Raw genomic sequence first — 57671 nt, 5'->3', positions numbered from 1 at the left:
GGGACCTCGTGCCGGGCGGACCGTCGCCGGCCGGGGTGCGAGTCCGCTACCGGAACCAGGCCGAGGCGTACCTCTGGGGTGCGATCTGGCCGGGCGAGTCGCCGCTGCCGACCCCGGAGGTGCTGCCGCCGCCGACCTGGCGGGCGGACCGGATCGCGGTCTTCGCGGTGCACCTGCTCGACGTCGCCCGCCCGGAACAGTTCCGGTCGTGGCAGGTGGTGGCGCTGACCGGGCTCGGACCGGAGCACCAGCGCGGCAAGGTACCCCGGGGCGTGCGGATCGAGTGCGCCGACGGGACCTCCGTGCTGCTGCGGGCGACCTCGGCCGGCGGGCCGGAGCGGGAACCGGACTCCGACCCGTACCCCACCTGGAAGATCCCGGAGACGCTCAGCGCAGGTGGAAGACCTCACCGCGAGGCCTGAACGGCAGTCGCGCGCCGCGCGGCACCAGGAAGGCGTGCGGGCGGCGCACGCGCAGCACGTCACACTCGCCGTCCGTGATGATCAGAATCGGTCCGGTGTCAGGGAAGTCTGCGGCCCGCTCGAGCAGGTCGACGCCCGGCTGCAGCATGGTGCCACCCCGCCCGCGCACCCGGATCCGCCCGCCGATCTCCTCCACCCGCAGGTAGCCCGCGTCGTAGGCGGCGGCGTCGCAGAACACCACCCGCGCGGCCGGCACGTCACGCGCCGTCGCGTAGGCGGCGATCGCACCCAGCGCCTTGCCCATCAGACGATGGCTCATCGACCCCGAGGTGTCCACGACCACGCCGAACGTCGCGCGCGCAACGATCTCCGCCGGGCGGTGCCGTCCCGGCCGCGGGATGTCCGGCGAGGAGGCCTGCCGCCGGCTCGCCCGCGCGTACGTGCGGACACTCTCCACCACCGGCACGTGCTCGGAGAACCAGCGCGCCAGCAGCACGTCCCACGGCAGCGGCGGCTGCTCCAGCACCCGGATCTCGGCCACCAGACCGGACGGCAGGGTGCCCCGTCCACTGCTCTCGTGATAGGCAAAACCGGTCAGCAATGCACGTCGACAGAACTCGTCCAGATCGACGCCGCCGACCCGCCGCCCGGCCCACGGCAACGGCTCGCCGAGCATGTCGCCCCGGCCCGGACCGCGCAGAGTGGCCAACTTGCGGATTCGCCTGACATCCCGGGCGATCCGGTCGTAGACCTCCTCGGCCGACGACCCGGCCAGCTCCGGATCGTGCAGCAGACCGTCCGGAAGCAGGCCGACGCCCATCTCCACCAGCCAGCCGTTGATCACGTAGTCGCAGGCCACGTTCCACAGGAACGGATCACGCCCACCGGCCCGGTCCTGGTGACGCAGCGCGACGTGCAACAACTCGTGCGCCAGCACGAACCGCCACTCCTGTTCGCTCAGCGACCGCCACGGGTTGAGGTAGATCTCGCCGGCGTCGGCCGAGACCGCGGCGACGGCGATGTCCGCCTTACGCGCCACCTCGGCGTCCGCGACCAGGGTGAATCCGGCCGCCACCCCGCCGAGCAGCGGGTACGAACTGAGGAACCAGCTCATCGCCAGATCCCAGACGTGCCGCGGGGGAGCATCGCCGGTCAGGCCGCGCCGCACGCCACCGGCCACCTCGACGCCGGCCGCCGCGGCCGACGACAGGCCCAGGGCGAACCGTTCCGGCCACCGGGAGTCACCCCGGAAGGGTGCCGGATCGAGGTCGCCGAGGTCGGTGAACTCGCGCGGCACCCCCTCGCGGCGCCAGCGGGCGGCCAGGTCGTCCTCGTCGGCCGACGGCAGCCGGGCCGGCACCGTCTCCGGTTCCCGGCCCAGCTTCACCGCCCGCTGGAACCGGGTCACCGCCACGCAGGCGGCGGCCCGGGACGCGGCGTCGTGGGCGAGCGCCGGGTTCAGGTGGCCGAACCCCAGGTGCAGCAGGCCGTGCGCGAGCAGCCAGCGCCACTGCTGCTTGTCGCGGCGCTGTCCGCGGCTCAGCCGGATCCCGCCGTGGGCGAAGACCCGCAGGCCGCCGGGGAGCGGCGTGTCGGTCAGTTCCGCGTCGGCCCGGGGGAAGTCGACGGTCAACGGAGCGAACAGTGGATGGTCGTGCAGCTCGGACCAGGCCTCGCCGAACGCGGCGCTGCTCGGGTCCGCGGCGGGCGGATCGGTGCGGGCCACGACGAGGACCTAGGCACGCGCCGCGACCAGGCGCGGCAGGTCACGGCTCACCTCGACGAGGAACCAGGCGGGCAGCACCGGGTTGCCATCGGCATCCGGGGAGATCACCAGACGGCCGCACTCCAGCGAGATCTCGGAGAGCTCGACCAGCATGGCCTTGGCCCGGTGCGCGAACTGGCGCACGGCGGCCGGAGCGTGGTTCTTGCTGGCCGGGAGGTTCTTGACCAGACGGGCACGGAACGCCTCGGCCAGGAAGTACAGCAGGTCCCGGTCGGCCGGCGCGGCCGGCCAGCCCACATCGCCGCGGACGATGGCCTCCAGGCCGTACCGATGCCGGACGATTTTGACGTATCCGCAGAAGGCGGTGGCGTGCGCCGGACTCAGGGTGCCGCCCGCCAGCAGGCGCAGGGTCTCCTCGTCGACGTCGTCGCCGAACGACAGCAGCGCGTCGGAGAGCATGTGCCAGCTGCGCGGCGTGGAGAACGTCTCCTCCACCTTCGGCGGCACCGACCACAGATGGTCCGGGCGTTCGGTCAGATAGCCGGTGATCCACCGGTGGATGCCGGCACCCGCCGACCACTCCCGCCAGTCGTTCCACGACGCCCGCAGGTGTACGTGGATCATCCGGTTGACCAGGGCGGACGCCATCGGGCGGGCGAGCGCGTTGTCACTGGCCCGGTTTCCCGCACCGATCACGATGGAACCCTCGGGCAGTTCGTAGGCCCCGATCCGGCGGTCCAGGATCAGCGAGTAGAACGCCTTCTGCACGTCCGGACCGGACGCGTTCAGCTCGTCCAGGAACAGGCAGTACGGCTCGTCGCGGGCGATCGACTCGGGCGGCGCGAACCGGCTGCGACCGTTGTGCAGCTCCGGCACCCCGATCAGGTCCTCGGCGGCGAGTTGGGTGCCGACCAGGGTGACGCACTCCAGACCGAGCGAGTCGGCGAAGTCGCGCACCAGTGAACTCTTGCCGATGCCCGGGGCGCCCCACAGGAAGACCGGCCGCACGACCGCCACATGGAGCAGCAGGCCGGGCAGCTGGGCGGGAGTCACCGTGATCGCTGAGTGCACGCCGGACAGTGTGCCCGCCGGTCCGCCGGCGGGCACGTGAATATTCCGGCGGTCAGGCCTGCTGGTTCGGGTTCTGCCGCTGCTCCTGCTCGGCCGCCATCTTCTCGAAGAGCTCGTTGACCGCGGCCTGCTGCTCCTGCGCGGCGGCGGCCTCGACCACCCTGTCCGCCGGGGTGGACCGGGTGACGACGAACAGGGCCACCGTCACGGCGGTGAGCGGGAGACTCCAGACCAGCGAGCCGCGCGAGTCCGCGTCGGTCAGACCGCCGAACAGGCTCAGCACCAGCGGGACGGCCGGGAAGATCGCCAGTCGGCGGAGACCGAGACGGCCGGCCGGGTGGCCGTGGTACCACATCAGACCGGCCTTGAGCATGCCGAGACCGAGGACCACCGGAATCCCCGCGAAGAACATCGCAAAGATCAGGACGGCCACCTTCGCGCCGGTGCTGCTGTCCGGGCCGTGCACCCAGGCGGCGAACAGCAGGGCGCCCGCGGCGAAGAACATCAGCAGGCTGTAGACCGCGCCGAAGATGCCGCCCTTGCGGTCCCGGTCGGTGGCCACCTGGCCCGGGACCGGCCCGATCTGCCACTCGGTGAGCGCCGCGCCCCGGTTGCGGAAGAAGATGGTCGCCATCAGGGCCACCACGGCGGTCCCCGGGATCGCGGCGAGCAGGCCGCTGCCGACGTTGCCGTCGAAGATCAGACCGATGCCGACGGCCATGGCCATCAGGGCGAAGACGAACAGGAGGCGTATCAGGCGGTACGACATGACGGTGGATCTCCCCGTGGTCGATGAAAGGGTGTGCGGCGGTGCACCCTACACGGCGAACCTTTTTGTCGTACCTGATGTTTAAGCTGCGGGAATGAGGGGCGAGCCGAGCATCCTGCACGTCGATCTCGACGCGATGTTCGCCGCGGTCGAGCAGCGCGACAAGGTCTCGTTACGGGGCAGACCGGTCATCGTCGGCGGGGTCGCCGGGCGTGGCGTGGTGTCCACCGCGTCCTATGAGGCCCGCGTCTTCGGCGCCCGGTCGGCGATGCCGATGGCGCAGGCCAGACGGCTGTGCCCGGCCGGGACCGCCTACCTGTCGCCGCGTTTCACGGCGTACAAGATGACCAGCGCCGTGGTGATGGAGCTGTTGGCCGGGCTGTCCCCGCTGGTCGAGCAGGTGAGCATCGACGAGGCCTACGTCGACCTCGCGGCCGGCGGGCACGATCCGACCCCGGCCGGTGTGACCGATCTCGCCCTCGAGCTGAAGCGGTCGATCGCCGTCGCGACCGGCGGCGTGACCGGTTCGGTCGGCGTCGCCTCGTCGAAACTCCTCGCCAAGATCGGTTCGGAGCTCAACAAACCGGACGGCCTGACCGTGGTGCCGTCCGGCGACGAACTGACGGTCCTGCACCCGCTGCCGGTGAAGTCGCTCGGCGGGGTCGGGCCGGCCACCGAGCAGCGCCTGCACCGCAGCGGCGTCCGCACCGTCGGCGACCTGTCCCGGGTGCCGCTGGACGACCTCGTCGACTGGTTCGGCACCGCCCACGGCGGTGGCCTGTTCCGGCTTGCCCGCGCCCAGGACGACCGTCCGGTGGTGAGCGACCGCGAGGCCAAGTCGGTCTCCGCCGAGGAGACCTTCGACGTCGACATCACCGACCCGGTCCGCCTCCAGCGCGAGCTCGACCTGCTGGCCGCCCGCGTCGCCGGCCGTCTGCGGGCCGGCGGTGTCACCGGCCGCACCGTCAACATCAAGGTCCGCCACCACGACTTCACCACGATCACCCGCGCGGTGACCCGCGACCAGCCGACCGACGACGGGCGGCTGGTGGCCCAGTTGGCCCGGCGCCTGCTCGCCGACGTCGACACCTCCACCGGCGTCCGTCTCCTCGGCGTGGGGGTCTCGACGTTGGCGGACTTCGCTCAGGACGACCTGTTCAGTTCCTTGGTCCCGGCTGGTGCGGAGACGCCGCTGCTGTTCGATGCCGACGGTCCGGTTTCGTCATCCTCTTCTGCCCCGCTCTCTGTCCCATCGCCGGCGGCCTTGGCTTTGGAGGTGTTGCCGGGTCTGTCGTCTGACGCGCAGTCCCCGAGCGATGGCCAAGCGATGGGTGCCGGCGTTGAGAGGCCTTCCGGTCCGCCCGCGGAGGCGGTCGCCGCGGCTGCGGAGCCTGCACGGTCCGAGTCGGTGTTGTCCGAGCCTGGGGAACCAGAGTCTGTGCAGTCCGGGGTTGTGGGAGCGCCTGCCCCGGCGGCGGGATTCGGGGACGGCGGGGTGGCGGGGAGCGGGCCGCCGGTCTGGCGGCCGGGGCAGGACGTGCGGCACGACGAGTTCGGGGCGGGCTGGGTCTGGGGCAGTGGCCTGGGCCGGGTCACGGTCCGCTTCGAGGGGCCGCGCACCCCGCCCGGCCCGGTCCGCACCTTCGCGGTCACCGACCCACACCTGCACCCCACCGACCCGCCCGACTGGCGCTGACCAGCAGCGGACCATCCCGTGGGCAACGACCGGCCGGTCAGCCCGGCGACTCGGGCCGCCCTCAGGCGATCTGGCGCAGGTCGTCGCCGTAATCGAAGATGATCCGCATCCGGGCGCCGAGGGCTCGGGCGTACCGGCTCAGGGTCGCGACCTCGTTGACCTCCAGGTCGCCGTTCTCGATCTGGCTGATCCGGCCCGGCGAGACGCCCATCAGCTCGGCGACCTGCCGTTGTGTCAACCCTAGGCGTTTGCGTTCCTCGGCCAGGTGGAACGCGTTGATCCAGGCCTCGGTGCGGGCACGTTCGGCGGTCAGCGCCTCATCGTCGCCGTCATGCAACTCGGCGCGGACGTCATCCCAGTCATGGAACTCGCTCACGAGTCGTCCCTCCGTTTCTTCTCCGCGGTCAACCAGGCGTCGTAGGCGATCTCTGCGATGGGGATGGCTGATTTGTACCACCGAGACCAATCTCCCGCCTTGTTACCCGCCACCAGCAACACGGCTTGAGCCCAGGGGCCGAAGACGAAAAGGATCCGGATCGCGGTATCTCTACCGGAACGTGGGCGCAGCTCTTTCAGGTTGGCGATCGTCGACCCTCTCAAGGTGTCGACGATGGGGCGGCCGAGCCCTGGCCCCGTCTCCGCAAGCATGTCGATGGCGGTGTTCACCGATCGAAAGGCGTTCGGGTCCGACTGCCGTAGCGCTCGCAGCCAGGTCCGGACATCGGCGGTGACCTTGATGGACCAGCGATGTGCTTGGTCAGGGGGGCATCAGGCAACTATAGCTCGAGCTAAACCTCGGGGGTTGTGCCGACTTGATGGGGCGGTTTCAGGACGAGTGCGGGACGGCGTGGGTGTCGTCGAAGCCGGGGACGGTGGGCGTGGCGGGGACGTCGAACGGCGGCGCGGCGGGGGACTCGGGAACGGGCGTGGTGGGGTCCGCGTCCGGGGTCGCGGGCGGGTCGAACGAGGGGACCGCCGGGGTGGCGGGCGGTTCGAAGCTGATGGCGACGTGCGGGGAGGCGTCCGTGGTGCGGGCTTCCGGGGTGATCGTCATCCGGCGACGGTACTGGGTGGGGCGTACCCCGGAACAAGCTGACGGGTGACAAGGGTGAGGTGGCCGGGGGTCGTGACGCCAGGGGTGGGCGGGGTTGTGCGGATGTTGCACCTTCCCGGGCGCCGGGTTGGCAGGCCGGGGCGGGGGGAGTACGAACAGGCGGGGAGGAATGTCGATGACTGCTGTTTCGCCACGGCCCGTGCAGACCCGGCGCTGGCCGGTGCAGCGACAGGTTCGGGGAGCGTGGCTGGCCCGCACGATCCGGACCACGGATGCCAAGCAGATCGGCATCATGTATCTCGTCACCGCGTTCGTGTGGTTCGTCCTCGGCGGGCTGATGGCGCTGCTGATGCGGGCCGAGCTGGGGCGCCCGGGCATGCAGCTGTTCTCCCCGGAGCAGTACAACCAGCTGTTCACCATGCACGGCACGATCATGCTGTTGTTCTTCGCGACGCCGATCGTGTTCGCGTTCGCCAACTTCGTGGTGCCGATTCAGATCGGGGCGCCGGATGTGGCGTTTCCGCGGCTCAACGCCTTCGCGTACTGGCTCTATTTCTTCGGCGGGCTGATCGCGTTCGGCGGTTTCCTGGTGCCGAGCGGCGCGGCTGATTTCGGGTGGACCGCCTACACGCCGTTGAGCACCGGGCAGTATTCGCCGGGGGTGGGCGGCAACATGTGGGTCGTCGGGCTGGCGATCTCCGGTGTCGGCACGATCCTCGGCGCGGTCAACATGATCACCACGACGCTGTGTCTGCGGGCGCCGGGCATGACCATGTTCCGGATGCCGATCATGACGTGGAACATCCTGCTCACCAGCCTGCTGGTGGTGCTGGTGTTCCCGTTCCTGGCGGCCGCGCTGTTCGCGCTCGCCGCCGACCGGGTGCTCGGTGCGCAGGTGTTCAACGTCGAGACCGGTGGCCCGATGCTGTGGCAGCACCTGTTCTGGTTCTTCGGGCATCCCGAGGTCTACATCATCGCGCTGCCGTTCTTCGGGATCATCACCGAAGTGGTGCCGGTGTTCAGCCGCAAACCGGTCTTCGGATACAAGACCCTGGTCGCCGCGACCATTCTCATCACGATGCTCTCGATGAGCGTGTGGGCACACCACATGTTCGCCACCGGCCAGGTGCTGCTGCCGTTCTTCAGCTTCCTCAGCTATCTGATCGCGATCCCGACCGGCATGAAGTTCTTCGTCTGGATCGGCACCATGTGGCGTGGCCAGGTGACGCTCGAGACGCCGATGCTGTTCGCCGTCGGGTTCATGGTGACGTTCCTGCTCGGAGGGCTGACCGGGGTGTTGCTCGCGTCGCCGCCGGTCGACTTCCACGTGCACGACAGCTATTTCGTGGTGGCGCACTTCCACTACGTGCTGTTCGGGACGATCGTTTTCGCGGTGTTCTCCGGCGTCTATTTCTGGTTCCCGAAGATGTTCGGCCGGATGCTCGACGAACGCCTCGGCCGGCTGCATTTCTGGTTGACGTTCATCGGGTTCCACACCACGTTCCTGGTGCAGCACTGGCTGGGGAACGAGGGCATGCCCCGGCGGTACGCCGACTACCTCCCGGGCGACGGTTTCACCACGCTGAACACCGTTTCGACGATCGGCTCGTTCATCCTGGGCGCCGCCACGTTGCCGTTCCTCTACAACGTCTGGAAGTCGTACCGGGTGGGTGAGGTGGTGACCGTGGACGATCCGTGGGGCCACGGCAACTCGCTCGAGTGGGCCACGTCGAGCCCGCCGCCGTTGCGGAACTTCGACCGGATGCCGCGGATCCGGTCCGAGCGCCCGGCCTTCGATGTGAAGTTTCCGGAGCTGGCGGCCGGGGGACAGTCCGCGGCGGGACCCCCGGAAGGCGGCGCGCGTCCGCTTTCGGAGGAATCATCCGGCGGTGCGACGTATCAAGAGGATAAATAGCTATCTGAGCCTTTGTGCTGATGGCGCGCGAGGGTCGCATCGCCCGTAGCTCCCAAACCGGGCAAGTCGATGAGAGATCGGACAACTTCCCCACCCGGAAGGGATGCTCATGCCGATCGCTCGTCGCTCCGTACCCGCCCTCGGTGCCGCCACGGTCACCGCGCTGCTCGCCGTCCCGGCGGCACCCGCGGCCGCCGCCGGCTGCACCGTGGGCCCGTTCACCGCCCGTGCCCAGGCCGACCTCGTGAAGATCGCGGTGCTGGATCCCGGCCCGCTCACCAGGGGGCTGCCGGCGCTGGCGGACGTACGGCTCGCCGTGGCGCAGGGCAGCGTGGACAGCGCGGGCCGGCCGTACCGGTCGGTGGCCGCCGGACGCTACGCCGAGACGCGACTCCTCGGGCTCCCGCTGACGGACCGGGCGGCGGTAGCCCGGGCACCCGGACACGGCAGCCCGGCCGAGGCGGAACTGGCCTCCCTCGATGCGGGCGGACTCACCACGGTCAAGGTGGGCAAGGCCACCGCGTCGGCCGCCTGGGAGGACGGGTACCGGTGCGGCAAGGTCGGGGCGCTCACCCGCTCGGCGACCATGCTGACCGGGCTGTCCGTGCTCGGCGGCTCCCCCCAGGCGCCGGCCGTCCAGGCCGTCGACGGCCTGCTCGGGGTCAAGAAGACCAGCCTGCTCAAGGTGGGGCCGGTCGGTTCCACCCAGAGCGCCACCGATCTGGTACGCCTACCGGCCGGAAAAGTCGGCGTCCGCGCGTCCGCCGGGGTGTCCCTGGCCGGCCTCACCCTCTTCGGCGGCAGCGAGCAGGAGATCGCCGTCAAGGTGATCAGCCAGCCGACGCTGCAGGTCACCGCCGGGGCGTCGCCGGCCGTGGACTACCGGCCGGCGACGTTGGAGGTCTCCCATCACGGCAAGGTGGTGCGGGTCCTGAAGGACACCGGCGCGGACGTCTCGCTCGACCTGGTCGGCAGCGTCGGCGCGGGCAAGCGGACGGCGCTCGCGGTGCGGCTCACCCTCGGCGAGGTGCAGAAGAAGAACGCCGGCCGGGAGGTGGGCGCGGAGGCGGCGACGGTCCGGGTCGAGGTGAAGGCCGGGTCGGCGCACCTGCTGGACGTCGCGGTCGGGCAGATGGCGGTCTCGGCGACCGCGCCGGGCGGCGGGGGCGGCGGCCACCACACGGACACCGACTCGGACAGCGGGAGCGAACCGGGCACGGACACCGGTTCGGGCGGCGGGTCCGACGGATACGGCTCGTCCTCGCGCGACGACGCGGGTGGCTCCTCGGGCGACGGTTCCGCGGCGAACGGCGCCGGATCCGGCCACGACGACGGCGGCAGCGCCGTCAACGGCAGCGGCAGCGGTAGCGGCAACAGCGACGGTAGCGGCAGCGGTGATGGCAGCGACGGCAGCGACGGCGACAGCAGCGGTGGTAGCGGCAGTGGCAGCGGCGACGGCGGTAGCGGTGGCAGTACCGGCGGCAGCGATGGCGACAGCGGCTCTGGGCAGGGCGGAAACGACGACAGCCCGGCGCGGGGAGATGTCGCGGACACGGTTCCGGTCGCGGAGACGGTTGCGGGCGATGGGGGTACGGCCGGAAGCTCGCTCCCGTTGACCGGTGCGAATGTCGCGGCTCTCGGGCTCGGCGGCGCGGGACTGATCGCCGCCGGTGTGGTGGCGCTGATCCTCGGCCGTCGACGCAGCCGGGCCGGCAACTGACGCGGCCGGGCCGGCAACTGACGCGGCCGGGCCGGCAACTGACGCAGGCTCCGGTGGTGAAGCGTCAGCGGCCACCGGAACGGCAGGCGATCGTGGCGGCGGGCCGGGCCCGGCGGCTCGGGCGCGCTGGGGAACGGGCCGGTCGGCAGGTGGCCGGCGAGCGCGGCGGCCATAGGATGAGGTGATGCCGCAGCCGAATCCCCCGTCCCGTGAGGCGATCCGCCATGCGGCGAAGGAGATGTTCGCTCGCGACGGTTACGGCGCCACCACCGTCCGGGCGATCGCCGCGGCTGCGGGCTGCGACCCTGCCCTGGTGATCCGCCACTTCGGATCGAAGGAGGGGCTGTTCCTCACCACGATCACGATTGCGGCGGAGCTGCCCCGGATCCTGGCCGGGCCGCTCGACTCGCTGGGGCGGGAGCTGGTCCGGTTCGTCGTCGAGGCGGCGCATTCCCCGGCGGCCGGTGTCTACCGGGCGATGCTCAGCGCCTCGGACCGTCCGGAGATCAAGGAGCGGTTGCGGGCGTCGATGCACGACGTGTTCGTCGGTCCGCTCGCCGGCCGGATCGGCGGGGATCATCCCGAGTTGCGGGCCCGGTTGGTCGCCGCCCAGTTCGTCGGGTTGATCAACGCCTACTGGCTGGTCGCTGATCCGGTGTTGAGTTGCGCCGACCAGCCGGCGATCGTCGCGCTCTACGGAGACGCGATCCAGAGTCTGCTGGACAACGCCGGCCCGCACTGAGCCGATCCGCGAAGGGACCGCCCGACCTGCCCGCGAACGGGCGCCTGCCCGTGAAGAGGCGGCCCGGTCCGCGTGTGAGGAGCCGCCCGCCGGCGAAGAGGCGTCTGCCCACGAACAGGAGGCCTGACCGGCCGGCGGAGGGCCGGCCGGCGGGCAGGGCCGCGGGTTGAGCCGCGGGGAGGGCCGCGGTGGCAGCGGCGGGTTCGGCCGGTGCGGCGGGCTGATGCCGGTGGGCGGCGAAGACCCAGCCGCGTAGGAGCAGGTAGCGCAGCCCTCCGATCAGGCTGCCGGTCAGCCCCAGGACCAGCGCTTCCGCTACCGGGCCCGGCATCACCGTGGTGGCGAGCCCGGCGATCGGGGCGAACCACGGCCCGACCGCCAGGTTCGCCAGGTAGACCGCGACGGAGGTGAGCCCGGCCTCCCAGTGCAGCCGCCCGACCGCGGCGGTGGTCACCCCGAACGTCACCCGCCGGTGTGCCTCGGTGTTCAGCGGTGTCACCGCGAGCAGGGCGATCCAGCTGGCCCAGGTGGCCGGGACAGTGCCGCGGACCGCCACGTACACGGCGGTCTGCAGGACCGTGCTGAGTGCGCCGACCAGCATGAACCAGGAGAGCTGGCGGGGCAGGGCACCGGAACGTGGCATGGCGGTGACTTTCGGGGAGCGAGGGATACCGCCAAAGTGTCAACACTGTTGACCTCGCTGTCAACGCTGTTGACCCCGTGACGATCCTTACGCTCCGCTCCGCGGGCCGAACGTCTCCAGCGCCACCGTGAGCTGCGGCAGCGTCGCCGCCCAGCCGGCCCGGGTGGTGTGCCACTCCAGCAGGTACGTGACCGTCCCGCTGCGGATCATCCGGCTCAGCCCGCGCATCGCCACCCCGTCCGCGGCCAGGAACGTGTACTCCCAGACCGCCCCGGCCGGCTCCGGTGACGCCTCGATGCGCAGCCGGGCGTAGTCGTCCAGGACCGTGGCGCGCTCCTCGGCGAGCAGGGCCGCCACCGGGTTGCCCGGTGGGCGGGGCCACCGGTCGATGCGCAGCGTGGACCGGCCGCCGGGGGCGGTGAACGCCATGGAACCGTCCGGTCGCCGGTCGGCCGGCCACGACTCGGGGACGGCCACCCGGTAGCCGCTGCGGTCGTTCCACCAGGCGAACTCGTCCGGCAGGGCGCGCGGTGCCCCGGATCCGGCCGGCTGCGGGACGACCGCGGGCGGCGTACCCGATCGGGCCGTGCCGGTGGCACCCGCCGCGATGGCGGCAGCGAGGGCGACCACCGCGGTGGTCGTGGCGAACCTGTTGCGACGGCGGCGGATCCGGCCCTCGGCCACCCGACGCAGGCGTTTCTCCACCTCCTCCGGGGTGGGGCGGGACAGCGGGTCGCGCCGCAACAGGGCGGTGAGCACCCCGGCCAGTGGCCCGGCCCGGCGCATCGGGTCGGGCCGGCTCGCGCCGAGCGCACGCAGCGTCTCGGTGGTGGTCGCCCGCTGGTAGGGCGGCCGGCCCTCGACCGCGTGGTAGAGCGTGGCGCCCAGCGACCAGAGGTCGGCGCGGGAGGTGGAGATCCGGTGCTGGAGGCGTTCCGGGGCGATGTACTTCGGTGAGCCGAGCACGATCCCGGCGCGGGCCATCGCGGCGACGCCGGGCGGGCTGACCGCCGGGGCGAAGTCGGTGAGCACCACCCGGCCGTCGTCGGTGATCAGCACGTTGCCCGGTTTGACGTCGAGGTGCAGCAGCCCGGCCCGGTTGGCCGTGGTCAGCGCGCCGAGCAGGGCCAGGCCGATCCGGGCGACCCGGCGGGGCGGCAGTGGCCCACCGGTCGCGACGATCTCCTGCAGGGAGCGGGAGGGGAGGTACTCCATCACGATCCACGGGCCGTCGTCGTCCGGGAAGACGTCGATCGTGCGGATCACGTGGGGGTGCACGACCCGGGCGACCGCCCGGGCCTCGGGCAGTGCCCAGCGGCGGATCAGGTCGCGCTGAAAGGGGTCGAGCCCGGCGGGCAGAGTGGACTGTTTGAGGACGACATCGGTGCGGGTGGCCAGGTCGTGGGCGAGCCAGACCCGGCTGAGCCCGCTCTCGGCGAGCCTGCGGTCGACCCGGTAACGCCCGGCAACGATCTCGCCCACCGCCGCCATGCCGTCACCCCGTCATGTCCCTGCGAGCGTTCCATGCCTATGAGTATCAGCATGAACACACTCCGCAAGCGAGGGTGGTTTTTCACACCCGGGTCAACGTCCACTGCGTCCCCCCGGAGGGATCACTCCACGTTCGGACGGCCCCCGTGAGCGTGACGCCGGATCCCGGTCCGAAGTGCCGGGTGCGCACCGCGTCCGCGGCACCCTGCGCGGAGAGCAGCAGGTACCGGACCCCGTGCGCGGCCGGGTCGGCCAGCACGGCCGGGAAGTCCCGGTCCGGGGTGATGACGAACTGCTTCGGGTTGTCACTGGCCAGGACCACCCCGAAGGCGTACGCCGCGTCGGTCAGTACCGCCCCCTCCGGCAGTCCGAGCGCGTCCAGATCGGCGGCCACCCGCCGGTTGACGTGCGCGAGCCCGCTGGTCCGGGCGGCACCACCGGCGGTCAGCCATTCGGACTCCTCCCGTGCGAGGGTGGGTCGTCCGAGAGTGATCAGCGTGCTGGGTATCGCGGCGAGCACCAGGACCAGCGGCACGACCCGGCGCCACCCCGGGGCCCGGGCCGGGAGCACGGCGATCAGGTGCCCGGCGAGCAGGACCGACAGCGGGACGGCCGCGATGTGGAAGCGCAGCCAGCCGAACGAGGTGCCGGAGAGGAAGGCGAGCACGTCGAAGGCGAGCACCGCACCGAGCACGGTGACCGGCGCGAGCGGGCGCAGATCGTTGCGCCGCCACACCACGAGCAGGGCCGCGGCCAGCAGCACCAGCACGAACGGGGCCAGGCCGAGCAGTTGCTGCAGGCCGTACCCGAGGCGTCCGGGCAGGTCGTCGCCGGTCACCGAGGAGATGCCGCCACTGTTCGCGGACACCTGGGCGGAGTTGCCGTACTGCGAGGAGAAGGTCGCGAACCACTGCCCGACGATCAGGCGCCCGGCGGTCGCCCAGAGCAGCACGGCCAGCAATCCGGGCAGTCCGGCGATCACCGCGTCGGTCCGGGCCGTCGCCAGCCGGATGCTGCGATCACCGGTGTGGCGTACGTACGAGATGAGGCCGACCAGCACCGGGACGGCGGCAACCGGGGCGAGCGCCTCGTAGCGTGCGCCGTAGGCGAGGCCGACCGCCAGTCCGAGCGGCACCAGCGACTCGGGCCGGCCGTCGAGCAGCCAGATCAGCAGGGACCGGACCGCCAGCAGCAGGCAGAGCAGGAAACACGCCTCGCTCATCCCGTTGCCGGCGTAGACGACGATCATCGGGTGCAGCGCGAACGCCGCGGTCAGCACCAGCCGGGGCGTCACCGGGACGCCGGAGCGGCGCAGCACGTCGTGGACGACCGCGACGGTGGCCGTCATCAGTGCCGCCGAGACCAGCACCACCAGCAGGCCCTCCTGGGTGAGTGCCGGGACGAGCAGGCCGAGCGGCAGGAACGGCAGCAGGATCAACGAGGGCAGCGGGTTCCACACGAAACCGATCGCGGCCAGGTGCGGGTCGCGGCTGAAGATCGTGTAGTAGGCGTTGGCGGCCCGGCTGGCGGAGTCGCCGGGGACCAGGTCGTGGCGCCAGAACCAGAGGGCCATCACCAGGTAGGCGAGTCCGCAGGTCAGCAGGACGATCCGGCGTTCACTCCGCATGGGCCGGCGCTTCCTTGCGGGGCAGGTGCAGTCCGTGCGTGGTCTTCTCCCAGTAGGACGGTTTGAAGACCAGCTGCCAGGCGGCCTTCGCCCCGGCCAGGCTCATCATCGCCCAGTACGCGGGGGAGAGCAGTGCCGTGCCGAGCAGGTCGGGCCGGTTCATGGTCCGCGCGGAGAGCACGTTCAGGTAGATCACCGTGGCGTTGCCGAAGATCAGGCAGAGCAGGCCGAGGTAGTAGTACGGCGGAATGAAGATCTCCTCCATGATCGGGGGACGGTCCAGGAACCAGAGGATCGTGGTGGCCCAGAGCACCGCGTTGAGCAGCGCCGCCAGGGGCGTGCCGCCGACGAAGAGGTTGAGGCAGAGCAGACCGCGCCAGCCGAGTTGGCGGATCGTGGCCCGGGGCGCCCGCAGGTGCACCAGCCAGGTCATCAGGTAGCCCTTGTACCAGCGGCTGCGCTGCTTGATCCAGTTGATGAAGTCCGAGTTGGCCTCCTCCAGGGTTACCGAGGCCAGCACCCCGACCCGGTGGCCGGACCGGGCCAGCCGGATGCCCAGGTCGGCGTCCTCGGTGACGTTGTAGGGATCCCACGCCCCGAGTTCCCGCAGTTCCGCTGTCCGGAAGTGATTGCTGGTGCCGCCCAGCGGGATCGGCATCCGCAGCGCCACCAGGCCGGGTAGCAGCGAGCGGAACCAGGTGGCGTACTCCAGCGCGAACCACTGGGTGATCCGGTTCTGGTCCACGTTGAAGTAGCCGAGTTCGGCCTGGAGACAGACGTAGGTGGGGCCGAGGCGGCGCAGCGCGACGACGGCCCGGCGCAGTTGCAGCGGGTCCGGCACGTCCTCGGCGTCGTAGATGGTGACGAACTCGCCGGTGGCCACGGCCAGGCCGACGTTGCAGGCCTTCGGCTTGGTCTTCGGCTGTGACTCGGGCACCACCAGGATGCGGATGTGCCCGCCGGTGACCACGGACTCGGCGGCGTCGATCGTCGCCTGGTCGTCCTCCTCCAGCAGCAGGATCACCTCGAGCTTGTCCGGCGGGTACTCCAGGGCGCCCAGGTGCGCCATGAGCAGCCCGATCACGTCCGGTTCCCGGTACGCCGGCACCAGCACCGTGTAGACCGGGAGTTCCGCGTCACCGATCGCGCGGGCCTCCTCGTCGGACACCGTCACCCGGTGTTCGCCGCGGCCGGCCGCCCAGACCAGCACCACCCGGAAGACGATCGCCGCGGTGTACGCGATCGTCACCAGCGCGACCACGGTCTGCAGCACCGCCATCGGGCGCAGCACCGCCCACACGCCGATCAGGAGCAGCGCCACGATCAGCCCGGCGCGTTGCGGGCGGGAGAGCACGACGTGCGCGGAATGCCTCATGCGGTGATCCCCCGCAGACCCAGCAGGGCGGCCGCGGCGACCAGCGTGAGCAGGGCGAACCGCCCCCGGGGCAGGTACGGCCGTGGGGTGGGTGCCGGTATCGGGCGGTTCCGGGACCAGCGGGCGGTGAACGCCGCGACGGTCCCGGCGAGCAGGACGTCGGTGAACACCGGCAGCTGGGCCACGCGGAACGCCCCGGCCCCGGCCACCTGGCCGACCAGCAGCACGACCGGCACCGCGACGGCGCCCGCGGCGAGGGTGACGGCCGTGGCGGTGAGCGCCCGGCGTGGTGCGACCCGCAGGACCACCGCGCCGATCAGCAGGCAGAGCAGCGCCCCGGCCAGGGCGGCGCCGGGCAGCCGGCCGGCGGACAGGGTGAGCACCTCGCCGTGGTGCACGGTGACCAGGTCGTCACCGGCGCGGGCCGGTCCGCCGGGCCGGCCCAGCAGGACGGCCACCGACCGGAGCACGGCGTCGACGGCGTGCCCGGTGACCGGGACCGCCGCGACCAGGGGCAGGGCCAGGGCCCAGCGCAGCCGGGCGACCGTCCGGGTGCCGAGCAGCAGGATCGTGGCGGCGGCCAGGAAGGCGCAGGCGGCCGGGACCAGCCAGGTCACCGGTGCGGGCGCCGGCATCAGCGTCAGCAGCGTCGCGGCGACGGCCAGGAACGCGGTGGCGAGCAGCCCGTCGACCTGCCGGTCGTGCACGTCCGGCTCGTCGCGTTGCGGGCGGGTCCGGGTCACCACCAGCACCGCCGCGGCGGCCACCGGGATCAGCAGCGGCACGCCCGGACCGCGGTCCCACAGGCTGTCCCGGGCCAGCAGCGCCAGCGCGGGGAACGCCACCACGGTGAGCAGCGCGGCCAGCAGCAGGCGGATCCGCATCGTCCGGCGCACCGCGGGCCAGAGCGCGGCGCCGCCGTACACCCAGCGGTTGGTGACGGTGTAGCGCAGCAGGAAGACGACCACGACGGCGAGCACGTTGGCCGGCAGGTAGTGCAGGCCGCCGTACTGGACCAGGCCGTGCAGCAGGCCCAGGTGCACCGGCGTCAGCGTGTTGTTGAGCAGCAGGAACCGGCCGAAACGGCGGCCCCGGGCGTGCACGCCGGGCGGCATCACCAGGTGGTCGACGACCGCGAAGTTCCACACGATCGCCACCTGGACGGCGAGGAACGCGGCGAGCAGATAGGGCAGCCCGGCCTGCTCGCCCAGCGCCCACAGCACGGCCGAGTTGACCGCCGTCCCGGCCGCGCCGGCGGCGGCGAACCCGGTCATCCGCCCGGCCGCCGAGCCCGGATGCCGCAGGGTGGCCAGCCGCAGCACGGCCAGGTGCCGCAGGTAGCGCAGTCCTTCGCGCAGCGACGCCTTGCTCTCGCCCGCGGTCCGCGGCTGGAACGTGTACGGCACCTCGGCGATCCGGCGCAGACGCCCGCGGACCACCATCTCCAGCAGGATCTTGTAGCCGCGGGGGCGCAGCGCGACCGGGTCGAGCGCCTCCCGGCGTACGGCGAAGAAGCCGCTCATCGGGTCGGAGACGGCCCGCAGGCGCACCGGGAAGACGACCTTCGCCAGGGTGCCGGAAGCCCGCGAGGCGACCCGCCGGAACCAGCCGCCCAGGCCGGTCACCCGGCCCCGGGCCCGGTAGCGGCTGGCCACCACCGCGTCGGCCCGGTCGACCCGACCGGCGGCGAGCAACTCCGGGACCGTCTCCGGCGGGTGCTGCAGATCGCCGTCCATCACCACCACCCAGGGCGCCCGGGCCGTGGCGAAACCGGCCACCACCGCACCGCCGAGGCCGCCGGACCGCTGGCCGGCGGGACGGTGGAGCAGGCGTACCCGGTCGGGGTCGTCCTCCGCCAGGGCGGAGATGACGCCCGGGGTCTCGTCGTCGCTGTCGTCCACGAACAGGATCTCGCCGGGCGTGGCGCCGAGAGCGTCCCGGACCCGCTCGACCAGCGGGCCGACGTTCTCCGCCTCGTTACGGGTGGGTACCACGACACTCACCTCAGGTGGAGACTTCAGTCGGATGTCCATCGGGCGGAACCCCTTTCAACCGTCAGAGAGCGCTCTGGGTGAACCGGGCGACCGCTCCGCCGCCGGCCTCGTAGTACTCGACGACCACGGTGTGTTCGCCGGAACCGACCGCGATGTCGGCGGTGAAGGTGGTGGGGCCGTGATCGGACCAGCCGTCGACCACGGTGACGCCGTCCAGCCGGACCCGGATGCCGTCGTCGCCGGTGGCGGCGAAGCGGTAGGTGCCCTCGGCCCAGTCAGCCGTACGGGTCCACCGGGCGGAGAAGCCGTCGGCGGGAATCCCCGCACCCGGTGACCCGTCGCCCCAGTCGAAGCCGATCGTGTCGTCCTGCCGGGTCAGCACCGGATCGCCGGTCAGCGTGGTGCCGGCGAAGTACTCCCCGGTCCAGCCGTCCACCGGGCCGACGTCGCCGATCCGCTGATAGCCGAGACGGGCCAGCGCGCCGCCGCCGTCCTCGAAGTACTCCACCCGGATCTGGTGTGGACCGGCCAGTACCAGGCGGTCGGTGCTGAACGTGGCGTTCTGGCCGACCCACCGGTCGACGATCGGGACGCCGTCCAGGAACACCCGGATGCCGTCGTCGCTCGCACCGGAGAACCGGTACACCCCGGCCGGCAGGACGTCGGTGCGGGTCCACCGGGCGGAGAACCCGTCGGCGGGTATCCCGGCGGCCGGCGCGCCGCCACCCCAGTCGAAGGACAGCGTGTGGTCCGGCCGGGTCACCGTGGGATCGCCGTCCAGCGTCATGTTCGGGAAGTACTCACCGGTCCAGTCCGGTGGGTCGGGCGCCTCCGCGGTCTGCCGGTAGGCGAGTTCCGCCACCGCGTCGCCGCCGTTCTCGTAGTACTCCATCACCACCGTGTGCGGTCCGCCGCCGAGCAGCGTGCCGCCGGTGCGGACCCCGGCGCCGTCGGTCCAGGCGTCGATCACCCGCAGACCGTCCACCGTCACGCGGACACCGTCGTCGGCGGTGGCGGTGAACTCGTACTCGCCGGGGGCCAGCGCCAGGGTGCGTGACCAGCGGGCGGCGAAGTGGTCCGGGGTGATCGACGGGTCCGGGGAGCCGAGCGCCCAGTCGTGGTCGACACCCGTCTCCTGGCGGGTCAGGGTGGGCGGGCCGGACGGCAGGGTCGGCGCGGAGCCGGCGCCGGGGGTGTTCCAGTACTCCGCCGTCCAGGTGTCCGACGGCTGGTCGATGGCGGCGGCCCAGTCCAGCTTGGCCATCGCGTCGCCGCCCTCGTCGTAGTACTCGAGGGTGATGGTGTGGGTGCCCGCGCCGAGGTCGCCGATCCAGTCGTACGCCGTGCCCGACTGCCCCTGCCACCGGTCCAGCACCAGTCGGTTGTCGAGGTAGAGCCGGACGCCGTCGTCGGAGACGGTGGTGAACCGGTAACGGCCGGCGGTGAACACCTCCCGCCGGGTCCAGCGGGCCGAGAACTCGTTCGCCGGGACGGCCGGATCGGGGGCGGCCTCGCCCCAGACGAAGTCGACGGCCGGGTCGGTGCGGGTCAGTACCGGGTCGCCGGCCAGGTTCTTGTTGTCGAAGAACGTGGCGGTGAACGGGGTCGCCGGTTCGTAGCGGGCGGTGTACACGGTGTCGGCCGCGGGCGTGACGATCGTGTGCCGGATGCCGCCGCCGTCCGACCAGCCGGCGAAACGGTACCGCGTGCCGTCGGCGGCGGCCGCGGTCGGCGGGGCGTACAACTCGCGCCGGAAGTTCTCCACCCCGAGAACCTCGTGCGGGGCCGCCACCGGCACCCCGTCCAGGTACGCGGTGAGACCGGGCGGGCTGGTTTCGACGGTGACCGTGGTGGTGACCGGCCGGATCTCGATCGACTCGGTGGTGCTCAGGCCGTTGGTGTCGGTGGCCGTCACCTTGATCTCGTACCAGGTGTCGGCGGAGGACTCGCCGGTGTCCGGGATGGTGAACTGCCCGGCTCGTCCGGTGAGCGGCCCGGCGAACGGGTGCACGTGCGTGTGGTGGTGCAGGATCACCGTGGTCCGCAGGCCGTTGTCGTCCAGGTCGAAGCCGGCCGCGTCCCGGCCGAACACGTTGTAGGTGATGACGTCCCCGGCCCGGTAGGCGGACTCGTCGGCGGGCACGGCGATGGTCAGCGTCGGCGCGATGCCCACCTGGATGATCAGCGGGACGGCGACCCCGGTGTCGCCCTCGCTGTCGGTCACGGTCAGGTTCGCGGTGTAGACGCCGATCTCGTCGTAGGTGTGGGTGGGGTTCGCCGCCGTGCCGGTGGTGCCGTCGCCGAAGTCCCAGGCGAAGGTGAGCGGGTCGCCGTCCGGGTCGGCGCTGCCGGCGCTGGAGAACGTCACGGTCAGCGGGTTCAGTCCCTTGTCGACGTCGGAGGTCGCGTTCGCGGTCGGCGAGTGGTTGCCCAGGCTGTAGCCGACCTTGTAGAGCCGGCCGGGGATGTAGGTGAGGTAGTAGAGGTCCCCGTCCGGCGCGACCTTCAGGTCGACGACGGCACCGGCGGTGGCGTCGAAGTCGTGGACGGCGGTGGCGTCGCCGTTCGCGTCGAGTTCGGCGCGGCGGATGAACCCCTTGGCGTAGTCGGCGAAGAACAGGTTGCCCTGGTACTCGGGCGGGAACGTCGCGCCGCGGTAGACCGGGCCGCCGGTGGCCGCCGCGCTCTCGCCGTCGTGGGCGTACGTGTAGATGGGGTCGACGAATCCGGCGCAGCCGGTGGTGCACATGCCCTCCTTGAGCGGCCACCCGTAGTTGCCGCCCTTGACGATGTGGTTGACCTCCTCCCAGGTGTAGTCGCCCACGTCACCGCCGTAGAGCAGGCCGGTGACGCTGTCGAACTGAAAACGCCAGGGGTTGCGGAAGCCGTACGCCCAGATCGCCTGTTCCTTGTCGGTCTGCCCGAAGAAGGGGTTGTCGGCGGGGATCGAGCCGTCCCTGTTGATCCGCAGGATCTTGCCGTGCGGATTGGAGAGGATCTGCGCGTTGCTGGAATAGCCGTTGTCACCGACCGCGAAATAGAGCTTGCCGTCCGGTCCGAATCGGATGCTGCCGCCGACGTGCAGGTGCTGGGAGAGGGATTCGGTGCGGAAGATCGTGAACGGGCCGTCGGTGCCGACGTCGCCGGAAGCGTCGAAGCGGACCAGGCGATTGTGCAGGTCGAGGCCGGTGTAATAGAAGTAGACGTAGTGGTTGGCGATGCCGAACTCGGGGTCGAAGGCGATGCCGATCAACCCGCGGTCGCCGGTCGGTTCGGAGGGCAGCACGGTGAACGGCGTGGCCAGCAGATGACCGTTTTTGAATATCTTGACGGTGCCTGCGCGTTCCAGTATGAAGATTCGCCCGTCCGGGGCTATCTCGAAACCGGACGGCTCGTTCAGGTCGGTGCCGACGACCAGCGACGTCTGGAAGCCGGGCGGGGGAGCGGCGCGCGCCGGCGGCGGCACGAGGAGCGCCGCCGCCAGCACCATAACAATGATCATCGTCAATCGCGCTCTCACGGGACCGAACGCTAGGGCCGTCCGGTTTCCGGGTGGAGGCGAAGGCCTGAAAGCGCAATGACGATGATGATTCCGCGATGTTTCTCTGCCTGATCACCGACAATTACCTCAACGGAATGTCCAGATAGGAGCCGCCGCCGATGGTAATCGTCTCGTTCGGGTCGTTCTCGTCGTAATAGAGCGGATCCACCGTGTCGACCACGAGGGTCAGCGAGTGTCCGGCCGGCAGATCGTAGGCGGTCGCCCAGAGGTCCAGGTCGACGTCGCCGTTCGCCGTCCACGTGGCCGGCGCGTGGGTGATCAGCTTGGCGTTGCCGAGCGGATCCAGGTCGTAGAGATAGGCGACCAGGGTGCCCCCGGCGGCGCTCCCGGAGATCTCCAGATGTGCCCGCGGGACCCCGCGGATGCGCTGCGCCGACGACGGCCGCTCGGCGGCCCAGACACCCGCCCGGGACCGGTCCACGAACGGCAGCCAGATCTGCGGCTGCTGCCCGGTGATCGCGGACGCCCCGTTGGTGAGCAGCACGACCCCGCCCGCGGCGACGGTGTCCCGGTCGGTGGGCAGCGTCTTGCTCCAGCCGGTGCTCGGGTTCCCGCCGAGCAGCCCGGTGCCGTCCAGCGTGCGGATCGCGCCGAGGCCGTACCGGCGGGTGCTGCCGGTCAGCGCCGGCCAGGACGGGTACGTCTCGGTGGCGGCGTTCAACGGCGTGACCTGGACCGGGTTCGGGCCGGTCGGGGCGCCGCCGTCGAGGTGTTCGTCGAGCCAGGCGTACAGGCTGGTCCAGACTTCGTTGGGCAGGCCCAGCACGCCGGTCAGTTCGGCGATGGCGTGGTCGCCGGGGCGCAGCTCGAGACGCTTCGGCCCGGTCAGCCCCTGGTAGAACCCGGCCAGCTGGTTCGGCGGGAAGAACGAGTCACCCCAGGCGTTGGCGATCAGCACGGCCGGGCCGTTCGCGTTGATCCGGTCCAGGTAGGTGCTCGCCGAGCGGACCCTCGCCCAGGCCATCACCCGGTCCACGTCCCGGTTCGCGTTGAAGTCGGCCAGCATGGCGGTCAGCTCGTCGCTGGGGCGCCCGACCAGTTGGGCGGCCAGTTGCAGCAGCCCGGACGACTGGCGGTGCCGGGTCTGGTCGGCGTAGAGCGAGGCGACCAGGTCGGTCCAGCCGCTGAGCACCCCGACCGCGCGGATCCGTGCGTCGTGGGCGGCGCCGAGCAGGCTGATGCCGGCCCCGTAGGAGATCCCGGCCGCCCCGATCCGGGCCGGGTCCGTCGCGGTGTTCGCGATCGTCCAGTCGATCACGAGGGACAGGTCGGCCATGTCCTTCGGGCCGGCCGTGTCGATCCGGCCCCCGGAGAACCACCAGCCGCGAGGCGTGTACGAGACGACCACGTACCCCCGCCCGGCCAGCACCTTCGCCTGGGCGAGGTACTCGGCGTCGTTGAGTCCCCAACTGGACGGCAGCACCACTGCCGGGTGCCGGCCGCTCGCGGTCGGGGCGATCACGTTGGCCTTGAGGACGACACCGCCGTTGCCGGTGATGTCGACGGCGCGGAACCCGGTGACGGGCTCGGCGGCTCGGGCGGGAGCCGCGGTCAGGGCCAGGGCCATGACGGTGAGCAGGAGGGCGAACCGGCGGAACAACATGGGCGGGACAGTAGGAACCGGTACCGAGAAATTGAATACGGTGACATTCTCGTTACCGGCTAGTAACGTCACCCGCGTGCTGTACGGAGCCCCGGTCACCCGCCGCCGGGACGCTCTGCGCAACCGGGCCGCCATCCTCGAGGCCGCCAACGACGTGCTGGCCGGCGGGGGCGCGGCCGCCCTGATGCCCGAGGTCGCCCGGCGGGCCGGTGTCGCCCAGGCCACCCTCTACCGGCACTTCGCCGACCGGCAGGCCCTGGTCGCCGCGGTCATCGACCATCAGTTGCGCCTGCTGGAGGCGCTCGCCGCCGGGCAGGTCCCGTTCCGCGACCTGCTCCACGAGGTGCTGCGCCGGCAGATCGCGATGCACGAGCTGGTCCGGCTGGTCCGGCGCCTCGAACCGGCGGTGCAGCAGCGGTACCGGCAACGGGCGATCGCGGCGGTGGCCGTCGCGATGAACCGGGCCCACCGGGACGGCCACGTCCGCGCCGATCTGACGTCCGAGGACCTCGCCCTGATGTTCGCCATGGTGCAGGGCGCCGCCGAGAACGCCACCGGCCCGGCCGCCGCCCGCGCGGTGGACCTGCTGATGGACGGGCTGTTCTCAGATCTGGCCGCGCACTGCCGATCAGCCCCGGCGTCCGGAGATTCCTGACTCAGCGGCGGTGAGGGTGCACGACACCGAGGTGGGGGAGCTCAGCGCACGCGAGCGTGCCGAGCTGCAGCGGCTGCGCGAGCAGCGGACCGCGACCGAGCGGATGGCCCGCCGCGCCGAGGAGCTGCTCACCGCCAACGCCGACCGGGTCCGCCAGCAGGCCACCCTCCTGGAACTGATCCCGGCCGGCGTGATCGTCCGCGAGATGGACGGCCGGATCCGCTGGTGGAACGCCGGCGCCGCGTGGCTGTACGGCCGGACCCTGGACGAGGTCCGCGGCCGCATCTCACACGACGTGCTGGCCACCACCTTCATCGGCGGAGGCACCGCCCGGGAGCAACGCGAGTCGCTGGAGTCCGACGGACGCTGGGACGGTCTGCTGCAGCACGTCAGCGCCGAGGGCCGGGAGTTGACGCTGATCAGCCGGCAGGTGGTGCACAAGCCGCAGGGTGAGACCGACCCGCAGGTCCTGGAGATCAACACCGACGTCACCGCGGCCCTCGCCGTGGAACACGCCCGGGACCGGGCCGCGGCCGCCCTCGCCGAGCGCAACATCGAACTCGAAGCCGCCAACCAGCTCAAGCTCGACATCATCGGGATGCTCGGTCACGAGATCAGCAACCCGCTCTCCGCCATCCTCGGCTACGCCGACCTGCTCGCCGGCGAGCTGCCGCCGTCCTCCCCGCACAAGCGGGCCGTCGCCGCGATCGACCGGCAGGCCCAGCGCCTCGACGACATCGTCCGCGAGGCCCTGGCGATGGTCGCCATCGACGCGGGCAACATCAACGCGGTCCGCCAGGAGGTCCCGCTGCGCGACGAGATCCGCCGGGCGCTGGAGAACACCGGGCACGGGCACGTGCCGGTGGTCGGCTCGGACGAGCGGGTCCTGTTCCACCCCGGTCACCTGCACCAGATCGTGGCAAGCCTGGTCTCCAACGCGGCCCGCTACGCCGGCGGCGCCACCGCGCTGCGGATCATGCGAACCGGCGGTACGGTGCGGGTGGCGGTGGAGGACGAGGGGCCCGGCGTGCCCGAGGAATCCCGGCCCCGGCTGTTCGACCGGCAGGGTCGCAGCGGTAAGGGACCGGGCCTGGGCCTGGGGCTCTACGTTGCTCGCAGTCTGGCACGGGCCAATCACGGTGAGGTATTTCACGAGGCACGCAGCCCCCGCGGCTCGTGTTTCGTGGTGGAGGCGGAGACAGCCGACCGGTAGCGTTGGTCCTTCGCATCTATGAACGCGAAGGAGTTGATGTCCGCCGTGGGCGGATATGGCTGGCAAGTTGTCCTCGTCGTGGTGCTCGTGTTGCTCAACGCGGCTTTCTCCGGGAGCGAGATGGCTCTCATCTCGTTGCGGGAGAGCCAGCTGCAGAGGCTGGAGCGGCAGTCCCGCACCGGCCGGACACTCGCCAAACTGGCCCGTGACCCCAACCGGTTCCTGGCCACCATCCAGATCGGTATCACCCTGGCCGGCTTCCTGGCCTCGGCCGCCGCGGCCACCACACTGGCCCAGCCGCTGATCGAGCCGCTGGCGGACCTGATCGGCACCGCCGCCGAACCGGTGGCGATCCTGCTGGTCACCATCCTGCTGACCTTCTTCACCCTGGTCGTCGGCGAACTGGCGCCCAAACGGGTCGCGATGCAGCGCGCCGAGGGCTGGGCGATGCTGGTGGCCCGCCCGCTCGACGTGCTGGCCACCATGTCCCGCCCGGTGAACTGGCTGCTCGGCAAGTCCACCGACCTGGTGGTCCGGCTGGCCGGCGGCGACCCGGACGCGGGCCGCGAGGAGGTCAGCACCGAGGAGATCCGCGACATGGTCGCCCAGCAGCAGGACTTCACCGCCGAGCAGCGCACCATCATCAGCGGCGCCTTCGAGATCGCCGACCGGATCCTGCGGGAGATCCTGGTGCCGCGCCGCGACGTGCTGATCCTGCCCGCCGGGACACCCGCGGGCGAGGCCCTGACCACGCTGGTCGACGGTGGGCACTCGCGCGCCCCGGTGACCGGCCCGATGGGGCTGGACGACGTGCTCGGCGTGGTGCACCTGCGGGACCTGGTCGGCGCCGGCGGCGTGGTCCAGGACTACATGTTCACCCCGCTGTTCCTGCCGGAGACGCTGAAGGTGTCCGACGCGATGCGGCAACTGCGGTCCCAGCGGCAGCAGTTCGCCCTGGTGGTGGACGAGCGCGGCGCGATCGACGGCATCGTGACGATGGAGGACCTGGTCGAGGAGGTCGTCGGCGAGATCTACGACGAGACCGACCGGGACGTGCAGTCGGTGATCCGCGAGGAGGACGGCGCGATGCTGCTGCCGGGCACCTTCCCGATCCACGACCTGCCGGACATCGGCGTCGACATCGAGGACCTGGACAACGCCGGCGACTACACCACCGTGGCCGGCCTGGTCCTGGCCCAGCTCGGGCACATCCCGACCACGCCCGGCGAGACGGTGACCATCGACGGGCACACCGCCGAGGTCGTCGAGATCACCGGCCGGGCGATCACCCGCCTGCGCCTGCGGCCGCTGGCCGAGCTGCCCGCCGAGGAGCCGGTGGCGTAGTCCCTGACGAGCGGTGCGCGTGCGCAGCCTCTACGCTGCGCACGTGCACATGATCATCGCGCTCGTGCTGCTGGGCGCGGTGCTCGCCTTCGCGGTCGCGCGGCCCTACGGTCTGCCCGAGGCCACCGCCGCGGTCCCGGCCGCGTTGCTGGCGGTGGGGGCCGGTCTGGTCACTCCGGCGGCGGCCCTTGCGGAGGTACGCGAACTCGCACCGACCGTGGCCTTCCTCGCGGCCGTGCTGCTCCTGGCGTACGCGGCCGAGGGCCACGGGGTGTTCGGCTACGTCGGCGGTCTCGTGGCGCGTACCGGTAAGGGACGCCCGGAACGCCTGCTCGGCGCGGTCTTCGGCGCGGCCGCCGTGACCACCGCCGTCCTCAGCCTGGACGCCACCGTCGTGCTGCTCACCCCGGTCGTCTTCGCCGTCGCGCACCGTGCCGGGGTCCGGCCGAAACCGCACGCGTACGCCTGCAACCATCTGGCCAACTCGGCGTCGCTGCTGCTGCCCGTCTCCAACCTGACCAACCTGCTGGCCTTCGCCGCCAGCGGCCTGACCTTCGCCGGGTTCGCCGCGCTGATGGCCGCGCCCTGGCTGGCCGCGATCGCCGTCGAGTACCTGGTGTTCCGGTGGTTCTTCGCCGCCGACCTGGCCGAGCCGGCCACCCGCGAACCGGAACACCCCGGACCCGCTCCCCGGTACGCCCTGGCCGTCCTCGCCGTCACCCTGACCGGTTTCGCCGCCCTGCAGCCGCTCGGCGTGGAGCCCGCCTGGGTGGCCGCCGCCGGCGCCCTCGCCCTGGCCGTGCCGCTGCTGCGGTCCGGCCGTACCCGCCCGCGCGACCTGCTCCTCGAGCTCAACCCGGCGTTCTGCGGCTTCGTCCTGGCCCTCGGCGTGGTGGTGCTCGCGGTCCGCGACGCCGGCCTCGGCACGTTCCTCGACGACCTGGTCCCGCGGCACGCCGACCTGCTCGGCCTGCTGGGGGTGGCGGCGCTGGCCGCGGTCCTGGCCAACCTGCTGAACAACCTGCCGGCCACGCTGGTGCTGCTCCCGGCGGTGGCCCACTCACCCGGCCTGCTGCTGGCCATGCTGATCGGCGTCAACGTCGGCCCGAACCTCACCTACGTCGGCTCGCTGGCCACCCTGCTGTGGCGCCGCATCCTGCACACCCACGACGCCGCCCCGAGCACCCCGGAGTTCCTGCGCCTGGGCGCGATCACCGTCCCGCTGGGCCTGGCGGCCGGGGTGACCGCCCTATGGGCGGCCCTCCACCTGGCCTGACCGGCCGGATGCGGTCAGTGCGGTCAGCCGGGCCAGGGTCGACCTGATCAACGACAGCAGGCCCGGGGACGGGTCGGCGATCCAGCTCGCGAAGGCGACCCGGAAGGCGACGATGCCGGTCTCGGCGGCCAGCGTGGCGTCCGGTTCGGGCACACCCCGCTCGCGCAGGCCGGCGGCCAGGGCGGCGCCCAGGTCGGCCATCTTGATCAGCTCGCGTTCGCGCAGTTCGGCGTGGGCGTCGATGATGCGCTGGCGGCGGACCGAGTGGGCGTGGTCGCGGCCCACGAAGCCGGTCGTGGACTCCAGGGCGAGCGCCACCGTCGCGATCGGTGACGTGTCCGCGGGGGCGCCGGCGAGTGCCTCGGCGATGCCGGTCCGCAGCAGGTCGGTGCCGTTGAACAGCACCTCGCGCTTGTCGGTGAAGTGCCGGAAGAACGTGCGGGAGGTGACTCCGGCCCGCTCGGCGATGTCGGCGACCGTGGTCTGGTCGAAGCCCCGTTCGACGTAGAGCTGCATCGCCGCCTCGCGCAGGCGGCCGGCGGCGTCGGGTTCCCAGCGTGCCATGCCGACGATCCTAGTGATGTCACATTCTGACATCCGGGGTGCTACGGTAGTCATGTCAGAATGTGACATCAGTTCTCCTGGAGGTTCCCATGCGGGTCTTCGTCACCGGCGCCAGCGGCTGGATCGGCTCCGCCGTCGTCACCGAACTGCTCGGCACCGGTCACCAGGTGCTCGGCCTGGCCCGGTCGGACGCCGCCGCCGACCGTGTCGCCGCCCTCGGCGCCGAGGTGCGCCGCGGCGACCTGGACGACCTCGACGGCCTGCGCGCCGCCGCGGCCGCGGCCGACGCCGTCGTGCACCTGGGCTACAACCACGACTTCTCCCGGATGGCCGAGGCGGCACAGACCGACCGCGCGGTGATCGACGCGGTCGCCGGTGTGCTGGCCGGCACCGGCAAGCCGTTCACCATCGCGTCCGGCGTGCTCGGCGTGGTCGAGGGCCGTCCCGCCACCGAGGAGGACGTCCCGGAGGCCGGCGGGCACCCGCGCATGGTCAACGCCAAGGCGGTACTCGACCACGCGGCGCACGGCGTGCGCACCTCGGTGGTCCGCTTCGCGCCGACCGTGCACGGGGACGGCGACCACGGCTTCGTCGCGGTCCTGACCGGCATCGCCCGGGAGAAGGGCGTCGCGGCGTACATCGGTGACGGCGCCAACCGCTGGTCCGGCGTGCACGTGAAGGACGCCGCCGTGGTGGTCCGGCACGCGATCGAGGACGCCCCGGCCGGCACCGTGCTGCACGCCGTCGCCGAGGAGGTCACCACCCGCGAGATCGCCACGGCGATCGGCGATGGCCTCGGGCTCCCGGTGGAGTCGATCCCGGCCGGCCTGGCGATGGAGCACTTCGGCTGGATGGGCCGGTTCTTCGGCGCCGATCTGCCCGTCAGCAACGCGATCACCCGGGAGCGCTACGGCTGGAAGCCCACCCACCCCACGCTGCTGGAGGACCTGGCCGCCGGCCACTACTTCCGAGGCTGACCGGACCCGGAAAACGGGGCAGCGAGCTAGTTGATCTTCTAACTAGGATTCCCGTCCATGTCTTCCGACTCACTCGTCCTCGCTCCGGCGGACATCCATCCGGAGTCGGCCGCCCTGGCGGCGGCGCTCGCCCGGCAGGACTGGCCGGCCTGCCGGGCGGTCCTCACCCAGCAGAACCCGGGCGCCCGGTCGTGGCTGATCGCCACCGGGGCGGAACGCACCGGCGGCGGCGAGTTCCTGGCCGGCGTCCTCGTCGCCGACCCGGACGATCACACGGCGGCGGTCATGCTCGCCGCCCACCAGGTGTGGCGTGCCTGGGAGGCCCGCAGCGCCGCCACCGCGGAACACGTCACCGAGCAGGGGTACGCGATGTTCCACCGGTGGCTGGTCAAGGCCGAGCGGCTGCTGGTCGAGACGGCCGCCCGGGCTCCCGGCGACGCGACGGTGTGGACGCAGCGCCTGATCACCGCCCGGGGACTGCAGCTCGGCCTGCCCGAGGTCCGCCGCCGGTACGCCCGCCTGGCCGCGGTCGCCCCGCACCACCTGCCCGGGCAGTACCAGCTGCTGCAGTCGCTCTGCCCGAAGTGGGGCGGCACCTGGGAGCAGGCGTACGCGTTCGCCCGGGAGGCCACCGCGGCGGCGCCGGCGGGGAGCCCGACCGGGATGCTGATCCCGATGGTCCACCTGGAACGCTGGCTCGACCTCAAGGACGCCCGCGGCGACGCGGCCGGTGACTACCTGCGTGGTGCGGAGGTACGCGAGGAGCTGACCGCGGCGGCGGACCGGTCGGTGTGGCATCCCGATTTCGCCAGGGAACCCGGCTGGGTGCGGACCCTGTCCACCTTCGCCATGGCGTTCAGCCTGGCCGGGGACCGTCCCGCCGCGGCCCGCGCCTTCACCGAACTGGGCTCGTTCGCCTCGGCGATGCCCTGGGAGTACGCGGTCGGCCCGGTCACCGCCACCATCCGCCGGCACCGCAGCCGGGCTCTCGCGCACGCGGCGGCCACCCGATGACGGCCGGACCGGTGATCGAGCGGCGGGAGGTCGACGGGGTGCCGGTGCTGCTCGGCCCGGGGGAGGGCCCGATGCGGGCCGGCCTGGTCTTCCGGGTTGGGCAGGCCGACGAGCCGCTGTCCCGGCGCGGCATCACCCACCTGGTCGAGCACCTGGCGCTGTTCCGGACCGGGGTGGCCGACCACCACTACAACGGGGAGACCGGGGCCGAGCACACCGCCTTCCACCTGCAGGGCACCCCGGACGAGGTGGCCGCGTTCCTCACCGGGGTCTGCGCCTCGCTGCGGGACCTGCCGATGGAACGCCTGACCGTGGAGAAGGACATCCTGCGGACCGAGGCGTCGACGCGGGGCCGCGGCGCCACCCACGGCATGCGGATGTGGCGGCACGGCGCGACGGCCCACGGGACCCCCGGCTATCCGGAGTGGGGCCTGTCCGCGCTCACCCCGGACGACCTGCGGGCCTGGACGGCACGTTACTTCACCCGGGGCAACGCGGTGCTCTGGATCGCCGGCGGTGACGTCCCGGCCGGTCTGCGCCTGGACCTGCCCGCGGGCGACCGGCAGCCCGCCCCGCCGGTCCCGTCCGCGCTGCCGGTCCGGCCCGCCTGGTTCACCGGCGTTCCCGGCATGGTGGCCTGGGACACCGAGTTGCCCGAGGGCCCGGCCGCGGCCGTGTTCACCGCGCTGCTCGGCCGGCGGTTGACCCGCGAACTGCGGCACGAGGCCGGGCTGTCGGCGTCGGTCACCACCGCGTACGAACCCCGGGCGGACGGCCGGGTACTCGTCACGGCCACCGCCGACGCCGTCCCGGAGCAGTCCGGCGCGCTGCTCGGCGGGTTCGTCGACGTGCTGGCCGCGATCCGCTGGAACAACCCGGACCAGGCCGAACTGTCCACCGTGGTGAGCCTGTGGTGCGACGGGACGCTGCGGGCCGAGCAGCGCGGCGCCCGGCTGGCACACCAGGCGTTCCGGGTGCTCACCGGGCATCCGGTCGAACGGGCCGGCGACCTGCTCGCCGCCGCCCGGGAGCTGACCGTCGCGGATGTCGCCGCGGTCGCCACCACGGCGTACGAGGCGGGCCTGTTGATGGTCCCACCCGGCACGACGGGGGAGTGGGCGTCGTACGCGGCGGCACCGACGACGTCGTTCGCCGCGGTGCACGGCCGGGACCTGCCGATCGCCGGCGCCGAGGGCCGTCGGCTGGTGGCCGGGTCCGAGGGGATCAGCCTGGTCGACGGCGCGGACACGGCCACCGTCCGGTACGCCGACTGTGTGGCCCTGCTGGTCTGGCCGGACGGCGGCCGTCGGCTGGTCGGCCGGGACGGCATCACGGTGCCGGTCGAGCCCACCCTCCTCGGCCGTCCGGCCGCGCTCCTCGCGGAGATCGACGCGGCCGTGCCCGCCGGGGTGCGGATCGACCTGCCGGCCCGGGACCCGGGGACCGTCCCGCAACCGCCGCCCCGGCCCTCTGCCGGGTCGCGGATGGTCCGCGCGATCACCCGGCTGATGGCAGGCCGCTGGAAGATCACCGCTGCGGTGGTGGTCAGCCTGTTGCTGCTCGCCTCCGGGGTGAGCGACGGGTGCCCGCACCTGGTGATCACCCCGATCGCCATGATCCTGGGCTACGCGGGGTGGAGCCACTTCCGCGACAGGCCGTAGTTACCGGCGCCACAGCGGCGTCAACAGGGCGTCAATATCCGGGCGGGACGCGTCTGCGGGGCGTGAACAGCCCTGTCCGGTGGGCTCCTCGGCGGGGTGAGGTTGTCGGGTAACCGCACAACCCCTCACCGAGGAGTCCCGAAGTGGCTGACCTGTTGTTCGTCGTGCTCACGGTGGCGCTGTTCGCGGCGTTCACCGTGCTGGTCCGGGCGGCCGAACGCTGATGAGCATCGTCAACGCCGCCGGCCTGGTGCTGGCGCTCGCCCTGACCGTGCTGCTGGTGGCCGCCCTGCTGTTCCCGGAGAAGTTCTGATGGCCGGCTGGTTGTTCGTGCTGTCGCTGGCCGCCGCGATCGTCGCGGTGTACAAGCCGTTCGGTGACCACCTGTACCGGGTGGTGACCGGCACCCGGCACTCCGCCGTGGAGCGGGGTGTCTACCGCCTGGTCGGGGTGGACGCCGGCGCCGGTCAGAGCTGGGGTGTCTACGCCCGGTCGGTGCTCGCCTTCTCCGCCGTCTCGCTCCTCGTCCTCTATCTGCTGCTGCGCGTGCAGGACCGGCTCTGGCTGTCGCTGGGCATGCCGGCTGTGGACAGCCACATCGCCTGGAACACCGCGGTCAGTTTCGTGACCAACACGAACTGGCAGGCGTACTCCGGCGAGTCCACGATGGGTCATCTCGCGCAGATGGCCGGCCTGGCCGTGCAGAACTTCGTCTCGGCGGCGGTCGGCATCGCGGTCGCGGTCGCCCTGGTCCGCGGGTTCGCCGCCCGGGAAGCCGGCACTCTCGGCAACTTCTGGGTGGACCTGACCCGGATCACGCTGCGGGTGCTGCTGCCGGTCTGCGCCGTGGCCACGCTGGTGTTCATGGTCGGCGGTGTGGTGCAGAACCTGTCCGGCGGCACCGACGTGACCACGCTGACCGGCGGCACGCAGCACATCACCGGCGGGCCGGTCGCCTCCCAGGAGGCCATCAAGGAGCTGGGCACCAACGGCGGCGGCTTCTACAACGCCAACTCGGCGCACCCGTTCGAGAACCCGACCACCTGGACGAACTGGGTGCAGCTCTTCCTGATCCTGCTGATCCCGTTCAGCATGCCCCGGCTGTTCGGCCGGATGGTCGGCCAGAACCGGCAGGGGTACGCCATCGCCGCCGTGATGGCCCTGCTCGCCGTCGGCAGCATCGCCCTGACGGTCGCCTTCGAGATCCACGGCGCGGGCACGGTCCCGGAGGCGGTCGGCACGGCCATGGAGGGCAAGGAGACACGGTACGGGGTGACGAACTCCGCCGTCTTCGCGGCGATCACGACCCTCACCTCCACCGGCGCGGTCAACTCGTTCCACGACTCGTACACGGCGCTGGGCGGCATGATGCCGATGCTCAACATGATGCTCGGCGAGGTCGCGCCCGGCGGCGTCGGCTCCGGCCTGTACGGCATGCTGATCCTCGCCGTGATCACGGTCTTCGTGGCCGGCCTGATGGTCGGGCGTACCCCGGAATATCTCGGTAAGAAGATCGGCGCCCGGCAGATGAAGCTGGCGTCGCTGTACTTCCTGGTCACCCCGGCCCTCGTGCTCGCCGGGACGGCCGCAGCCTTCGCCACCGGCAACGCCGCGACCGCCCTCAACACCGGCCCGCACGCGCTGTCCGAGGTGCTGTACGCCTTCACCAGCGCGGCCAACAACAACGGTTCGGCCTTCGCCGGCATCACCGTGAACACCCCGTGGTGGGACACCGCACTCGGCCTGGCGATGCTGTTCGGCCGCTTCCTGCCGCTGATCCTGGTGCTGGCCCTGGCCGGTTCGCTGGCCGCCCAGCGCCCGGTCCCCGAGTCGGCGGGCACCCTTCCCACGCACCGCCCGCTGTTCGTCGGCATGGTCGCCGGCGTGACGATCGTGCTGGTCGCGCTCACCTTCCTGCCCGCGCTCGCTCTCGGCCCCCTCGCGGAGGGACTCTCATGACCGCCGTTCTGGAGAAGGAGCCCGCGGTGAAACCGGGCCTGATCGATCCCCGCCAGTTCCGTTCCTCGTTGTCGGATGCGCTGCGCAAGCTCGACCCGCGCGTGATGTGGCGCAATCCGGTGATGTTCATCGTCGAGGTCGGCGCGGTCTTCACCACCGTGCTGTCGATCGCCGACCCGAGTGTGCTGGCCTGGACGATCACCGTCTGGCTGTGGCTCACCGTGCTCTTCGCCAACCTGGCCGAGGCGGTCGCCGAGGGCCGGGGCAAGGCGCAGGCCGCCGCGCTGCGGGCGGTCAAGCAGGACACCGTCGCGTACCTGCGGGACGGCCGGGAGCTTCCGGCGTCCCAGCTGACCCTCGGCGACATCGTGATCGTCGAGGCGGGGCAGATCATCCCCGGCGACGGTGACGTCGTCGAGGGCATCGCCAGCGTCGACGAGTCGGCGATCACCGGCGAGTCGGCCCCGGTGATCCGGGAGTCCGGCGGCGACCGGTCGGCGGTCACCGGCGGCACCAAGGTGCTCTCCGACCGGATCGTCGTCCGGATCACCCAGAAGCCCGGCGAGAGCTTCGTGGACCGGATGATCGCCCTGGTCGAGGGCGCGAACCGGCAGAAGACGCCGAACGAGATCGCCCTGAACATCCTGCTCGCGGCGCTCACCCTGATCTTCCTGCTGGCCGTGGTCACCCTGCAGCCACTGGCGATCTTCGCGAAGGCGTACCAGACGGCGGCGCCGGACACCGCGGCGATCGACGCGCACGGCGTCACCGGGATCGTGCTGGTGTCGCTGCTGGTGTGCCTGATCCCGACCACCATCGGCGCGCTGCTCTCGGCGATCGGCATCGCCGGCATGGACCGGCTGGTCCAGCGCAACGTCCTCGCGATGAGCGGGCGCGCGGTGGAGGCGGCCGGCGATGTGAGCACCCTGCTGCTGGACAAGACGGGCACGATCACCGTCGGCGATCGGCAGGCCACCGCGTTCGTACCCGCGAAGGGTGTTGATCTCGAGGATCTCGCCGGCGCCGCGCGACTGGCGAGCCTGGCGGACGAGACGCCGGAGGGCCGGTCGATCGTGGCCCTGGCCGGCGGTGAGCAGGGCCCGATGCGTGGCGCGACGTTCGTGCCGTTCACCGCGCAGACCCGGATGAGCGGGGTGGACATCGGCGACCGTCAGATCCGCAAGGGCGCGGCGACCGCGGTGATGCGCTGGGCCGGGAAGCCGGACGTGGCGATCGACGAGATCGTCGACCGGATCAGCTCCGAAGGGGGAACACCACTGGTAGTGGCCGACAGCGACCGGCTCTTGGGGGTCATCCACCTGAAGGACGTGGTCAAGCCGGGCATGCGCGCCCGGTTCGACGAGATGCGCCGGATGGGCATCCGCACCGTGATGATCACCGGCGACAACCCGCGGACCGCGGCGGCCATCGCCGAGGAGGCCGGGGTCGACGACTTCCTGGCCGAGGCGACGCCGGAGGACAAACTCGCCTACATCCGCAAGGAGCAGCGGGGCGGGCGGCTGGTCGCGATGACCGGCGACGGCACCAACGATGCGCCGGCGCTGGCCCAGGCGGACGTCGGCGTCGCGATGAACACCGGCACGTCGGCCGCGAAGGAGGCCGGCAACATGGTCGACCTCGACTCCGACCCGACCAAGCTGATCGAGATCGTGGAGATCGGCAAGCAGTTGCTGATCACCCGCGGGGCGCTGACGACGTTCTCCATCGCGAACGACATCGCCAAGTACTTCGCGATCATCCCGGCCATGTTCGCGGCGGTCTACCCCGGCCTGGACACCCTCAACATCATGCGGCTGCACTCGCCGGGCTCGGCGATCCTCTCCGCGGTCGTCTTCAACGCGCTGGTCATCGTGGTGCTGATCCCGCTGGCGCTGCGCGGGGTGCGGTACCGGCCGTCGTCGGCGAGCAAGCTGCTCAGCCGCAACCTGCTGATCTACGGACTGGGCGGCGTCGTCGCGCCCTTCCTCGGCATCAAGCTCATCGACCTGTTCGTCCAGCTCATCCCCGGGATCTGATCCACATGCGTCTTCCCTCCTGGCTCGCCCACCACCTGGCGGCGCTGCGGGCGCTGCTCGTCTTCACCGTCCTGCTCGGTCTCGCCTACCCCCTGGTGTTCGTCGGCGTGGCCAAGCTGCCCGGAATCTCCGAGAGATCGGGCAACCCGCTTCTGATCGGACAATCGTTCGGGGACGATCCGAAGTACTTCCAGAGCCGCCCGTCGGCGGCGGGGGACGGCTACGATCCGACCTCCACCGCGGCGAGCAACCTCGGCCCGGAGAGCGTGATCGACGCGCCGGACGCGCCGAGCCTGCTCACCCAGGTCTGCACCCGCAGCCTGGCCGTCGGACGGCTCGAGGGCGTCGACGGCAGCCGGCCCTACTGCACCGCGGACGGTGTCGGTGCGGTCCTGGCCGTCTTCCACCGGGACGGTCTGACCGGGCCGGTCACCCGGGCGGTCGCGGTGAACGGCCCGGCCTTCCTCGCCACATACCAGGGCGTCCCGGTCGAGCCGGGACCCGCCGACACCACCGGCGCGGTGATCACACCGATCCGTGGTGACGCACCGGCCGAGCCCGCTGTCCCGGCGGACGCGGTCACCGCCTCGGGCAGTGGACTCGACCCGCACATCAGCCCGGCGTACGCCGCGTTGCAGGTGGCCCGGGTGGCCCGGGAACGCGGCCTGGACCCGGAACGCGTCCGGGAGTTGATCAGCGAGCACACCGACGGCCGGGCCCTGGGCTTCATGGGCGAACCCGGCGTCAACGTGCTCGCCCTCAACCTGGCCCTGGACGGCAGGTAACCGGGATGCCTCGCGGCCGTGGGGAACTGCGGATCCACCTCGGAGCGGCGCCGGGCGTCGGGAAGACGTACACGATGCTCGAGGAGGCCCACCGGCGTGCCGAGCGCGGCACCGACGTGGTCGTGGCCGTGGTGGAGACGCACGGCCGCCGGCACACCGCCGCCATGCTCGACGGACTGGAGGTGATCCCGCGCCGCGAGGTGACCTATCGCGGCGCGGCGTTCACCGAGATGGACCTGGACGCGGTACTGGCCCGGCGCCCGGAGCTGGCGATCGTCGACGAACTGGCGCACACGAACGTGCCGGGCAGCCGGAACGCGAAGCGCTGGCAGGACGTCGAGGTCCTGCTGGACGCCGGGATCAGTGTGCTGAGCACGGTGAACGTGCAGCATCTGGAGTCGTTGAACGACGTGGTCGCCCGGATCACGGGTGTCGAGCAGCGGGAGACCGTGCCGGATGCGGTGGTGCGGGCTGCGGGTCAGGTCGAGTTGGTCGACATGACGCCGGAGGCGTTGCGGCGGCGGATGGCGCACGGCAACGTCTATCAGCCGGAGAAGATCGATGCGGCGTTGGGCAACTATTTCCGGGCGGGGAACCTCACCGCGCTGCGGGAGCTGGCGTTGCTCTGGTTGGCGGACAAGGTCGACGACCAGCTCGACCAGTACCGCGCCGATCACGACATCGACGCCACCTGGGAGACCCGGGAACGGGTGGTGGTGGCGCTCACCGGTGGCCGGGAGGGCGACACGCTGATCCGCCGGGCGGCCCGGATCGCCGCCCGGACCAAGGGCGCCGACCTGATGGCGGTGCATGTGGCTCGCAACGACGGGCTGGCCGGCGCGGACCCGGCCGCGCTGGCCCGGCAGCGGGTCCTGGTGGAGAGCCTGGGCGGGACCTACCACCAGGTGGTCGGGACCGACGTGCCGCGGGCGTTGCTGGAGTTCGCCGGCGGGGTCAACGCCACCCAGGTGGTGCTGGGCGCCTCCCGCCGGGGCCGGTTCGCGCAGCTGCTCAGCGCGGGCGTCGGCGTCACCACGATCGCCCGGTCCGGCACGATCGACGTGCACCTGGTCAGTCATGAGCACGCGGGCCGGGCCCGGCGCCGGCTGCCACCGGCGCTCTCCCGGGGGCGCCGGATCGCCGGCTTCCTCACCGCGGGGCTCGGCCTGCCGGTGCTCACCGCGGCGCTGCTGGCCGGGCCGGCGCTGCCGCTGGTCGACGACATCCTGCTGTTCCTGGTGGCGGTGGTCGGGGTGGCGCTGATCGGCGGGCTGTGGCCGGCGCTGCTGGCGGCGGTGGCCGGCTCGTTGCTGCTGAATTGGTTCTTCACCCCGCCGGTCGGCCGGTTCACCATCGCCGAGGGCCGGAACCTGCTGGCGCTGGCCATCTTCGTGCTGGTGGCGGTGGCGGTGAGCTGGGTGGTGGACACCGCGGCCCGTAAGACCCGGCAGGCCGCTCAGGCTGCCGCGGACGCGCAGACGCTGGCCACCGTGGCCGGCGGCGTGCTGCGCGGCGAACGTCCGCTGATCGCATTGCTCGACCGGCTCCGCGAGACGTTCGGGCTGGAGACCGTGACGCTGCTGGAGAAGGGTGCGGTGGTGGCGGCGGTGGGGCCGCCCTGCGAGCGGGCCGCCGAGGCTGACGTCGAGGTGCTCGGCGAGGGTGACCTGCGGATGCTGCTGAAGGGCCGGACCCTGGAGGCGTCGGACCGGCGGATCGTGGAGGCGTTCGCGGCGCAGGCGGCGGTGGCGTTGCGTCAGGAGCGGCTGGCGGCCGAGGCGGCCCGGGCGAAGCCGCTTGCGGAGGCGGATCGGTTGCGCACGGCGTTGCTTGCGGCTGTTTCTCATGATCTGCGTACGCCGTTGGCGTCGGCGAAGGCGTCGGTGGCGAGTCTGCGGTCGGTCGAGGTGCAGTTCGACGAGGCCGATCGTGAGGAGTTGCTGGCGACCGCGGACGAGTCGCTGGACCGTCTGGACCGGCTGGTCGCCAACCTGCTGGACATGAGCCGGCTGCAGGCGGGCGTGCTGGGTGTGACAGCCATCGACATCGGGGCGGAGGAGGTCGTACCCCGTGCTTTGGATGATCTGGGTCCGCAGGGCCGGACGGTGGCGGTGTACGTGCCGGCGGATCTGCCGATGTTGCGCACCGACCCGGGCCTGCTGGAGCGGGTGCTGGTGAACCTGATCGCGAACGCGTTGCGGCACAGTCCGCCGGACCGTCCGCCGATGATCACCGGGAGCCGGCTCGGTGGCACCGTCGAGCTGCGGGTCATCGATCACGGGCCGGGCATCCCGGCGGGCCGGCGCGGCGACGTGTTTCTGCCGTTCCAGCGGCTCGGCGACCGGGACAACCACACCGGCGTCGGTCTCGGCCTCGCGCTGTCGCGAGGGCTGACCGAGGCGATGGGCGGCACGCTGACGCCGGACGAGACGCCGGGTGGCGGTCTCACCATGATCCTGGCCCTGCCGGTCGGTGGAGCATGACCGGCGATTGTTCCGTTTGCTCCCGTATTAAGGCGGTACGGTGGCCCGGTGACCGCGGACGGACCCCGCCTGGCTGTGGTTGTCGGAGCGCTCGGTGTGGTCTTCGGCGACATCGGCACCAGCCCCATCTACACGTTGCAGACCGTCTTCAATCCGGAGGATCCGCATCCGGTGCCGGTCTCCACCGCGAACGTCTACGGCGTCGTCTCGCTGATCTTCTGGTCCGTGATGATCGTCGTGACGGTGACCTACGTGCTGCTGGCGTTGCGTGTCGACAACGACGGCGAGGGCGGCATCATGGCCCTGATCACGCTGCTGCGCCGGGCCGGCAAGAAGATCGAGCCGCGCAAGGCGGCCTTCCTGGCCGCGGTGGGGCTGTTCGGCGCCGCCCTGTTCTTCGGCGACAGCATGATCACCCCGGCTATCTCGGTGCTGTCCGCCGTCGAGGGGCTCAAGGTCGTCCAGCCGTCGCTGGGCAGCCTGGTGGTGCCGATCACCGCGGGCATCATCATCGCGCTCTTCCTGGCGCAACGGCGGGGCACGGCCGCGGTCGGGAAGATCTTCGGACCGATCACGATCACCTGGTTCCTGGTGATCGGCGGTCTGGGCCTGTCCGGTATCGCCCAGCACCCGGCGATTCTCTGGGCGCTCTCGCCCACCTACGCGGTCGGTTTCCTGGCCGGGCACTTCGACATCGCGTTCTTCGCGCTGGCGGCGATCGTGTTGGCGGTCACCGGCGCCGAGGCGCTCTACGCCGACATGGGGCACTTCGGCCGGCAGGCCATCGCCCGCGGCTGGCTGCTGCTGGTGCTGCCCGCCTGCGTGCTCAGCTATCTCGGCCAGGGCGCCCTGATCCTCGAGGACCACGCCAACATCAGCAGCCCGTTCTTCCTGCTCGCCCCGGCGTGGTCCCGGCTGCCGCTGGTGCTGCTGGCCACCGCGGCCACCGTGATCGCCTCTCAGGCGGTGATCACCGGGGCGTACTCGGTGACGTCCCAGGCGGCCCAGCTCGGCTACCTGCCGCGGCTGCGGATCATCCACACCTCGGACTCCTCCATCGGGCAGATCTACGTGCCGTGGATCAACTGGATGCTGCTGCTCTCGGTGCTCACGCTGGTGTTCGCGTTCCGGTCGTCGGCGGCGCTGGCGTACGCCTTCGGCATGGCGGTCACCGGCACGATCACCATCACCACCACGCTGTTCTTCGTGGTGGCGCGGACCCGGTGGAACACGCCGCTGTGGCTGCTCGGGGCCGGCGCGGCCGTGCTGCTCACCGTCGATCTGCTGTTCGTGGCGGCCAACCTCACCAAACTGGTGCACGGCGCCTGGCTGCCGCTGCTGATCGGGCTCGTCGCGTTCACCGTGATGAAGACCTGGCAGACCGGCCGGGACATCGTCACCGCGCAGCGCCGCCGGATGGAGGGCTCGCTGCGCGACTTCATCGCCGAGATGCAGGAGAACACCGCGGCGACCGTCTGCGTACCCGGCACCGCGGTCTTCCTGAACCGCAACAAGGAGGCCGCGCCGCTGGCCCTGCGGGCGAATGTGGAGCACAACCACGTCCGCCACGAGCACATCCTGATCATCTCGATCCGGTTCGAACCGGTGCCGCGGATCGCCGACGAGGAGCGGATGGAGGTCGACGGGCTGGGCTTCGGCGACGACGGGATCGTGCACGTCACGGCCCGGTTCGGGTACGCCGAGACCCCGGCGCTGATCCCGGCGCTGCGCGGCCTCGACGACCAGGACACCGAGGGTCACCTGGGCCTGGACCGGGCCTCGTTCTACCTGTCCAAGATCGACCTGCGGCGCGGCGACGCCCCGACCATGGCGGCGTGGCGCAAACGGCTGTTCATCGCGACGTCGTACCTGACGGCGGACGCGGCCGAACACTTCGGCCTGCCCCGGAACCGCACCGTGATCATGGGCTCGCACATCGAGATCTGAGCACGCCGCGTAGGTTCACAGCCATGCGCGGCGAGTTACGGATCTACCTGGGGGCGGCGCCCGGCGTCGGGAAGACGTACGCGATGCTCGAGGAGGCCGCCCGGCGCGCCGAGCGCGGCACCGACGTGGTCGTGGCCGTGGTGGAGACACACGGGCGGGAGCAGACCGCCGCGATGCTCGGGGAGCTCGAGGTGGTGCCCCGCCGCGATCTCGCGTACCGCGGCGGGGTCTTCACCGAGATGGACCTCGACGCCGTTCTTGCGCGCCGGCCGGAACTCGCCGTGGTCGACGAACTCGCCCACACCAATGTGCCCGGCGCCGGGCACGCCAAACGGCACCAGGACGTCGAAGTTCTGCTGGACGCCGGGATCAGCGTGCTCACCACGGTGAACGTGCAGCATCTGGAGTCGCTGCACGACGTGGTCACCCGGATCACGGGAGTCGAGCAGCGGGAGACCGTGCCGGACGCGGTGGTCCGGGCCGCCGGGCAGGTCGAGCTGGTCGACATGACACCGGAGGCGCTGCGGCGGCGGATGGCGCACGGCAACGTCTACCGGCCGGAGAAGATCGACGCGGCGCTGAGCAACTACTTCCGGGCCGGCAACCTCACCGCACTGCGGGAACTCGCCCTGCTCTGGCTCGCCGACCAGGTCGACGAGCAACTCGACCGGTACCGCACCGACCACGACATCGACGCCACCTGGGAGACCCGGGAACGCGTCGTCGTCGCGCTGGCCGGCGGTCCCGAGGGCGAGGCGCTGATCCGCCGGGCCGCCCGGATCGCCGCCCGTGGCCGGGGCGCCGACCTGCTCGGCGTGCACGTCACCCGCAGCGACGGCCTGGCCGGGGCGGACACCGCCGTGCTGGCCCGGCAGCGGGTGCTGCTGGAGAGCCTGGACGGCTCCTGGCACCAGGTGTCCGGCGGCGACGTGCCCCGGGCGCTGCTGGAGTTCGCCCGCGGGGTCAACGCCACCCAGGTGGTGCTCGGCGCCTCCCGCCGGGGCCGGTTCGCCCAGCTGCTCACCGCGGGAGTCGGCGTCACCACCGCGGCCCGGTCCGGCTCGATCGACGTGCATCTGGTCGGCCACGAGCTGACCGGACGCCGCCCGCGCAGCGACCGCCGGCCGCCGGCGCTGTCCCGGGGACGCCGGATCGCCGGGTTCGGGACCGTCCTGGCCGGGTTGCCGCTGCTCACGCTGACCCTGGCCGGCATCGCCGACCATCCGCTGATCAACGACATCCTGCTGTTCCTGGTCGCGGTGGTCGGGGTGGCGCTGATCGGCGGACTGTGGCCGGCCCTGCTCGCCGCGGTTCTCGGCTCGCTGCTGCTGAACTGGTTCTTCACCCCGCCGTTCAGCGCGTTCGCCATCGCCGAGGGGCACAACCTGGTCGCCCTGGCCACGTTCGTGCTGGTGGCGGTCGCGGTCAGCGGCGTCGTGGACATCGCGGCCCGGCGGACCCGGCAGGCCGCGCAGGCGTCCGCCGAGGCGCAGACCCTGGCGGCGGTGGCCGGTGGGGTGCTGCGCGGCGAGCGCCCGCTGATCGCGCTGCTCGACCGGCTGCGGGAGACCTTCGCGCTGACAGCGGTGGCGCTGCGCGAGGACGGGACGATCACGGCCGCGGTGGGCGTGCCCCCGGCGACGGCCGAGGACGCGGACGTCGCGGTCCGGGTGGACGCCTCGCTGAGCATGCTGCTGTGGGGACACACGCTGCCGGCGTCCGACCGGCGGATCGTGGAGGCGTTCGCGGCGCAGGCGGCGGTGGCGCTGCGCCAGGAGCGCCTGGCCGCCGAGGCGGCCCGGGCCGAGCCGCTCGCGGAGGCGGACCGGTTGCGCACGGCGTTGCTCGCGGCCGTCTCCCATGATCTGCGTACGCCGCTGGCGTCGGCGAAGGCGTCGGTGGCGAGCCTGCGCTCGACCGAGGTGCAGTTCGACGAGGCCGACCGGGAGGAGCTGCTGGCCACCGCGGACGAGTCGCTGGACCGTCTGGACCGGCTGGTCGCGAATCTGCTGGACATGAGCCGGCTGCAGGCGGGGGTCCTCGGCGTCACCATGATCGACATCGGGGCGGAGGACGTCGTACCCCGGGCACTGGAGGATCTCGGTCCGCAGGGCCGGACCGTTACGGTGCGCGTCCCGGAGGACCTCCCGATGCTGCGCACCGACCCGGGCCTGCTGGAACGGGTGCTGGTGAACCTGATCGCGAACGCGCTGCGGCACAGTCCGCCGGACCGCCCACCGATGATCACCGGGAGCCGGCTCGGCGGCACCGTCGAACTGCGGATCATCGACCACGGGCCGGGCATCCCCGCCGACCGCCGCGACGACGTGTTCCTGCCGTTCCAGCGACTCGGCGACCGGGACAACCACACCGGCGTCGGTCTCGGCCTCGCGCTGTCCCGGGGGCTGACCGAGGCGATGGGCGGCACCCTCACTCCCGACGAGACGCCCGGAGGCGGACTCACCATGATCATTTCTTTGCCGGCCGGTGGGGCATGACCCGGATCCTGGTCGTCGACGACGAACCCCAGATCGTGCGGGCACTGCGGATCAACCTCAAGGCCCGCGGGTACGAGGTGGACACCGCCGCCGACGGCGCGTCCGCTCTGCACCTGGCCGCCCACCACCACCCCGACCTGGTCGTCCTCGACCTGGGGCTGCCGGACATGGAGGGCGCCGAGGTGATCGGCGGCCTGCGCGGCTGGACCAGCGTGCCGATCATCGTGCTCTCCGGGCGGGCCGGCAGCTCGGACAAGGTGGAGGCGCTGGACGCCGGCGCCGACGACTACGTGACCAAACCGTTCGGCGTCGACGAACTGCTCGCCCGGATCCGCGCGGTCACCCGCCGCGTGCAGACCCCGGAGGAGTCCTCGCCGGAGGTCCGCATCGGCGGGTTCACCGTCGACCTGGCGTCCCGGACGGTCAGCGACGGCGTCCGGCTCACCCCCACCGAATGGCAGCTCCTGGAACACCTGGTCCGGCATCCCGGCAAACTGGTCACCCAGCGGGAACTCCTGCACGACGTGTGGGGGCCGCAGTATTCACGTGAGACCAATTACCTCCGCCAGTACATGGCGCGTCTGCGCCGCAAACTGGAGACCGACCCGGCCCGTCCCGAGCATCTGCTCACCGAACCTGGAATGGGATACCGATTCCGCCCATGATCGACAGTTCCTTCTCGCAGACCGCGGCAAGCCGTCAGGCCGTACGGCTCGGCGTGCTCGACGTCGGATCCAACACGGTCAACCTGGTGGTGACGACGGCCGACTCCGGGCTGCCCCTCCCGGTGCACACCTGGGAGGGCCGGCCCCGGCTGGGCCAGCGTCTCGAACCCGACGGGGCGATCAGCGAGGACGGCCTGCGCCGGATGATCACCGCGGTGCGGCGGGCGGCCGCCGACGCGGAGGCGGCGAAGGTGGACCGGCTGTTCGCGTACACCACGGCGGTGGTCCGGGACGCGCCCAACTGCGACTGGGTGCTCGACCGGGTGCAGGAGGCGACCGGCATCCGCCTGGGCACCCTGTCCGGTGTCGAGGACGCCCAGCTCACCTTCCTGGCCGCCCGGCGCTGGCTGGGCTGGCAGGCCGGGCCGATGCTGATGCTCGACATCGGCGGCGGCTGCCTCGAGGTGGCGTTCGGCCGCGACCGGCTGCCCGAGTCGGCGATGTCGCTGCCGCTCGGCGCCGGCCGTCTCACCCGGGAACTCCTCGACGGCGACCCGCCGTCGGCCCGCTCGGTGCGCCGCCTGCGCCGCCACGTCCGGGAACAGTTCCACCAGGTCGCCGCCCGGACCTCCTGGGAGGCGCCGCAGACCTCGGTGGCCGCCTCCAAGACGTTCCAGCAGCTGGCCCGGCTCACCGGCGCGGCCCCGCTGCGGCAGGGGCCGTTCGTCCCGCGGCTGCTGCGGGCACACGCCCTGAAACCGTGGATCCGCAAGCTCGCCGGGATCCCCAGCGAACACCGGTCCCGTTACCCGGGGATCTCCGAACACCGGGCCAGACAGATCCTGGCCGGGGCGATCGTGGCGTACGAGGTGATGCGCCGTCTCGGCGTGGAGTCGGTGTGGATCTGCCCGTGGGGGCTGCGCGAGGGGATCATGCTGCGCGAGCTGGAACTGCGCCAGCCGCCGCTGGACAACGCGTCGTGGGTGCCCTGGCCTCCCGCTTGATCCCGCTTCCCGCTACATCGGGCGCGCGGGATGCCGATGGGTCGGATGTGCGGTTATTCGGTTCCCGGCCTGAGCTGCCGGAGTCCTCCCGGCCGGTGCCCCGTGACGTCGAGTCGCTGGAGAGCCTCGTGCTGGCTCTGGAACGGGCGACTGACGAGGCCAGTGCCTGGCGGATCACCGTCGACAGCATGGTGAAGTCGTACCAGTTCGGCTACGGCGCGGTCTGGGTGGCGGCCGGTCCGGGACTGCTGGAGGTCGAATACGAGACCGGCGCGATCACCCCGCAGATGCAGGCGGTGATCGCCGGCCGTCCGGTGCCCTCGGATGCGGGACTGGTCGGCCGGGCGTTCCGGCAGAAGACCCCGGTGTACGCCGCCTCCGCCGCGGACTGCCACGACTGCCTGCGCTGCCAGGCCGCTGACCGGGCCGGGCTGCACGCCGCGATCACCCTTCCGGTGGTGAACAAGCGCGGCGAGGTGCTCGCCGTCTTCGAGTACTTCAGCCCCGAGCCGCTCTATCTGGACGGGCCGCGGACCGAGAAGTGGGCGTCCATCGCCCGGATCGCCGAGCAGGCCCGGACGAGTGCCATCGCGGCCGCCGAGATGCGGCAGGTGGCCGACGACCGGCTGGCGGTCACCACGGTCGTCACCAAGCTGGGCACCGCCCACGACATTCAGAGCGCGATCCGGGTCGCCCTGGACAGTGTGCGGACCGCGTTCGGGTGGGCGTACGGGTCGTACTGGGAGATCGACCCGTCGGACAACGTCCTCAAGTTCGAGATCGAGTCCGGGTCGGCCGGTGACGAGTTCCGGCGGGTCACCCTGGCCGCCACCTTCGCCGAGGGCGTCGGCCTGTCCGGGCGGGCCTGGCGCAGCCGGGACCTGGTGTTCGTGAAGGACCTGGCCGAGGTGACCGACTGCGTGCGGGTGCCCGCCGCGCAGCGGGCCGGGGTCCGGTCCGGCGCCTGCTTCCCGATCTCGAGCAACGGGCACATCGTCGGCACGATGGACTTCTTCACCACCGAGTACATCGACCTGTCCGAGTCGCGGGCCGCCGCGCTGCGCAACGTGCAGCAACTGGTGTCCCAGCGTCTCGAGGTGCTGCGGGCCGCCGAGCGGGCCGCGGAGAACGCGCGGGCGCTGCTGGACACCGTGGAGCGTCTGCGGTCGGCCAGCGGCGACGCGACCTCGGTGGCCGAGCAGGCGGTGTCGCGGGCGTCGGCGATGACCGCCGAGGTGGCGGCGCTGGGCCAGGCGTCCACCGCGATCGGCGACGTCATCAAGATCATTTCGTCGATCGCCGAGCAGACCAACCTGCTGGCCCTGAACGCCACCATCGAGGCGGCCCGGGCCGGCGAGTCCGGCAAGGGCTTCGCCGTCGTCGCCGGCGAGGTCAAGGAACTGGCCCGGGAGACCGCCGAGGCCACCCAGAAGGTCGCCGACCAGATCGCCGGCATCCAGGCCAGCACCGAGACGGTGGCCGCCGGCATCCACACCACCAGCGAGACGATCGGCAAGATGGACGCGGTCCAGGCCCGGATGAACGACGTCCTCGCCGAACAGGCCGAGATGGCCCGCGCCCTCGCGGGCTGAGTGTCCCCTATCGGTCGAACATGGGTTCGGGCCTTCCCCGGGGGCGCGGATCCGTACCACGATGCAGTGATGACTGGAGTTCGACTGCTGGTGGGCACCCGCAAGGGCGCGTTCGTGCTGACCTCGGACGCCCGGCGCCGGGACTGGGCGGTGAGCGGCCCGCACTTCGGCGGCTGGGAGGTCTACCACGTCAACGGGTCGCCGGCCGACCCGGACCGGCTCTGGGCGTCGGCGTCCGGCGGCTGGTTCGGCCAGCTGATCCAGCGTTCCGACGACGGCGGCAGGACCTGGCGGCAGGTCGACCACGACTTCACCTACGACGGCGGCGTCGGCGAACACCTCTGGTACGACGGGACGCCCCGGCCCTGGGAGTTCAAGCGCATCTGGCACCTGGAACCGTCCCGGACCGACCCGGACACGGTGTGGGCCGGCGCCGAGGACGCCGCCCTGTTCAAGTCCACCGACGGCGGCCAGAAATGGGTGGAGATGACCGGGCTGCGGACGCACGCCACGGCTCCCGGCTGGGCGCCCGGCGCCGGCGGCCTCTGCCTGCACACCATCCTGCTGCACCCCACCGACCCCGCACGGATGTACGCGGCGATCTCCGCGGCGGGTGCGTTCCGCAGCGACGACGCCGGCGTCACCTGGACGCCGATCAACCGGGGTCTGGTGTCCGAGGGCATCCCCGACCCGGACGCCGAGGTCGGCCACTGCGTGCACCGGCTGGCCATGCACCCGTCCCGCCCGGACACCCTGTTCATGCAGAAGCACTGGGACGTGATGCGGACCGACGACGCCGGCGGGCAGTGGCGCGAGATCAGCGGTGACCTGCCCACCGACTTCGGCTTCCCGGTCGCGGTGCACGCCCACGAGCCCGAGACGGTCTACGTCGTCCCGATCACCAGCGACCACCAGCACTGGGTGATGGACGGCAGACTGCGGGTCTACCGCAGCCGGACCGGCGGCGGCGAGTGGGAGCCGCTGACCGCGGGCCTGCCGCAGCAGGACTGCTACGTCAACGTGCTGCGCGACGCGATGGCGGTGGACACCCTCGACGAGTGCGGCGTCTACTTCGGCACCAGCGGAGGCCAGGTGTACGCGTCCGCGGACAGCGGCGACAGTTGGCGGGCGATCGTCCGGGACCTGCCCGCGGTGCTCTCGGTGGAAGTCCAGGTGATCCCGTGATCCGGGTGGTGCTCCCGCCCCACCTGCGGACCCTCGCCGCGACGGGCCGGGAGGTCCAGGTGGAGGTGGCCGGGACGGTCACCCAGCGCGGCGTGCTGGACGCGGTGGAGGAGCGGTACCCGATGCTGCGCGGCACGATGCGTGACCGGCGGACCGGTCAGCGGCGGCCGCTGGTGCGGTTCTTCGCCTGCGAGGAGGACCTGTCCAACGAGTCGCCGGACGCGCCGCTGCCGGACCGGGTGGTCACCGGTGAGGAGCCGTTCCTGGTGGTCGGAGCGATGGCCGGCGGCTGAGGAGGATACGACGGTGACCCGGGAGAACCTCCCGGGCCACGCGTCGGCATCCTGGTCAGATCGACTTGTTCAGGAGAGTCGGGTTCACCGGGACAGCCGGGACGATGCCACCGACCGGGGCGGGCGTCGCGACCACCGGCGGGAGGGTGTTCGGGTTGGCCAGGGTCGGCAGCGGGTTCGGAATGACCGACGAGGGCAGGGCCGGCGTCGGCGCGATCACCGGGTCGGTGGCCGTGTCAGTCGGGATGGGGGTGGCCGCGCCGGAGGCCGGCTGGACCGTGGGAATGTTCAGCGGAGGAACCGTCGGTTCCTTCGAGACCGCCGGCAGGGTGGTGGCGGCCAGGGTGGGCTTCGGCGGCAGCGTCGTGGGCGCCACCTGGATGGTCGGGAACACCGAGTCCGGCGGGATGGTCGGCGGGATGGCCGGCGTGGTCGGCGCGGTCGGCGTCACGGTGGTCGCCACGCGGGCCATGGCCGGGACCGTGGGGAGCGGCGGCAGGGTCGGTGCCAGCGTCGGAAGGGCCGGCAGGGTCGGAGCAACGGTGGGCAGCGCCGGCAGTGTCGGCGCGATGGTCGGCAGCGCCGGCAGCGTCGGTGCCAGGGTGGGCAGCGGCGGGATCGTCGCCGCGGCCATCCGGCCGCCGACGAACGGCACCGTGGTGGGAGCCACCGACGGAGCCGACGGCACACCGGTGCCGGGCAGCGCCGGGGTGGCCGCCGTCGTGGCCGGGGTGACCGGAGCGGACGGGTTGGCCGGCGTCGCCGCTGCCGTTGCGGTCGCCGCTGCCGTCGCCGTGGAGGCGCCCGACGGGGTGGCGGTCGGGTCGTACGGTCCGGGCGGCGCCGAGGTGGCCGGAGCCGGCGGCGTGGTGATCGGCGGCGTGGGCGTGGGCGGCGACCAGGTCGGCGGCGTGACGCCCGGCTCCACCCACTTGCTGGGTGTGACGCTGGGTGCGCCGGTGGCGACCGGGGTCGCCGTGGCGCCTGCCACGCTGACAGTGGGGTTGGCCGACGCGTTCGGGTCGACGGTGGCATTCGGGTCGACGGATGCGCCCGTCGACGGATCGATGGTGGCTGCGGGCACGGCGGCCGCCCGTTCCGGTTGGGTACCGGCGAGCGCCTGTGCGGGCCCCGCTCCCAGCGCGGCGACCGCGAGCACACCTAGGCCCGTGACGGTCATCTTCCGTGTCGTCTTGCGCATGTCATGCCTTTCTAGCTGCTAGCTGGACAGATTTCTGGGAGGCCAGATGTCTGGCGAGAGTTGGTCGGCTGGATGCGGCTGACCCGCATAGCTGAGCACCCAGGACGGGTGCCTATCGGCTGTTCGGAGGAACCAGCCCGGGTTATGGCCCCTCGGGGACCGCTGGAGTGCAGACTGCGGTGCACGGGGGCCGCAGAGCGTTACCGTGACGCCGGTGACCTGGCGGGACGCGACGCGGCCTACGATCGGGGAATGGCCAGGCGGACGGGCGAGGCGACCCGCGAGGAGATCCGGGTGGCGGCGACCCGCCTCTTCCGGGAACGCGGCTTCGCGCGGACCTCGGTGCGGGACATCGCGGCGCAGGCGGCGATCAATCCGGCCCTGGTGATCCGGCATTTCGGCACCAAGGAGCTGCTGTTCCTGGAGACGATGCATCTGAGCATCGACGACGAGCCGTTGCTCGACGTGCCGCTCGAGCGGTTCGGGGAGCGCTTCGTCGAGGTGCTGCTCGCCGACGACGACATCCGGGGTGTCTATCTGGCGCTGGTGCGGGGCAGCAACGAGGAGCAGATCAAGTCACGGTTGCAGCAGATCCACGAGCGGACGTTCGTGGGGCCGGTCCGGGCACGGCTCACCGGCCCGGACGCCGACCTGCGGGCACGGCTCGCGGCGTCGGTCGTCGGCGGTCTGCTCTATGCGCTGTGGGTGGTCGGCGACGAGCCGCTGCTCGCCACCGACCCTGGTGAGCTGGTGAAACGTTACGGTGCGTTGTTGCAGCAGGCCCTGAGCGCCTGAGTCACTGGACGGACCAGCCGCCGTCGGACGGCAGCACCACACCGTTGAGGTTGACGCCGTCGTCGCTGAGCAGGAACGTGATCGATGCGGCGAGGTGCTCGGCGAGTGCCACCCCGGGGATCAGGCGCAGGTGCGGGCCGGTGCGTTCCTGGCCGTACGCGCTGGCGTTCGGCGGCTGCTGCATTCCGGTGGCCACCCCGCCGGGCGCCACCGCGTTGGTGCGGATGCCGCGGTTGCCGTACATGAAAGCGGTGTTCTTGGTGATGCCGACGACGGCGTGCTTGGACGCGGTGTAGGCGACGCCGGCCGCATTGCCGCGCAGGGCCGCCTCGGAGGCCACGTTGACGATCGCGCCGCGGCCGGCCTCGAGCATCGCCGGGAGGACCGCCCGGGTCAGCTGGAAGACGCCGTCGACGTTGACCGCGAAGACCTTGGCCCACATGGCGTCGGTGGTCTCGTGGGCCGGGCTGAAGTCGTCGACGATGCCGGCGATGTTGGCCAGGCCGTCGATCCGGTCGCCGGCGGCCTCGACGATCCGGGCGATGTCGTCGGCCTTGGTGATGTCGGCGACGACCGGCACCAGCGACGGGGAGGCCGCCGCCGGCGCCGGAGAGTCGGCAGGCGCCGAGGTGGCGGTGATGTCGACGGCGATCACCCGGCCGCCCTCGCGGACGATGCGGGAGGCGGTGGCCCGGCCGATGCCCGATGCGGCGCCGGTGACGATCACCGTCTTGCCGGCGAAGCGTCCGGGGGTGATCTGTTCCTGCCAGGTGCCGCTCTCCTCGGCGGAGGAGGGCACGACGCCGCCGTTGACCCGCAGGACCAGGCTGTCGACCAGTTCCTGCGGGACGCGGCCCTGGCTGAGGGCGACGAGCTGCTGCAGGGGGAGACCGCGGGCGGGGGTGAGCGACGACGCGTCGAAGCCGCCGCCCTGGCCGAGGGCCTCGCGCAGAGCGGCGCCGCCCTCCGGGTGGTCAAGCCATTCGCCGACGGTGGAGGCCGCGGTGAGCGGCCGGGAGGTGTTCGCCATGTCGAGAGCCTTTCTGCAGGTCACGCGGCATTCCGCGCCGAAGTCAACTTAGTTTACTTCGACGGGATCCGACGATACGTCGGACGGGAGGCGGTCATTCCAGAAAACTCTTCAGGTATGTCGGCCACCGCACCGGCGATGCTCAGCCGGAGACAGATCAACGTCGTCTTCACCGCGATCCTGCTCGGCATGCTGCTCGCCGCCCTCGACCAGACCATCGTCTCGACCGCGCTGCCGACGATCGTCGTCGACCTCGGCGGTGCCGGGCACATGTCCTGGGTGGTCACCGCGTACCTGCTGGCCGAGACGGTGGCCACCGTGCTGGCCGGCAAGTTCGGCGACCTGTTCGGCCGCAAACTGGTCTTCCAGGTCAGCGCGATCGTCTTCGTGGCCGGCTCGGCGGTCTGCGGCGTCGCCCAGGACATGGCGATGCTGGTGGCCGCCCGCGCGGTCCAGGGCATCGGTGGCGGCGGCCTGATGGTCACCGCGATGGCGCTGATCGCCGACGTCATCCCGCTGCGCGACCGGGGCCGGTACCAGGGCGCGCTCGGCGCGGTCTTCGGCATCACCACGGTCGTCGGGCCCACCCTCGGTGGACTGTTCACCGACCACCTGAGCTGGCGCTGGGCGTTCTACATCAACGTGCCGATCGCGGTCGTGGTGATCGCCATGGCGGCCCGGGCCATCCCGTCGATCCGTTCCGGCGCCAAGCCGGTCGTCGACTACCTCGGCATCGCGCTGGTGGCCTCCGGCGCGACGAGCGTCATCCTGGCCCTGGAGTGGGGCGGCAACGAGTACGCCTGGGACTCCGCCGTCATCATCGGCCTGTTCGCCGGCTCGGTGGCCCTGTTCACCGCGTTCGTCCTCGTCGAACTGCGGGCCCCCGAACCGATGCTGCCGATGCGCCTGTTCCGCAACTCGGTCTTCACGGTCTGCTCCACGCTGGCCTTCATCGTCGGCTTCGCGATGCTCGGCGCGATGACGTTCCTGCCCACCTATCTGCAGTATGTGGACGGTGTCACCGCCACCGGATCCGGGGTCCGCACCCTGCCGATGGTCGCCGGGCTCTTCCTCTGCTCGATCCTCTCCGGCAACGTGGTCAGCCGCACCGGCCGGTACAAGATGTTCCCGATCGCGGGCGGGGCGGTGCTCACCCTGGGGCTGTACCTGATGTCGACCATGGGACCGGGCACCAGCACCGCGCTGGAGTCGTTCTACATGTTCGTGCTCGGCGCCGGCATCGGCCTGTCCATGCAGGTGCTCACCATCGTCGTGCAGAACACCGTGCCGTACAGCGACCTCGGGACCGCCACCTCCGGGGTGACCTTCTTCCGTACGCTCGGCAGCTCGTTCGGCACGGCCGTGTTCGGCACCCTCTACAGCAACCACCTGCAGCCGAAACTGGCCGCGGCGATCACCGCCTCCGGGATCTCGCCCGAGGCCGCCCTCTCCCCGGAGGCGCTGGACGCCACCGACCCGGCCGTCGCCGCCCCGGTGATCGCCGCGTACGCCGACGCGATCAACTACGTCTTCCGCTGGGTCGTGCCGGTCGCGTTCCTCGGCTTCCTGATCGCCTGGCTGCTCAAGGAGCTCCCGCTGCGCGACAGCGCCCGGGCCGCCGCCCCGGACGTGGGCGAGGGTTTCGCCCCGCCGGTCCCGGACGACCGGGTCACCCGACTCGAACGCGCGATCAGCGACACCATGCGCAAGGCGCACCGCGACCCGTCGCTCATCGAGGGGGTGCTCGCCGGCTCCGGCACCACGCTCAACCACGCCCAGGCGTGGGCGGTCGGGCAGACCCACCTGCACACCCAGGCCCGGGGCCGGGCCGGCGTCGCGGACATCGCCCGGCTGCACCGGATCCCGGCCGAGGTTCTGGAACCGGCGTTCGCCGAACTCTGCGCCGCCGGGTACGCCCGCCAGGACGGTGACGAGGTACGCCTGACCGACGCCGGTGAGGAGCAGTTCGACCGGGTCCGGGAGGCCTGGCGGCAGTGGCTCGACACCCATCTGGAGGACTTCGCCATGACCGAGCCCGGTGACCGTGCCCTGCTCGACCAGGCTCTCGGCAACATCGCCACCCGCCTGGTGGACGAGGAGGAAGTGGTCGGCGCCGGGATCGCACCCGGACGCTCTTGATCATCGGATCGGGTGGGCTAGGGTCCAGCAATGGGATTGCTGGACAGGTTCCTCGGCTCACCGGAGCGCCGGTTCGCCCAGCTGGCCCTCCGGGTGGCCCGGGCGACACCGGGGGTGGAGCGCGCGGTCTACCAGCCGGACGACTTCGCCATCGCGATCCACCGCACCGGCGGGGGCGGGCCCGCCCACCTCTACCTCTCCAACGTCTTCCGGGAGACCGCCTCGGCCGGGCCGGAGGAACGCCGGGAGCGGCTGGCCAAGCTGATCCGGTTGATGGCGTCGCCGCCGCCGGAGGACACCTGGGAGACCGTCCGCGGCAAGCTGCGCCCGGTGGTGCGCCCGGTGACGTTCGGGGTGGCCGGACCGGTCGGGATGCGCCCGCCGCTGTCGCGCCCGGCGATGCCGTTCCTGCGGGAGCTGGTGGTGGTCGACGCCCCGGACGCGATGTCCTACGTGATACCGGACCGTCTGGAGGAGTGGGGTGTCGCCGCCGAGGAGGTGTTCGACGCCGCCCGGGAGAACCTGTCCCGGATCGCCCGCCGGTCCCTGGAGCAGCGCTGGCCCGGCGGTCCGAGCGTGATCCGGATGCTCGACGACGGTGACGGCTACTTCACCTCGTTGCTGCTGAGCCCCGGCTGGCTGGCCGACGTGGGGGAGAAGATGGGCAGCCCGGTGCTGGCGTTCGCGCCGGACAACAACACGTTGCTGATCGCGCCGCTGCCGGACGAGGGCGCCCATCATCTGTACGGCCTGGTCGAGCAACACTTCCAGGAGGCGGTGCGCTATCTCTCGCCGGTCGGGTACGTCGCCGGCCCGGGTGGTGGCGCGGTGCCGTACACGCCGCAGGCCGGCCATCCGGATCACATGGCCGCGTGCCGTGCCGCCGCGGTGCTGGCCCTGACCGAGTACTCGAATCAGACCGACTGGCTGGCCGAGGAGTACGAGAAGGCCGGCGTCGACGTGCACGTCGGCCGGCTGATCGCGGTCGAGCCGTCCGACGGCGGTCCGGCCGAGACCATCGCCACCTGGGTCGACGGCGTGAGCACCCTGCTGCCGCGGGCCGACTCGGTGGCGTTCGCCAGTCCCGGATCCGGAATCGAGTTCCGGGTTTCGTGGCAGACGGTGGAGGAATATCTCCATCTGAGGCCGGAGCCGCTGCTGGCTCCGGCGCGCTACCGGGTGGACGGCTGGCCGCCCGCCTCGGTGCTCGCCGACCTGCGCGGACACGGCACAACTTCTTAACGAAACTTGCCTATACCGGCTTACACAGGGCAGGCTCGGCAGGACGGATGCTGTCGCGGCAAAGATCATCACGCCAGAGTCAGAGGTCCGTCACGTAAACCGCACAAGACCTGAACCTGGGAGGTCGGGATGTCTTCTTCGCCGCCACTCGATGAGGAAGAGGCCAACCTGCGGGTCGGGCAGCCTGCTGATCACGCCGCCGGTGTCAAAGCCGTCCGGCTCAGTCTCACCAACGCCGTGCAGAAGATGGGCGTCCGCAAGACGGTCCGCAACCTGCGCACGCTCAACCAGCACAACGGCGTCGACTGCATGAGTTGCGCCTGGCCCGATCCGGCCGGCCACCGGCACGCCGCCGAGTTCTGCGAGAACGGCGCCAAGGCCGTCTCCTGGGAGGGCACCCGCGACACCGTCGGCCCGGTCTTCTTCGCCGAGAACTCGATCGAGAGCCTCGCCGGGCAGACCGACTACTGGCTGGAGAAGCAGGGCCGGCTGACCCACCCGATGGTGCGCCGCCCGGGTGGCACGCACTACGAGCCGATCTCCTGGGCCGAGTCGTTCGCGCTGATCGGTGAGCACCTGTCCGGTCTGGCGTCGCCGCACGAGGCGGTCTTCTACACCTCCGGCCGGGCCAGCAACGAGGCCGCGTTCGTCTACCAGCTCCTCGCTCGGGCGTACGGGACGAACAACCTGCCGGACTGCTCCAACATGTGTCACGAGTCGACCGGTGTCGCGCTGATCCGCACGATCGGTGTCGGCAAGGGCTCGGTCACCCTGGAGGACCTGCACAAGGCCGATCTGATCGTGGTCTCCGGCCAGAACCCGGGCACCAACCACCCGCGCATGCTCACCGCGCTCGAGGTGGCCAAGCGGGACGGCGCCAAGATCCTGGCGATCAACCCGCTGCCCGAGGCCGGCCTGCTGCGCTTCCAGAACCCGCAGAACGCCCGCGGCGTGGTCGGCAAGGGCACCGGCCTGGCCGACAAGCTGCTGCAGATCCGCTCGAACGGTGACCTCGCCCTCTGGCAGGCCATCGGCCATCTCCTGCTGAAGAAGGAGGAGGCCGACCCGGGTTCGGTCGCGGACCGCGAGTTCATCGAGGCGCAGACCGTCGGCTTCGAGGACTGGGCCGAGAGCCTGGCCGAGATCGACCGGGACGCGATCCTCGCCGCGACCGGTCTGGCCTGGGAGCAGATCGAGGAGGCCGCCGACATGATGGCCACCTCGAAGCGGATCGTTCACTGCTGGGCGATGGGCATCACCCAGCACCGCAACTCGGTCGCCACGATCAAGGAGTTCGTCAACATCGCCCTGTTCCAGGGCATGATCGGCAAGCCGGGTGCCGGCCTCTGCCCGGTTCGTGGGCACTCCAACGTGCAGGGCGACCGGAGCATGGGCATCTGGGAGAAGCCGCCGGCGCTGTTCCTGGACCGGCTGCGTGACGAGTTCGGCTTCGAGCCGCCGCGCGAGCACGGTCACGACGCCGCCGACGCGGTGCGCGCCTTCCGGGACGGCAAGGCGAAGGTCTTCATCGCCCTCGGCGGCAACTTCGTGGCCGCGATGTCGGACACCGAGGTCACCGCGAAGGCGATGCGCGGCGCGGAACTGACCGTGCAGATCTCCACCAAGCTCAACCGCAGCCACATCGAGGCCGGCCGGACCGCGCTGATCCTGCCGACCCTGGGCCGGACCGAGAAGGACGAGACCGGCGGGCGCACCCAGCGGATCACCGTGGAGGACTCGATGTCCGCGGTGCACGCCTCCCGCGGCCGGTCCGAGCCGATCGGCACGCTGCTGCGTTCCGAGGTCGACATCCTGTGCAACATCGCGGACGCCGCCCTGGGCGAGGAACTGGACATCCCGTGGGGTGAGTTCGCCGAGGACTACGAGCGGATCCGGGAGCGGATCGGGCGGGTCGTGCCGGGCTGCGACGACTACGCCAACAAGATCAATAACGGTGGGTTCACCATGCCGCACCCGCCGCGGGACTCCCGCACCTTCCCGACGCAGGAGGGCAAGGGCGTCTTCACGGTCAGCCCGCTCGAGGTGATGACCGTGCCGGAGGGCCGGCTCGTGCTGCAGAGCCTGCGCAGCCACGACCAGTTCAACACCACCATCTACGGCCTCGACGACCGGTACCGCGGCGTCTACTCGGGCCGCCGGGTGGTCTTCATCAGCAAGGCCGACCTGGACGAGCTGGGCTTCGACAACGGCGAGATCGTCGACCTGGTCTCCGAGTGGGAGGATGGCCTGACCCGCCGCGCCGACCAGTTCCGCCTGGTCGAGTACGACACCCCGAAGGGCTGTGTCGCCGCGTACTACCCGGAGACGAACCCCCTGGTGCCGCTCGATTCGCAGGCCGAGGAGAGCGGGACCCCCACCTCGAAGTGGGTCGTCGTCCGCCTGGAGCGGCGCTAGACACCTTCCGCAGTCAGGGTCTGCCTCTGTGGTGATTTCGGGCGCTCAGTGCGCCCGTATTCACCACACCACCAGGGGTGTGGTGATTTGGGGCGTCGAGCGCGCCCGTATTCACCACACCGCCAGGGGTGTGGTGATTTGGGGCGTCGAGCGCGCCCGTATTCACCACACCGTCAGGGGTGTGGTGATTTGGGGCGTCCAGCGCGCCCGTATTCACCACACCGCCACGGGTGTGGTGACTTCGGGCGTCCAGCGCGCCCGAAATCACCACGCGGACGGGCTTCGCAC

Annotated in this window: 45 protein-coding genes (1 of these 45 running past the window's edge); 29 read left to right on the top strand and 16 right to left on the bottom strand. The window is 71.7% G+C overall.

What is annotated here, in order from left to right; genetic code table 11:
- Nucleotides 1-422: the 3' portion of a hypothetical protein gene (locus tag WH85_RS31255; protein WP_045745641.1), read on the top strand. 88 nt of this gene lie to the left of the window's left edge; only the last 422 of its 510 coding nucleotides appear in the window; its start codon lies off the left edge, out of view; the stop codon is at nt 420-422.
- On the opposite strand, the gene WH85_RS31250 is transcribed toward WH85_RS31255, so the two are convergent.
- The 3 genes from WH85_RS31250 to WH85_RS31240 all read right to left on the bottom strand — a co-directional run bounded on the left by WH85_RS31250 (nt 388) and on the right by WH85_RS31240 (nt 3988).
- Nucleotides 388-2148 carry a vWA domain-containing protein gene (locus WH85_RS31250; protein WP_045745640.1) on the bottom strand — a complete coding sequence of 587 codons (1761 nt, stop codon included), beginning with the start codon at nt 2146-2148 and terminating at the stop codon, nt 388-390. The two genes, WH85_RS31255 and WH85_RS31250, sit on opposite strands and share 35 nt — an antisense overlap.
- Nucleotides 2149-2157: 9 nt before the next feature.
- Nucleotides 2158-3201: an ATP-binding protein gene (locus WH85_RS31245; RefSeq protein WP_211275507.1), complete on the bottom strand. Its 1044-nt coding sequence runs from the start codon at nt 3199-3201 to the stop codon at nt 2158-2160.
- A gap of 70 nt (nt 3202-3271) precedes the next feature.
- Nucleotides 3272-3988: a hypothetical protein gene (locus WH85_RS31240; protein WP_045745639.1), complete on the bottom strand. Its 717-nt coding sequence runs from the start codon at nt 3986-3988 to the stop codon at nt 3272-3274.
- A 94-nt stretch (nt 3989-4082) separates the two neighbouring features.
- Here WH85_RS31240 and WH85_RS31235 point away from each other — a divergent pair, with 94 nt between their 5' ends.
- Nucleotides 4083-5684: a DNA polymerase IV gene (locus tag WH85_RS31235; RefSeq protein WP_045745638.1), complete on the top strand. Its 1602-nt coding sequence runs from the start codon at nt 4083-4085 to the stop codon at nt 5682-5684.
- 61 nt (nt 5685-5745) lie between these two features.
- On the opposite strand, the gene WH85_RS31230 is transcribed toward WH85_RS31235, so the two are convergent.
- The 3 genes from WH85_RS31230 to WH85_RS31220 form a co-directional block, all read right to left on the bottom strand.
- Nucleotides 5746-6060 carry a transcriptional regulator gene (locus WH85_RS31230; protein ID WP_045745637.1) on the bottom strand — a complete coding sequence of 105 codons (315 nt, stop codon included), beginning with the start codon at nt 6058-6060 and terminating at the stop codon, nt 5746-5748.
- On the bottom strand, nt 6057-6422 hold the full coding sequence (locus WH85_RS31225) for a type II toxin-antitoxin system RelE/ParE family toxin (RefSeq protein WP_045745636.1): 366 nt from the start codon (nt 6420-6422) through the stop codon (nt 6057-6059). Before WH85_RS31225 ends, WH85_RS31230 begins: the two co-directional genes overlap by 4 nt.
- Before the next feature lie 88 nt (nt 6423-6510).
- The gene (locus tag WH85_RS31220; protein ID WP_045745635.1) at nt 6511-6738 is read right to left on the bottom strand and encodes a hypothetical protein; all 228 of its coding nucleotides are present in this window, start codon (nt 6736-6738) and stop codon (nt 6511-6513) included.
- 175 nt (nt 6739-6913) lie between these two features.
- Here WH85_RS31220 and ctaD point away from each other — a divergent pair, with 175 nt between their 5' ends.
- The 3 genes from ctaD (at nt 6914) to WH85_RS31205 (ending at nt 11115) form a co-directional block, all read left to right on the top strand.
- Nucleotides 6914-8653, top strand: a complete 1740-nt coding sequence (gene ctaD / locus WH85_RS31215) for an aa3-type cytochrome oxidase subunit I (RefSeq protein ID WP_045745653.1) — start codon at nt 6914-6916, stop codon at nt 8651-8653.
- Nucleotides 8654-8762: 109 nt separating this feature from the next.
- Nucleotides 8763-10373 (top strand): hypothetical protein, encoded by a 1611-nt coding sequence (locus WH85_RS47580; RefSeq protein WP_157411314.1) that lies wholly within the window; start codon nt 8763-8765, stop codon nt 10371-10373.
- A 184-nt stretch (nt 10374-10557) separates the two neighbouring features.
- A complete protein-coding gene (locus tag WH85_RS31205; protein ID WP_045745634.1) occupies nt 10558-11115 on the top strand; it encodes a TetR/AcrR family transcriptional regulator in 558 nt (185 codons plus the stop codon).
- On the opposite strand, the gene WH85_RS50845 is transcribed toward WH85_RS31205, so the two are convergent.
- From WH85_RS50845 to WH85_RS31175, 7 genes are all read right to left on the bottom strand, one after another.
- On the bottom strand, nt 11000-11758 hold the full coding sequence (locus WH85_RS50845) for a GtrA family protein (RefSeq protein ID WP_157411313.1): 759 nt from the start codon (nt 11756-11758) through the stop codon (nt 11000-11002). The two genes, WH85_RS31205 and WH85_RS50845, sit on opposite strands and share 116 nt — an antisense overlap.
- An 87-nt stretch (nt 11759-11845) precedes the next feature.
- A complete protein-coding gene (locus WH85_RS31200) occupies nt 11846-13249 on the bottom strand; it encodes a serine/threonine-protein kinase (RefSeq protein ID WP_052720934.1) in 1404 nt (467 codons plus the stop codon).
- An 82-nt stretch (nt 13250-13331) separates the two neighbouring features.
- Complete coding sequence (locus WH85_RS31195) at nt 13332-14876, bottom strand: hypothetical protein (protein WP_052720933.1); 1545 nt, start codon at nt 14874-14876, stop codon at nt 13332-13334.
- On the bottom strand, nt 14866-16251 hold the full coding sequence (locus WH85_RS31190; protein ID WP_045745633.1) for a glycosyltransferase: 1386 nt from the start codon (nt 16249-16251) through the stop codon (nt 14866-14868). The genes WH85_RS31195 and WH85_RS31190 overlap by 11 nt, the downstream gene beginning before the upstream one ends.
- Nucleotides 16248-18284 (bottom strand): glycosyltransferase family 2 protein, encoded by a 2037-nt coding sequence (locus WH85_RS47575; protein WP_083449391.1) that lies wholly within the window; start codon nt 18282-18284, stop codon nt 16248-16250. Before WH85_RS47575 ends, WH85_RS31190 begins: the two co-directional genes overlap by 4 nt.
- Nucleotides 18285-18306: 22 nt before the next feature.
- Nucleotides 18307-21765 carry a PA14 domain-containing protein gene (locus WH85_RS47570; RefSeq protein ID WP_157411312.1) on the bottom strand — a complete coding sequence of 1153 codons (3459 nt, stop codon included), beginning with the start codon at nt 21763-21765 and terminating at the stop codon, nt 18307-18309.
- A 103-nt stretch (nt 21766-21868) separates the two neighbouring features.
- Entirely contained in the window at nt 21869-23410 is a 1542-nt protein-coding gene (locus WH85_RS31175; RefSeq protein ID WP_045745632.1) for a CocE/NonD family hydrolase, read from the bottom strand.
- Between the two features lie 76 nt (nt 23411-23486).
- On the opposite strand from WH85_RS31175, the gene WH85_RS31170 reads away from it, so the two are divergent.
- Genes WH85_RS31170 through WH85_RS31155 form a run of 4 tightly spaced genes read left to right on the top strand, consistent with a single transcriptional unit; the run spans nt 23487 to nt 27898 of the window.
- The gene (locus tag WH85_RS31170) at nt 23487-24065 is read left to right on the top strand and encodes a TetR/AcrR family transcriptional regulator (RefSeq protein ID WP_045745631.1); all 579 of its coding nucleotides are present in this window, start codon (nt 23487-23489) and stop codon (nt 24063-24065) included.
- Nucleotides 24066-24075: 10 nt separating this feature from the next.
- Nucleotides 24076-25278 (top strand): ATP-binding protein, encoded by a 1203-nt coding sequence (locus tag WH85_RS31165; RefSeq protein ID WP_157411311.1) that lies wholly within the window; start codon nt 24076-24078, stop codon nt 25276-25278.
- Between the two features lie 36 nt (nt 25279-25314).
- Nucleotides 25315-26622 (top strand): hemolysin family protein, encoded by a 1308-nt coding sequence (locus WH85_RS31160; RefSeq protein WP_045745648.1) that lies wholly within the window; start codon nt 25315-25317, stop codon nt 26620-26622.
- Between the two features lie 43 nt (nt 26623-26665).
- Nucleotides 26666-27898, top strand: coding sequence for an SLC13 family permease (locus WH85_RS31155; protein ID WP_211275505.1), 1233 nt, complete (start codon nt 26666-26668; stop codon nt 27896-27898).
- Here WH85_RS31155 and WH85_RS31150 read toward each other — a convergent pair.
- Nucleotides 27872-28462: a TetR/AcrR family transcriptional regulator gene (locus WH85_RS31150; protein WP_045745629.1), complete on the bottom strand. Its 591-nt coding sequence runs from the start codon at nt 28460-28462 to the stop codon at nt 27872-27874. The two genes, WH85_RS31155 and WH85_RS31150, sit on opposite strands and share 27 nt — an antisense overlap.
- Before the next feature lie 89 nt (nt 28463-28551).
- Here WH85_RS31150 and WH85_RS31145 point away from each other — a divergent pair, with 89 nt between their 5' ends.
- From WH85_RS31145 to WH85_RS31075, 15 genes are all read left to right on the top strand, one after another.
- Complete coding sequence (locus WH85_RS31145) at nt 28552-29439, top strand: SDR family oxidoreductase (RefSeq protein ID WP_045745628.1); 888 nt, start codon at nt 28552-28554, stop codon at nt 29437-29439.
- Between the two features lie 57 nt (nt 29440-29496).
- Nucleotides 29497-30453 (top strand): hypothetical protein, encoded by a 957-nt coding sequence (locus tag WH85_RS53295; protein ID WP_052720930.1) that lies wholly within the window; start codon nt 29497-29499, stop codon nt 30451-30453.
- Nucleotides 30450-32114: a M16 family metallopeptidase gene (locus WH85_RS31135; protein ID WP_052720929.1), complete on the top strand. Its 1665-nt coding sequence runs from the start codon at nt 30450-30452 to the stop codon at nt 32112-32114. Before WH85_RS53295 ends, WH85_RS31135 begins: the two co-directional genes overlap by 4 nt.
- 223 nt (nt 32115-32337) lie before the next feature.
- On the top strand, nt 32338-32427 hold the full coding sequence (locus WH85_RS31130; protein WP_045745627.1) for a potassium-transporting ATPase subunit F: 90 nt from the start codon (nt 32338-32340) through the stop codon (nt 32425-32427).
- Nucleotides 32427-34073 carry a potassium-transporting ATPase subunit KdpA gene (gene kdpA, locus WH85_RS31125; protein WP_045745626.1) on the top strand — a complete coding sequence of 549 codons (1647 nt, stop codon included), beginning with the start codon at nt 32427-32429 and terminating at the stop codon, nt 34071-34073. Before WH85_RS31130 ends, kdpA begins: the two co-directional genes overlap by 1 nt.
- Nucleotides 34070-36109 carry a potassium-transporting ATPase subunit KdpB gene (gene kdpB, locus WH85_RS31120; protein ID WP_045745625.1) on the top strand — a complete coding sequence of 680 codons (2040 nt, stop codon included), beginning with the start codon at nt 34070-34072 and terminating at the stop codon, nt 36107-36109. The genes kdpA and kdpB overlap by 4 nt, the downstream gene beginning before the upstream one ends.
- A 5-nt stretch (nt 36110-36114) precedes the next feature.
- A complete protein-coding gene (locus WH85_RS31115; RefSeq protein WP_045745624.1) occupies nt 36115-36894 on the top strand; it encodes a potassium-transporting ATPase subunit C in 780 nt (259 codons plus the stop codon).
- 5 nt (nt 36895-36899) lie between these two features.
- On the top strand, nt 36900-39377 hold the full coding sequence (locus WH85_RS31110) for a DUF4118 domain-containing protein (protein WP_045745623.1): 2478 nt from the start codon (nt 36900-36902) through the stop codon (nt 39375-39377).
- A 48-nt stretch (nt 39378-39425) separates the two neighbouring features.
- Nucleotides 39426-41324 (top strand): potassium transporter Kup, encoded by a 1899-nt coding sequence (locus tag WH85_RS31105; RefSeq protein WP_211275504.1) that lies wholly within the window; start codon nt 39426-39428, stop codon nt 41322-41324.
- Between the two features lie 23 nt (nt 41325-41347).
- Entirely contained in the window at nt 41348-43822 is a 2475-nt protein-coding gene (locus WH85_RS31100; RefSeq protein WP_045745621.1) for a DUF4118 domain-containing protein, read from the top strand.
- A complete protein-coding gene (locus WH85_RS31095) occupies nt 43819-44487 on the top strand; it encodes a response regulator (RefSeq protein ID WP_045745620.1) in 669 nt (222 codons plus the stop codon). Before WH85_RS31100 ends, WH85_RS31095 begins: the two co-directional genes overlap by 4 nt.
- Nucleotides 44484-45491 (top strand): Ppx/GppA family phosphatase, encoded by a 1008-nt coding sequence (locus WH85_RS31090; RefSeq protein ID WP_045745619.1) that lies wholly within the window; start codon nt 44484-44486, stop codon nt 45489-45491. Before WH85_RS31095 ends, WH85_RS31090 begins: the two co-directional genes overlap by 4 nt.
- Nucleotides 45492-45586: 95 nt before the next feature.
- Nucleotides 45587-47083, top strand: a complete 1497-nt coding sequence (locus tag WH85_RS31085; RefSeq protein WP_245674167.1) for a methyl-accepting chemotaxis protein — start codon at nt 45587-45589, stop codon at nt 47081-47083.
- Between the two features lie 69 nt (nt 47084-47152).
- A complete protein-coding gene (locus WH85_RS31080) occupies nt 47153-48268 on the top strand; it encodes a WD40/YVTN/BNR-like repeat-containing protein (protein WP_045745617.1) in 1116 nt (371 codons plus the stop codon).
- Nucleotides 48265-48561 carry a MoaD/ThiS family protein gene (locus WH85_RS31075; protein ID WP_045745616.1) on the top strand — a complete coding sequence of 99 codons (297 nt, stop codon included), beginning with the start codon at nt 48265-48267 and terminating at the stop codon, nt 48559-48561. Before WH85_RS31080 ends, WH85_RS31075 begins: the two co-directional genes overlap by 4 nt.
- A gap of 55 nt (nt 48562-48616) precedes the next feature.
- On the opposite strand, the gene WH85_RS31070 is transcribed toward WH85_RS31075, so the two are convergent.
- Nucleotides 48617-49762 (bottom strand): hypothetical protein, encoded by a 1146-nt coding sequence (locus WH85_RS31070; RefSeq protein WP_157411310.1) that lies wholly within the window; start codon nt 49760-49762, stop codon nt 48617-48619.
- 252 nt (nt 49763-50014) lie between these two features.
- On the opposite strand from WH85_RS31070, the gene WH85_RS31065 reads away from it, so the two are divergent.
- Complete coding sequence (locus WH85_RS31065) at nt 50015-50557, top strand: TetR/AcrR family transcriptional regulator (RefSeq protein ID WP_045745614.1); 543 nt, start codon at nt 50015-50017, stop codon at nt 50555-50557.
- A 1-nt stretch (nt 50558) separates the two neighbouring features.
- Here WH85_RS31065 and WH85_RS31060 read toward each other — a convergent pair whose 3' ends face one another.
- Entirely contained in the window at nt 50559-51587 is a 1029-nt protein-coding gene (locus WH85_RS31060) for an SDR family NAD(P)-dependent oxidoreductase (RefSeq protein WP_045745613.1), read from the bottom strand.
- A 117-nt stretch (nt 51588-51704) separates the two neighbouring features.
- Here WH85_RS31060 and WH85_RS31055 point away from each other — a divergent pair, with 117 nt between their 5' ends.
- The 4 genes from WH85_RS31055 to WH85_RS52435 form a co-directional block, all read left to right on the top strand.
- Entirely contained in the window at nt 51705-53726 is a 2022-nt protein-coding gene (locus WH85_RS31055) for an MDR family MFS transporter (protein ID WP_045745612.1), read from the top strand.
- Between the two features lie 30 nt (nt 53727-53756).
- The gene (locus tag WH85_RS31050) at nt 53757-54968 is read left to right on the top strand and encodes a DUF1444 domain-containing protein (protein WP_045745611.1); all 1212 of its coding nucleotides are present in this window, start codon (nt 53757-53759) and stop codon (nt 54966-54968) included.
- 129 nt (nt 54969-55097) lie between these two features.
- A complete protein-coding gene (locus WH85_RS31045) occupies nt 55098-57383 on the top strand; it encodes an FdhF/YdeP family oxidoreductase (RefSeq protein WP_045745610.1) in 2286 nt (761 codons plus the stop codon).
- A 28-nt stretch (nt 57384-57411) separates the two neighbouring features.
- A partial coding sequence (locus WH85_RS52435; RefSeq protein ID WP_211275503.1) for a hypothetical protein occupies nt 57412-57671 on the top strand: 260 nt, incomplete at its 3' end.

This window comes from Actinoplanes rectilineatus (assembly GCF_000962825.1).
Lineage (GTDB): Bacteria > Actinomycetota > Actinomycetes > Mycobacteriales > Micromonosporaceae > Actinoplanes > Actinoplanes rectilineatus.
Note: the sequence above shows the minus strand (reverse complement) of the source record. Positions and strands in the feature narration are given on the sequence as shown.

What these genes read in the sequence shown, in the direction of transcription:
- WH85_RS31240 (WP_045745639.1), bottom strand. Translation starts at nt 3,988, where the DNA reads ATGTCGTACCGCCTGATACGCCTCCTGTTCGTCTTCGCCCTGATGGCC.
- WH85_RS31130 (WP_045745627.1), top strand. Translation starts at nt 32,338, where the DNA reads ATGAGCATCGTCAACGCCGCCGGCCTGGTGCTGGCGCTCGCCCTGACC.
- WH85_RS31060 (WP_045745613.1), bottom strand. Translation starts at nt 51,587, where the DNA reads ATGGCGAACACCTCCCGGCCGCTCACCGCGGCCTCCACCGTCGGCGAA.
- WH85_RS31080 (WP_045745617.1), top strand. Translation starts at nt 47,153, where the DNA reads ATGACTGGAGTTCGACTGCTGGTGGGCACCCGCAAGGGCGCGTTCGTG.
- WH85_RS31110 (WP_045745623.1), top strand. Translation starts at nt 36,900, where the DNA reads ATGCCTCGCGGCCGTGGGGAACTGCGGATCCACCTCGGAGCGGCGCCG.
- WH85_RS31095 (WP_045745620.1), top strand. Translation starts at nt 43,819, where the DNA reads ATGACCCGGATCCTGGTCGTCGACGACGAACCCCAGATCGTGCGGGCA.
- WH85_RS31235 (WP_045745638.1), top strand. Translation starts at nt 4,083, where the DNA reads ATGAGGGGCGAGCCGAGCATCCTGCACGTCGATCTCGACGCGATGTTC.
- WH85_RS31050 (WP_045745611.1), top strand. Translation starts at nt 53,757, where the DNA reads ATGGGATTGCTGGACAGGTTCCTCGGCTCACCGGAGCGCCGGTTCGCC.
- WH85_RS31190 (WP_045745633.1), bottom strand. Translation starts at nt 16,251, where the DNA reads ATGAGGCATTCCGCGCACGTCGTGCTCTCCCGCCCGCAACGCGCCGGG.
- WH85_RS31200 (WP_052720934.1), bottom strand. Translation starts at nt 13,249, where the DNA reads ATGGCGGCGGTGGGCGAGATCGTTGCCGGGCGTTACCGGGTCGACCGC.
- WH85_RS31160 (WP_045745648.1), top strand. Translation starts at nt 25,315, where the DNA reads ATGTCCGCCGTGGGCGGATATGGCTGGCAAGTTGTCCTCGTCGTGGTG.
- ctaD (WP_045745653.1), top strand. Translation starts at nt 6,914, where the DNA reads ATGACTGCTGTTTCGCCACGGCCCGTGCAGACCCGGCGCTGGCCGGTG.
- WH85_RS31100 (WP_045745621.1), top strand. Translation starts at nt 41,348, where the DNA reads ATGCGCGGCGAGTTACGGATCTACCTGGGGGCGGCGCCCGGCGTCGGG.
- kdpA (WP_045745626.1), top strand. Translation starts at nt 32,427, where the DNA reads ATGGCCGGCTGGTTGTTCGTGCTGTCGCTGGCCGCCGCGATCGTCGCG.
- WH85_RS31045 (WP_045745610.1), top strand. Translation starts at nt 55,098, where the DNA reads ATGTCTTCTTCGCCGCCACTCGATGAGGAAGAGGCCAACCTGCGGGTC.
- WH85_RS31055 (WP_045745612.1), top strand. Translation starts at nt 51,705, where the DNA reads ATGTCGGCCACCGCACCGGCGATGCTCAGCCGGAGACAGATCAACGTC.
- WH85_RS31070 (WP_157411310.1), bottom strand. Translation starts at nt 49,762, where the DNA reads ATGCGCAAGACGACACGGAAGATGACCGTCACGGGCCTAGGTGTGCTC.
- WH85_RS31175 (WP_045745632.1), bottom strand. Translation starts at nt 23,410, where the DNA reads ATGTTGTTCCGCCGGTTCGCCCTCCTGCTCACCGTCATGGCCCTGGCC.
- WH85_RS31115 (WP_045745624.1), top strand. Translation starts at nt 36,115, where the DNA reads ATGCGTCTTCCCTCCTGGCTCGCCCACCACCTGGCGGCGCTGCGGGCG.
- WH85_RS47580 (WP_157411314.1), top strand. Translation starts at nt 8,763, where the DNA reads ATGCCGATCGCTCGTCGCTCCGTACCCGCCCTCGGTGCCGCCACGGTC.
- WH85_RS31135 (WP_052720929.1), top strand. Translation starts at nt 30,450, where the DNA reads ATGACGGCCGGACCGGTGATCGAGCGGCGGGAGGTCGACGGGGTGCCG.
- WH85_RS31150 (WP_045745629.1), bottom strand. Translation starts at nt 28,462, where the DNA reads ATGGCACGCTGGGAACCCGACGCCGCCGGCCGCCTGCGCGAGGCGGCG.
- WH85_RS31065 (WP_045745614.1), top strand. Translation starts at nt 50,015, where the DNA reads ATGGCCAGGCGGACGGGCGAGGCGACCCGCGAGGAGATCCGGGTGGCG.
- WH85_RS47575 (WP_083449391.1), bottom strand. Translation starts at nt 18,284, where the DNA reads ATGGACATCCGACTGAAGTCTCCACCTGAGGTGAGTGTCGTGGTACCC.
- WH85_RS53295 (WP_052720930.1), top strand. Translation starts at nt 29,497, where the DNA reads ATGTCTTCCGACTCACTCGTCCTCGCTCCGGCGGACATCCATCCGGAG.
- WH85_RS31220 (WP_045745635.1), bottom strand. Translation starts at nt 6,738, where the DNA reads ATGACGATCACCCCGGAAGCCCGCACCACGGACGCCTCCCCGCACGTC.
- WH85_RS50845 (WP_157411313.1), bottom strand. Translation starts at nt 11,758, where the DNA reads ATGCCACGTTCCGGTGCCCTGCCCCGCCAGCTCTCCTGGTTCATGCTG.
- kdpB (WP_045745625.1), top strand. Translation starts at nt 34,070, where the DNA reads ATGACCGCCGTTCTGGAGAAGGAGCCCGCGGTGAAACCGGGCCTGATC.
- WH85_RS31145 (WP_045745628.1), top strand. Translation starts at nt 28,552, where the DNA reads ATGCGGGTCTTCGTCACCGGCGCCAGCGGCTGGATCGGCTCCGCCGTC.
- WH85_RS31205 (WP_045745634.1), top strand. Translation starts at nt 10,558, where the DNA reads ATGCCGCAGCCGAATCCCCCGTCCCGTGAGGCGATCCGCCATGCGGCG.
- WH85_RS31195 (WP_052720933.1), bottom strand. Translation starts at nt 14,876, where the DNA reads ATGCGGAGTGAACGCCGGATCGTCCTGCTGACCTGCGGACTCGCCTAC.
- WH85_RS31090 (WP_045745619.1), top strand. Translation starts at nt 44,484, where the DNA reads ATGATCGACAGTTCCTTCTCGCAGACCGCGGCAAGCCGTCAGGCCGTA.